At 67.0% G+C, this 57,671-nt stretch carries 43 protein-coding genes (1 of these 43 running past the window's edge); 27 read left to right on the top strand and 16 right to left on the bottom strand.

What is annotated here, in order from left to right:
* Positions 1–123 precede the first annotated feature (123 nt).
* Both AC6A67_RS00165 and AC6A67_RS00170 read right to left on the bottom strand, forming a co-directional pair.
* Positions 124–1,134 carry a YcjF family protein gene (locus AC6A67_RS00165; RefSeq protein WP_498034491.1) on the bottom strand — a complete coding sequence of 337 codons (1,011 nt, stop codon included), beginning with the start codon at positions 1,132–1,134 and terminating at the stop codon, positions 124–126.
* A 278-nt stretch (positions 1,135–1,412) separates the two neighbouring features.
* Complete coding sequence (locus AC6A67_RS00170) at positions 1,413–2,819, bottom strand: YcjX family GTP-binding protein (protein ID WP_498034536.1); 1,407 nt, start codon at positions 2,817–2,819, stop codon at positions 1,413–1,415.
* A 958-nt stretch (positions 2,820–3,777) separates the two neighbouring features.
* On the opposite strand from AC6A67_RS00170, the gene AC6A67_RS00175 reads away from it, so the two are divergent.
* Complete coding sequence (locus AC6A67_RS00175; RefSeq protein ID WP_498034492.1) at positions 3,778–4,518, top strand: hypothetical protein; 741 nt, start codon at positions 3,778–3,780, stop codon at positions 4,516–4,518.
* Between the two features lie 129 nt (positions 4,519–4,647).
* On the opposite strand, the gene AC6A67_RS00180 is transcribed toward AC6A67_RS00175, so the two are convergent.
* A complete protein-coding gene (locus AC6A67_RS00180; RefSeq protein ID WP_498034493.1) occupies positions 4,648–5,196 on the bottom strand; it encodes a SixA phosphatase family protein in 549 nt (182 codons plus the stop codon).
* A 225-nt stretch (positions 5,197–5,421) separates the two neighbouring features.
* On the opposite strand from AC6A67_RS00180, the gene AC6A67_RS00185 reads away from it, so the two are divergent.
* The 5 genes from AC6A67_RS00185 to dksA all read left to right on the top strand — a co-directional run bounded on the left by AC6A67_RS00185 (position 5,422) and on the right by dksA (position 11,132).
* Positions 5,422–6,468 (top strand): alcohol dehydrogenase, encoded by a 1,047-nt coding sequence (locus AC6A67_RS00185; RefSeq protein WP_498034494.1) that lies wholly within the window; start codon positions 5,422–5,424, stop codon positions 6,466–6,468.
* Between the two features lie 637 nt (positions 6,469–7,105).
* A complete protein-coding gene (locus AC6A67_RS00190; RefSeq protein WP_498034495.1) occupies positions 7,106–7,489 on the top strand; it encodes a hypothetical protein in 384 nt (127 codons plus the stop codon).
* A 467-nt stretch (positions 7,490–7,956) separates the two neighbouring features.
* Positions 7,957–9,336 (top strand): MBOAT family O-acyltransferase, encoded by a 1,380-nt coding sequence (locus AC6A67_RS00195; RefSeq protein WP_498034496.1) that lies wholly within the window; start codon positions 7,957–7,959, stop codon positions 9,334–9,336.
* Positions 9,311–10,339, top strand: a complete 1,029-nt coding sequence (locus AC6A67_RS00200; protein WP_498034497.1) for a hypothetical protein — start codon at positions 9,311–9,313, stop codon at positions 10,337–10,339. Before AC6A67_RS00195 ends, AC6A67_RS00200 begins: the two co-directional genes overlap by 26 nt.
* A gap of 373 nt (positions 10,340–10,712) precedes the next feature.
* A complete protein-coding gene (gene dksA / locus AC6A67_RS00205; protein ID WP_498034498.1) occupies positions 10,713–11,132 on the top strand; it encodes an RNA polymerase-binding protein DksA in 420 nt (139 codons plus the stop codon).
* 382 nt (positions 11,133–11,514) lie between these two features.
* Here the strand turns inward: dksA and AC6A67_RS00210 are convergent, their stop codons facing one another.
* Positions 11,515–13,440, bottom strand: a complete 1,926-nt coding sequence (locus tag AC6A67_RS00210; RefSeq protein WP_498034499.1) for a hypothetical protein — start codon at positions 13,438–13,440, stop codon at positions 11,515–11,517.
* A gap of 516 nt (positions 13,441–13,956) precedes the next feature.
* On the opposite strand from AC6A67_RS00210, the gene cckA reads away from it, so the two are divergent.
* The 3 genes from cckA (at position 13,957) to alaS (ending at position 20,802) form a co-directional block, all read left to right on the top strand.
* The gene (gene cckA / locus AC6A67_RS00215) at positions 13,957–16,446 is read left to right on the top strand and encodes a cell cycle histidine kinase CckA (protein WP_498034500.1); all 2,490 of its coding nucleotides are present in this window, start codon (positions 13,957–13,959) and stop codon (positions 16,444–16,446) included.
* A 300-nt stretch (positions 16,447–16,746) separates the two neighbouring features.
* Positions 16,747–17,832 carry a recombinase RecA gene (gene recA / locus AC6A67_RS00220; protein WP_498034501.1) on the top strand — a complete coding sequence of 362 codons (1,086 nt, stop codon included), beginning with the start codon at positions 16,747–16,749 and terminating at the stop codon, positions 17,830–17,832.
* A 315-nt stretch (positions 17,833–18,147) separates the two neighbouring features.
* Positions 18,148–20,802 (top strand): alanine--tRNA ligase, encoded by a 2,655-nt coding sequence (gene alaS, locus AC6A67_RS00225; protein WP_498034502.1) that lies wholly within the window; start codon positions 18,148–18,150, stop codon positions 20,800–20,802.
* Positions 20,803–21,399: 597 nt separating this feature from the next.
* On the opposite strand, the gene AC6A67_RS00230 is transcribed toward alaS, so the two are convergent.
* Positions 21,400–21,651 carry a GlsB/YeaQ/YmgE family stress response membrane protein gene (locus AC6A67_RS00230; protein ID WP_498034503.1) on the bottom strand — a complete coding sequence of 84 codons (252 nt, stop codon included), beginning with the start codon at positions 21,649–21,651 and terminating at the stop codon, positions 21,400–21,402.
* Positions 21,652–22,157: 506 nt separating this feature from the next.
* Between AC6A67_RS00230 and AC6A67_RS00235 the strand changes: the two genes are divergently transcribed.
* The 4 genes from AC6A67_RS00235 to der all read left to right on the top strand — a co-directional run bounded on the left by AC6A67_RS00235 (position 22,158) and on the right by der (position 26,228).
* On the top strand, positions 22,158–22,727 hold the full coding sequence (locus tag AC6A67_RS00235) for an NnrU family protein (RefSeq protein ID WP_498034504.1): 570 nt from the start codon (positions 22,158–22,160) through the stop codon (positions 22,725–22,727).
* Positions 22,728–23,036: 309 nt separating this feature from the next.
* Positions 23,037–23,864, top strand: a complete 828-nt coding sequence (panB, locus tag AC6A67_RS00240) for a 3-methyl-2-oxobutanoate hydroxymethyltransferase (RefSeq protein WP_498034506.1) — start codon at positions 23,037–23,039, stop codon at positions 23,862–23,864.
* A gap of 98 nt (positions 23,865–23,962) precedes the next feature.
* The gene (locus AC6A67_RS00245) at positions 23,963–24,844 is read left to right on the top strand and encodes a tetratricopeptide repeat protein (RefSeq protein ID WP_498034507.1); all 882 of its coding nucleotides are present in this window, start codon (positions 23,963–23,965) and stop codon (positions 24,842–24,844) included.
* Between the two features lie 10 nt (positions 24,845–24,854).
* Positions 24,855–26,228 (top strand): ribosome biogenesis GTPase Der, encoded by a 1,374-nt coding sequence (der, locus tag AC6A67_RS00250; RefSeq protein WP_498034508.1) that lies wholly within the window; start codon positions 24,855–24,857, stop codon positions 26,226–26,228.
* Positions 26,229–26,481: 253 nt separating this feature from the next.
* On the opposite strand, the gene AC6A67_RS00255 is transcribed toward der, so the two are convergent.
* From AC6A67_RS00255 to rpsF, 10 genes are all read right to left on the bottom strand, one after another.
* The gene (locus tag AC6A67_RS00255) at positions 26,482–27,234 is read right to left on the bottom strand and encodes an SDR family NAD(P)-dependent oxidoreductase (protein ID WP_498034509.1); all 753 of its coding nucleotides are present in this window, start codon (positions 27,232–27,234) and stop codon (positions 26,482–26,484) included.
* Positions 27,234–28,805, bottom strand: coding sequence for an amidophosphoribosyltransferase (gene purF, locus AC6A67_RS00260; protein WP_498034510.1), 1,572 nt, complete (start codon positions 28,803–28,805; stop codon positions 27,234–27,236). Before purF ends, AC6A67_RS00255 begins: the two co-directional genes overlap by 1 nt.
* Positions 28,806–29,287: 482 nt before the next feature.
* A complete protein-coding gene (locus tag AC6A67_RS00265; protein WP_498034511.1) occupies positions 29,288–29,905 on the bottom strand; it encodes a CvpA family protein in 618 nt (205 codons plus the stop codon).
* A 276-nt stretch (positions 29,906–30,181) separates the two neighbouring features.
* On the bottom strand, positions 30,182–31,615 hold the full coding sequence (radA, locus tag AC6A67_RS00270; protein ID WP_498034512.1) for a DNA repair protein RadA: 1,434 nt from the start codon (positions 31,613–31,615) through the stop codon (positions 30,182–30,184).
* A 392-nt stretch (positions 31,616–32,007) separates the two neighbouring features.
* The gene (gene alr, locus AC6A67_RS00275) at positions 32,008–33,204 is read right to left on the bottom strand and encodes an alanine racemase (protein WP_498034513.1); all 1,197 of its coding nucleotides are present in this window, start codon (positions 33,202–33,204) and stop codon (positions 32,008–32,010) included.
* Positions 33,205–33,772: 568 nt separating this feature from the next.
* On the bottom strand, positions 33,773–35,266 hold the full coding sequence (locus AC6A67_RS00280; protein ID WP_498034514.1) for a replicative DNA helicase: 1,494 nt from the start codon (positions 35,264–35,266) through the stop codon (positions 33,773–33,775).
* Between the two features lie 381 nt (positions 35,267–35,647).
* Entirely contained in the window at positions 35,648–36,214 is a 567-nt protein-coding gene (gene rplI / locus AC6A67_RS00285; protein ID WP_498034515.1) for a 50S ribosomal protein L9, read from the bottom strand.
* A gap of 41 nt (positions 36,215–36,255) precedes the next feature.
* Positions 36,256–37,224 carry a DUF2232 domain-containing protein gene (locus tag AC6A67_RS00290; protein ID WP_498034516.1) on the bottom strand — a complete coding sequence of 323 codons (969 nt, stop codon included), beginning with the start codon at positions 37,222–37,224 and terminating at the stop codon, positions 36,256–36,258.
* A 180-nt stretch (positions 37,225–37,404) separates the two neighbouring features.
* Positions 37,405–37,641 (bottom strand): 30S ribosomal protein S18, encoded by a 237-nt coding sequence (gene rpsR, locus AC6A67_RS00295; protein WP_191318772.1) that lies wholly within the window; start codon positions 37,639–37,641, stop codon positions 37,405–37,407.
* Positions 37,642–37,643: 2 nt separating this feature from the next.
* A complete protein-coding gene (rpsF, locus tag AC6A67_RS00300) occupies positions 37,644–38,114 on the bottom strand; it encodes a 30S ribosomal protein S6 (protein WP_498034517.1) in 471 nt (156 codons plus the stop codon).
* A gap of 912 nt (positions 38,115–39,026) precedes the next feature.
* Between rpsF and AC6A67_RS00305 the strand changes: the two genes are divergently transcribed.
* A complete protein-coding gene (locus AC6A67_RS00305) occupies positions 39,027–40,310 on the top strand; it encodes a hypothetical protein (RefSeq protein WP_498034518.1) in 1,284 nt (427 codons plus the stop codon).
* A 192-nt stretch (positions 40,311–40,502) separates the two neighbouring features.
* Here the strand turns inward: AC6A67_RS00305 and AC6A67_RS00310 are convergent, their stop codons facing one another.
* Positions 40,503–41,195, bottom strand: a complete 693-nt coding sequence (locus AC6A67_RS00310) for a dienelactone hydrolase family protein (protein ID WP_498034520.1) — start codon at positions 41,193–41,195, stop codon at positions 40,503–40,505.
* Positions 41,196–41,590: 395 nt separating this feature from the next.
* Between AC6A67_RS00310 and AC6A67_RS00315 the strand changes: the two genes are divergently transcribed.
* From AC6A67_RS00315 to AC6A67_RS00375, 13 genes are all read left to right on the top strand, one after another.
* A complete protein-coding gene (locus AC6A67_RS00315; RefSeq protein ID WP_498034521.1) occupies positions 41,591–42,358 on the top strand; it encodes a pyridoxine 5'-phosphate synthase in 768 nt (255 codons plus the stop codon).
* Positions 42,359–43,060: 702 nt separating this feature from the next.
* The gene (locus AC6A67_RS00320) at positions 43,061–43,762 is read left to right on the top strand and encodes an aquaporin (protein WP_498034522.1); all 702 of its coding nucleotides are present in this window, start codon (positions 43,061–43,063) and stop codon (positions 43,760–43,762) included.
* A gap of 441 nt (positions 43,763–44,203) precedes the next feature.
* A complete protein-coding gene (gene acpS / locus AC6A67_RS00325) occupies positions 44,204–44,614 on the top strand; it encodes a holo-ACP synthase (protein ID WP_498034523.1) in 411 nt (136 codons plus the stop codon).
* 297 nt (positions 44,615–44,911) lie between these two features.
* Positions 44,912–45,682, top strand: coding sequence for a signal peptidase I (gene lepB, locus AC6A67_RS00330; protein ID WP_498034524.1), 771 nt, complete (start codon positions 44,912–44,914; stop codon positions 45,680–45,682).
* A gap of 5 nt (positions 45,683–45,687) precedes the next feature.
* Positions 45,688–46,377, top strand: a complete 690-nt coding sequence (gene rnc / locus AC6A67_RS00335; protein WP_498034525.1) for a ribonuclease III — start codon at positions 45,688–45,690, stop codon at positions 46,375–46,377.
* Positions 46,378–46,635: 258 nt separating this feature from the next.
* Positions 46,636–47,628: a GTPase Era gene (gene era, locus AC6A67_RS00340; protein WP_498034526.1), complete on the top strand. Its 993-nt coding sequence runs from the start codon at positions 46,636–46,638 to the stop codon at positions 47,626–47,628.
* A 66-nt stretch (positions 47,629–47,694) separates the two neighbouring features.
* Complete coding sequence (recO, locus tag AC6A67_RS00345; protein ID WP_498034527.1) at positions 47,695–48,483, top strand: DNA repair protein RecO; 789 nt, start codon at positions 47,695–47,697, stop codon at positions 48,481–48,483.
* A gap of 395 nt (positions 48,484–48,878) precedes the next feature.
* Positions 48,879–50,126 (top strand): MFS transporter, encoded by a 1,248-nt coding sequence (locus AC6A67_RS00350; protein WP_498034528.1) that lies wholly within the window; start codon positions 48,879–48,881, stop codon positions 50,124–50,126.
* A gap of 369 nt (positions 50,127–50,495) precedes the next feature.
* Entirely contained in the window at positions 50,496–52,739 is a 2,244-nt protein-coding gene (parC, locus tag AC6A67_RS00355) for a DNA topoisomerase IV subunit A (protein ID WP_498034529.1), read from the top strand.
* Positions 52,740–53,197: 458 nt separating this feature from the next.
* Entirely contained in the window at positions 53,198–53,848 is a 651-nt protein-coding gene (locus tag AC6A67_RS00360; RefSeq protein WP_498034530.1) for a glycosyltransferase domain-containing protein, read from the top strand.
* On the top strand, positions 53,785–55,317 hold the full coding sequence (locus AC6A67_RS00365; RefSeq protein ID WP_498034531.1) for an ATP-grasp fold amidoligase family protein: 1,533 nt from the start codon (positions 53,785–53,787) through the stop codon (positions 55,315–55,317). Before AC6A67_RS00360 ends, AC6A67_RS00365 begins: the two co-directional genes overlap by 64 nt.
* A 394-nt stretch (positions 55,318–55,711) precedes the next feature.
* Positions 55,712–56,560, top strand: a complete 849-nt coding sequence (locus tag AC6A67_RS00370; protein WP_498034532.1) for an enoyl-CoA hydratase — start codon at positions 55,712–55,714, stop codon at positions 56,558–56,560.
* A gap of 2 nt (positions 56,561–56,562) precedes the next feature.
* Positions 56,563–57,671 carry the 5' portion of an acyl-CoA dehydrogenase family protein gene (locus AC6A67_RS00375; protein ID WP_498034533.1) on the top strand. The gene runs 40 nt beyond the window's last position, so 1,109 of the gene's 1,149 nt are visible here — the first part of the coding sequence; the start codon lies at positions 56,563–56,565; its stop codon lies beyond the right edge, outside the window.

A 57,671-nucleotide genomic window follows, 5' to 3' on the forward strand; every position in this document is an offset into this window, starting at 1 on the left:
AAGAGAAGAGCGTGGATGCCCGTGACGAGCACGGGCATGACGGGCAGGGGGGCGCGCGATGTGTTGGGGCGCGGTGTTGGGGTGCGCTGTGCTGGCCGGCCTGTGTCTGGCGGCAGGCGGCGCTCAGGTCTTGTCGGCGCCGTCGAACAGATGTCCGGCGACTTCGGTGAAGCTTGGGGCGGGCAAAGCGTTGAAGGGCATGGGGCGGCAGACGTCGATGGCGGCGAGGCCGACGCGGGCGGTGAGCATGCCGTTGAGCACGCCCTCGCCGAGCCGGGCCGAGACACGGGCGGCGAGGCCGAGGCCCATGGCCTGCTGGATGATGCCGTCGCCCGCGGCGACGCCGCCGGTCACCGCCAGATGCGCCGCCACATTCTTGCCGAGCCGGACAAAGCCCAGCACGCCCGGGCGGCCGCCATAGATGCTGGCGATGCGGCGCACCAGGGTGAATGAGGCGTAGAGCACGAAAGCCGCGTCGACCAGGGCACGCGGGCTGACCGCGGTGACCAGCGACACCTGTTTGGCGGCGCGCGCCACCGCCTGGCGGGCGCGGCGGTCGAGCGGCGTCATCAGTTCACGTTCGGCGATGGCCAGCCGGTCCTGGCCGTCGATGATGTCATCGGTAATGGCGGCGAGCGCCGCCCGGGCCCGGGCGGTGTCGGCCCGGCGCACATAGAGCGCGTCGAGGTCGCTGACCACGGCCCGCGCCGCGCGGTCGCTATTGGCGGCGTGGGCTTCGGCGACGCTCTGGCGCAGGCGCTCGATCTTGCGCTCGCGCAACACGCCCAGCGCCTCGCGCGTCAGAATGCCGAGCAGGGCGAGGCCGGCGACAACCGCCAGCGCGAGCGCCGCCCAGCCGAGCGCCGGGTTGATCTCGAACAGCCGCCGCGCCAGATCGTCGATCCGCAAACCTATGCCAAACACCGCAAGCCCGCCGAGGGCCGACAGCAACAGGCCAAGCCACGGCGCGCGCCGGCGCGGCGCAGGCTCGGCGATGGCCGTGGGCGCGTCGACAATGTCGCCGGCCTCTTCGGCCACCACCACCCGGGCGGCGGGCGCATGGGCGATGGCTTCCTCCCTGACGGTGGCTACATCCTCGGCGTCGAGGCGGAAGGCTCTGGGTCGGTTGCTCATGGTCGGGCCGCTCTCATGCTCCGGGGTTGGTGGGCGCCCTTGCGGCGGATCAGCAGACGCCGTGAGCCCATTCAGGTCAGGCCGCGAAGATGTTGACGCATCCGCGACCTGAAACGCTCAACCAGGATGCGATGATGCTGACGCATCCGCATCCTGGATTGCTCAGGCGCCGCACGGGCTTGACCAAAGTGCGATGAGTCGTGCTCACCGCACTTTGGTATCAGTCGCCGCACGGGCTTGGTCGGCGCCTGATGAGCCTTGCTCATCGGGTTCTGGCGTCAGGCCAGCCGGTCGGCGAGCAGGAATTCCAGCGCCCGGTCGAGCCGGATATGCGGCATGGCGTGCAGCCGGCCGGCGGCGTCGAGGCTGGGCGGCGGCGGGCGAAAGCGCGGAAAACGCAGGGAGCCTGGCGTCACCGCGCCTTCAAACACCGCCTCGGCCCGCTCGGGCAGTTCGCCAGGGAAGATCGCCGCCTCGCTGAGGCCATCGAATTCCTCGCCGTCGATGATCTCGCCGGCTTCAGGCGTACCGGCGATGGCCGGCAATTTGGCGCCGCCCTCGCGCACCATCACCTCGCGGGTGGCGCGCACCGAGGCCAGCGCCACCGTGCCGACCATGGCGCCGGCGCCTTCGGTGCGGCGCATGGCGCGGTCAACCAGCAGGCGCAGGATGGCTTCGAGCCGGGCGTGGCCCGACTGGTGCAGATGGTCGGCCTTGGTGGCGGCGAACAGCACCCGGTCAATGCGCGGCATGAAGATGCGCGAGGCGATGGAATTGCGCCCGGCGCGGAACGACAGCAGCACCCGGTCGATGGCGGTTTCCAGTTCGGCCAGCGCCGCAGGTCCGCGATCCAGCGCCGCCAGCACGTCGACCAGCACCAGCTGGCGGTCGAGGCGGGAGAAATGGTCGCGGAAGAACGGGCCGATGACGCGCGACTTATAGGCCTCGAAGCGCCGCTCCATCAGCGCTCCGAGCGAGCCGGGGGCAGGCGCCGCGCCCTTGAGGTCGAGCGGGGAAAAGGTGAGGGCGGGTGAGCCGGCGAGGTCGCCTGGCATGAGGAAACGGCCTGGCGGCGTCGTCGCCACCGCCTCGGGGCCGGCGCGTAGCAACGCCAGATAGGTCTTGAACACGTCAGAGACCTTTTCCGCCCTGGCCTCGTCGGCCGGCGCCGTTGCGTCGTCCTCGGCCAGCGCCGAAAGCCACGGGCCGGCGATCACCGTGCGATCGATGCGGCGGGCGGCGCTGATGGTTTCGCGGGCCCAGTCGGCGTAGCTCTGGTCGAGCAGGGCGAGGTCGGTGAGCCATTCGCCTGGATAATCCACCACGTCGATATTGAGCGTGGCCGGTCCCTTGCGCCAGCCGGCGGCGCGCTCATAGTCGATGGCGAGGCGCAATTCGGCGATGCGATTGGTCGATTGGGGCCAGCGTCGCTCTGCGCCAGTCATCGCCTCCAGATAGCTCTCATAAGGGAAGCGCGGCACGTCGTCGTCGGGTTGGTGCACGAGCCGGGCCTTGCGGATGCGGCCCTCGGCCGCCGCGCGGAACACCGGCATCGGCGTCACCGCCAGCAGATGGTGCACCATGGCGGTGGTGAACACGGTCTTGCCCGAGCGGGACAGGCCGGTGACGCCAAGGCGGACCCCAGGCTGCACGGCGCTGAGGGCGAAATCGGCGGCGTTGCGCACCGCATCGAAGGCCTGGGTAAATACCGATCCGCTCAAACCACCGCCCCTTCATCGCCCTTGCATCGCCCCTGCATCGCCTCGACAACGCCCGGCAGCCCGCTCGCGCCACCATGTTCTCGTCGCCAGCATTCTCGGCGAGGCGCCGCCAGACCCGAAATACTTGCCCCAAAGCCATATTCGGCAAGAGCGCAGGCTCCAGGTACACACACGCCAATAACGCATGCCCCTGAAGCCATTGCCCAAAAAGCGCGGGCCCCAGAAGGCTGACCCCAGAAGACTGACCCAGACGCGTTTGCCTCACGGAGCACTTGCCCCGGCAAAGCTCGCCGCGACACGCCAGTTTAGATTCGTCCGTCCGGCGGCGCCCAGTGCAGGCATTCGGGGGCCGCCTGTTCCAGGCCTACACGCGCCATAACCGCCCATCCGCCCCTCAGTTGCCTGCCCACGCCGGGCGACATCTGCCCCGACAATATAGGCTGGCGTCATCAGTTTGCCAGGCGCGCCATGTGGCATGCGTCGCTAGAGGTCTGCTCCGGCGCCACGGCCCGGGGGTCGAGATGGGAGGCACGCCGTTGCGGAGCCACGCGCTTGTGAGCGCGGGACAAGTGCTTGTGTGCGCAGGGAGCAAGCGCTTCGCGCAGGGCGTACATGTGGCTGGCGTCGTCGCACGGTTGGCGTACCAGGTCAGCCTTTGGGAGTAGTCAATGACGCCGCAGGCACTCCAAAGTCATCTCCGGAGCCTGGATTGCGTGCAGGCGCGCTCCATCCCGTGACGTCGCCATTGGACGTTTGTGGCGCGCGGCGGAATAGCAGAACCCGATGAGCATGACAGATCGGGTCCCGGTTAAGCCCGTGCGGCGCCTGCGCATTTCAGGACGCGGATGCGTCAGCATCTGCGCATCCTGGTATAAGCCGCCGCTCGCGCGTCGCTCACGCCGCGCCAATTTGGGGTGCATGCATGTGGCCACTCAGCAGCTTCTCGCCTTACCTGTTTTACATTTACCCGGGAAGCGCCCGTATGGGCTACCTGGGCCCGCCATTGGCCGGGCAGGTCCCCGAGGCGGCGCTGCCGCCTTTCTCTGGCGCGGTGGTCTGGCTAAGCCCTGATTACAGCTGGAGTTTTTGCCTGTCTGGCGAGGCACCGCACCGCACCTTGACGGTGCACGTCCATGGCCAGCAGAGCCTGTACGAGACCCCATACTGCCCGCGCATGCACGGCAGTGGCGTCGACGTGGCGACTTTTGCCGCCGTCATCAACCAGATCAGGGCCAGGTTCGGCGCCTTCAACTGCCTCTCCCTGGTGGCGTGCTTCCTCGGCTATGGCGGCGAACGGAGCTTTGCGGCGCGGCTGTCGGCCGCGATGCCAGGCTTCACGGTTCTGGCGGCGACAGGGCCGGTCTATACCCTCCCCATGCAGAGCCTCGCAGTGGGCTGGGCGCAGCGGCCGGAGTGGCGACAAGCCTTGCCGGTGGGCGTCGACAAAGCGATAACCCGCGCCGTTCTGCTGGGCGGGACATTGCTATGCGCCAACAGCGGCGGCCGGTTTTTCGAAGAAGGCGTGGTGTGGGAAACCTACCGGGCGGGGCGGCGGACAGCGCCGGGCGAGATTGGCGCCGCCTCAGCCCCAACGCTTCCGGCGCGCCCGTTCGCCGGCGCCATGGAATATTTCGGCCGCGGCGGCGCGGCGCAATTCGGCTAGCCAGCGCGAGGGCCGCGCACTGCAGCAACGGCTCCGCTGACGCGCCCGCACGCGCCATAACTTCGGCGGCAGCGCCTCCGGGACCAAAGAGGCGCCTGGCCCATGATCAATGCACACAACGGCGACGGATCAGTCGTCGGTGTTCTCAGCCTCGCCTTCGAGGGAGCGTGGGGTGACAAAGCGGTCGAGGCGTCCGGTGCGCGGCGCGATCTCGGCCCAGCTGGCCACATCGAAGTCGATGACGGCGAGGCCGCTTGTGGGATATTTTTGGGACAGCCGGGCATAGGCATAGCGATCGCCATGGCTGATCAGGCTGAGAGCGAGCTCCTCGAGGCCAGGATTGTGGCCAACGAGCAGCAGTGTACGCGCCTGATGGTCGTTCTGGATGACAAACATCAGGTCTTCGACGCTGGCCTCATAGATGCGCGGCTCAAATTGCTCGGCGAAGCGCTCGGTGGGCGAACTTGCCGCTAGCGCGCCCTTCACCAGCTCCCAGGTCTGGCGGGTGCGGGTGGCCGGCGAGCACAGGGTGAGATCAGGCAGCAGGTTCTCCTGCGCCAGATATGCGCCCATGCGCGGCGCGGCGCGCCGACCACGTTCAGCCAGCGGGCGGTCGCGATCGGCGACATTGTCGGGCCAGGCGGCCTTTGCGTGGCGCAGCAATATCAGGCGCAGCATGGCGCGCTCCCTCACTCAGCATTCTGGCGGCATGACGCGCCCTTGTGGCGCGCGCTGGCGACGCGTGGTTGTGACAAGCCCTTCCAGGCGCTTTGCTGGCGCATCTTCGGGGCCTCACTTCTGGCAGACGAAAGTTAAGGGCAAATGTCGACATGAGTCTTGCCCAAACGGCCGTTCAACAGCATGAATACGCCAACTGTCGCTGTCCCTGGGAGGAAAATCCAAATGAGAAGTTACCGTCTGGCCGAGTTTGGCGCTCCCCTGGAGACCGTAGACACCCCGACCCCGACGCCTGAGGGCAAGCAGGTTCTGCTGAAGGTCAAGGCCTCCGGCGTCTGCCACAGCGACATCCATATCTGGGAAGGCAGCTACGACCTCGGCGGCGGTCGCAAAATGGCGATGAAGGGCATTCCGCTGCCGCTGACCATGGGCCATGAGACGGTGGGCGAAGTGGTCGCCGTGGGCCCCGAGGCCGAGGGCGTCAAGGTGGGCGAGACCCGCCTCGTGTTCCCGTGGATCGGCTGCGGCAAGTGCAGCATCTGCGCGGCGGGCGACGAGCATCTGTGCAACCGGCCGCTGGCGCTGGGCGTGACCTGCGACGGCGGCTACGCTGATCACATCGTCGTCTCCGACCCGAAGTATCTCATCGACATCACCGGCGTCGCCGAGGATGTGGCCGCGCCTTACGCCTGCTCGGGCCTGACCACCTATAGCGCGCTGAAGAAGTTCAGCGACTTCCTCACCACCGATCCGATCCTGATCCTCGGCGCCGGTGGCCTCGGCCTGATGGCGCTGACCCTGCTCAAGGCGATGAACGCCAGGGGCGCGGTGGTGGTCGATATCGACCCGGCCAAGCGTGAGGCGGCGGTCGCCGCTGGCGCCATCGCCGCTGTCGATCCGACCGCCCCCGACGCGGTCAAGCAGATCATGTCGGCGGCTGGCGGCGGGGTGCGCGGCGCGCTCGACCTGGTCGGCAACACCGCCACCACCCAGCTCGGCTTCGACGCCCTCGGCAAGGGCGGCAAGCTGGTGATCGTCGGCCTGTTCGGCGGCCAGGCCAGCTGGTCGCTGCCGATGTTCCCGATCAAGGCGGCGACGGTGCAGGGCTCCTTCGTCGGCAGCCTTGCCGAGCTGCATGAGCTGATCGATCTGGTGAAGGGCGGCCAGGTTCCGGCCGTGCCGCTGATCCACCGTCCGCTGGCCGAGGTGGCCGCCACGCTGGAAGATCTGCGCCTTGGCCGCATCGTCGGCCGCGCCGTGCTGACGCCCTGAGCGAGCGGCGAAGCTGTTGGTGTTATCGGAGGCGGCGCAGCGATGCGCCGCCTTTGGCGTTTTATGGTTGGTACAAAAAGGCGGAGGCTGATGTCGGCGATACGCGCCGAAGGTAGCGCCTGATATAGCCAGGGCAGTTAGCGTCGTCGCCCCACCCCTTCGGGGCATTGCGATGTGACCGGCATCCTGCTGTGATCCACCTGACGTCGCCGGGCGATCTGGCGGCAGCAGGTTGCGTATATTGGGCGATGTGGAGGCAATACAGCGCCCGCCTTGTCAGGCGCGATCACCATCTAGCCACGCGCCGGCGAAAGAGGCGGTTCGCTGCATCACCCGTCCGCGTCCGGGGCGTTACAGTTACAGGACGATGCACTAAGATGTGATTCGGGCGCAGGCTGGGACAGCCGCGCTATTGCCTGTTTCAGGTCGCCGTCGCCTTCTGGCGCGGCCGGGAGTGATGCAGGGGGAGGACATGGCGCGCACGCCAACTGGCGCCGGCGCAGGACAGGCGGAGGGGATGGCGCCCTCCACTGGACCATATCGCGCGGCCCGCACTCGGTCTAAAACGCCGCGTCGCAGCGGCGGAATGGGGGTGGCGCCCGACGCCGCTCGTGTTGGCGCCCCTGTTGGCGCGGCGTTGGCATTGCTGGTGGCGGCGCTGTCGGTTAGCCCCGCTGTCGCTGGCGGCCCCCACGGCGTCACCCAGCCATCGCAACTCTTCGCACAGCACACGCCTGAGCCAGGCTTCAGCGCCGGCCCGATGGCGCAACCTCTGGCCAGCCGGCCCGGCGGACAATTGGGGCCAGCGGGCGCCAGCGTTGATCGCGATATGGAGGCGTTAATCGCCGCCACGCGCGCCGCCGCTTCTTCGGCGATCACCACCGCCGACAGCATGGGCATGGCCAATGACAGGCTGACCGGCATCCTGTCGCGCGTCGACCGCATCGAGCAGCGGGTGCGCCGCCATGACCATAATGCGCCCCGCTCGGGTTCCGGCCTGCACAATTCCGGCTGGCGCTGAGGCGCAGACGGTTTTTGCCGCCGCATAGGACGTCATGCGTTGCGCCTTCCGCCGCCGAACCTTGCCGCCGCCGAACCTTGCCTCCGCCGAACCCTGCAGCCGCCGCACGCCCTGCGCCGCCGACGTCATCTCAAGCCGTCAGCCCGGCCAACCCACATCCTGGCCAGGTCTTCAGCGCCTTTCGTTAACCTGGCTGCCGACCTTAACCCTGCACATGCCGCTGGGGCGGCGCGCTGGCATTGCCCTTGAGGGGCGTTTCGGGGCACATGCTAGCCATTGCCCGTGCGTGATGATTCAGCGGGGTGAGCCTGCGTCGTTCCGCGACGCGCATTGGCTGGAAGCAGGCGTGACCGTCCGGACGCTGCGCCGTAATGGTCAGGGAGGTCTCTGCTCAGGGACCTTGCTGGTCAAGGACTGGCGACAGGGGCGGGGCGAGGGCGCCGTTCCCACGGTGAGACTGATCGGGCATGCTGTTTAATTCTTTTGTTTTCCTGCTGCTGTTCCTGCCGTTCTCGCTCGCCGTGCACTGGCTCGCCGAACGCTATTGGCCGCATTGGCGGTTGCTGGCGCTGTTGCTGCTGTCCTTTGCTTTTTACAGTTATTGGGACTGGCGGTTTGCGCCCTTGCTGGCGGCCTCGATCCTGCTCAACTGGGCGCTGGCCCAGGTGTTCTGCAAGGCGCGGCTCGGCTGGCTGATCACTTTGGCGATCTGCGTCAACCTGTTCGTGCTCGGCGTGTTCAAATACGCCGGCTTCTTCGCCAGCCTGGTTCCTGGGCTGGACGCCAGCAGCCTGGACCTGCTCGGCGCGGGCCTCGCCTTGCCGCTGGGCATTTCGTTCTTCACCTTCCACCACGTGATGTATCTGGTGGATCTGCGCGCTGGCCGCGCGCCCCAGGTCGGGCTGGTGAAATATGGCCTGTATATCGCCTTCTTCCCCCAGGTGCTGGCCGGTCCGCTGGTGCGTTGGAGCGAGATCCTGCACCAGTTCGACCAGCCAGCCTACGCCCGGCCCGACGCGGCGGAGCGTTTCGGGCGCGGCCTGTTGCTGTTGTGTGTTGGCCTCGCCAAGAAGGTGCTGATCGGCGATCCGCTGGCCGAATATGTCACGCCCGTATTCCAGCTCGCCGCCGATGGCGGGGTCATCACCATGGCCCAGGCCTGGCAGGCGATGCTGGCCTTCACCTTCCAGATCTATTTCGACTTCTCCGGCTACACCGACATGGCGCTTGGCATTGCGCTGATGTTTGGCGTGGTGTTGCCGCAGAACTTCGAGACGCCCTATCGCGCCCTGTCGTTGCAGGATTTCTGGCGGCGCTGGCACATGACGCTGTCGCGCTTCCTGCGTGATTATCTCTACATCCCGCTCGGGGGAAACCGCCATGGCCTGCCGGTGCAGGTCATGGCGTTGTTCGCCACCATGGCCCTTGGCGGCCTGTGGCACGGCGCCGGCATGACCTTCGTGGTGTGGGGCGCGGCCCATGGCGCGGCCCTTGGCATAGGTCTGCTGTGGCGTCGGGCCGGGCTGCCGATGCCGCCCGTGCTCGGCTGGGCGCTGACCTTCCTGTTCGTCGCCGTCACCTTCGTGCTGTTCCGCGCCGCCAGCTTTGACGCAGCTATGCGCATCTATGAGGGCATGGTCGGCCTGAGCGGCTTTGGCGGCGGCTTCAAGTGGCGCGCCATCGCCATCGCAGCAGCGTTCGCCATGATTGGCCCCACCGCCTGGGTGGCGGTGCACAAGGCGCCGCCGTCCCGCGCCCTCGCCGTGGTCAGCGCCATTTTGTTCACCCTGATCCTGTTCAAGATTGGCGATGATGCGAACTATGAGTTCATCTACTTCCAGTTCTGAACCGGATGAGGCGGCGAAGAGGCAGGCCGCGGACAGATGGCGCAGCTTTTCGCTCTGCTTCGTCGGCGCGGCGATGGCGGCCCTGGTGGCCGCCGGCGCGGCGCTGTTTGCGCTGGAGCCCTATGACACGGGACGGCACGCCATGCCGCGTCAGGGCGCCGGCGATGGCCCGGCGTGGCGGCTCAATGTCAGCCGGGCTGCTGACCCTGCGTTCAATGCGGCGGTGATCGGCAATTCGCGCGCCCAGATGCTGGAGCCAGCGGTGCTGGACGCCGGAACTGGCCTTCGCTTCGTCAATCTGAGCATCCCGGGGATGACGCCGGTGGAGAAGCGGCTGCTGGCGCTGACCTTCCTGCGCGCCCACCCGGCGCCGCGCGCGCTGGTGCTTGGTCTCGATGAGTGGTGGTGTCGGCCCAGGCAGCAGGGCAGTGCGCAATTTCCAGCCTGGCTCTATGCTGACAATGCGTGGGACTATGCCGTCGGTCTGATGCGCATGCAGACGCTGGAGATGACGTCGCGGCGTATCGACTATCTGATGGGGCGCGTCGCGCCCATGCGGGCCGACGGCTACGATGATTACACCAGCCACTACGCCGCCTTAACCGGCGCCGGGCGGGCCCAGCAGCGCATGCAGACAGCCGCCCGGCCGCAAGCGAGCGACAACCCCGCGCATGCGTTCCCGGCTGTCGCCATCTTGCAGCAGATATTGCAGGCGCTGCCCGCAGAGACCCCGGTGGTGTTGATGTGGCCGCCGCGCCATATCTCGGCGCAACCTGCGCCAGGCTCCGCCGCCGAACGCAGCTTCGCCGCCTGCCGGGCGGCGCTGGATGGGGCGGCGACATCACGCCCGCGCGTCGCAGTGGTCGACTGGGGCGGCGACACCAGCATCAACCGCGAGCCGCGGCATTTTCACGACGAAACCCATTATGTGAGGGCGGTCGCCGATCAATTGGGCGGCGCTGTCGCCAGCGCCGTGGCCGGCCTGCTCAGGCCCGCCCGCTGATCGGCGCACATCACCCTGGTCGCACAACCCCTGGTCGCACATCCCCCTGGTCGCACAGCGCATCTGGCCAGTCGCTGTCGCCAGCGCTGCGTGCGAAAGCCCCGGCTCAAGCTGTGGCGATTCGCGCCGCGAAGCCTGTGACAGGCTTGAGCTTTTCCATGGCAGGCCGTGTGACCTGCACTGTGGACGCCGCCATAAGCCAAGGCGCACAACGGAAAAACGTCTGGCTGTCATTTGTTATGACGTATGTGGCGCGCGATGCGTTGTCGTGCCGTCATCGAGCGTCTATACAGCCTGCCACCTATCGCCCCGTGGCGCTGGTTTCCATTAGCCGGCGACGTGCAGAACACGGGCCCAGAAGAGAGTATCGGTTATGGCGAATGCGACGATTTCTGCAGAGTACCGGCCATCCGAAGACGAGCCATTCATGGGGGAGCGTCAACGCGAGTATTTCCGCCGGAAGCTGCACGCCTGGAAAGAGGAAATTCTGAGGGAGAGCCGCGAAACCCTGGCGACCCTGCAGAAGGAAAACGAGAACCATCCGGACGTGGCGGACCGGGCTTCTTCGGAAACGGATCGGGCGATCGAACTGCGGGCCCGCGACCGTCAGCGCAAGCTGATCTCCAAGATCGACGACGCCCTGCAGCGCATCGATGACGGCACCTATGGCTATTGCGAAGAGACCGGCGAGCCAATCTCGCTCAAGCGCCTTGAAGCCCGCCCCATCGCCACCCTGTCGCTGGAAGCTCAGGAGCGGCACGAGCGCAACGAACGCGTGCATCGCGACGACTGACGCCCGTAGCCGGTGGGCGTGGCCCTTCGGGCGCCGGTCAAGCGCTGTCGGCGGCTGCGCCTTGCAGGGCGCGGATGTGTCAGCTGCATCTCGTCCCGGCAAGAGGCGCCACGCTGGCGCAAGAGGCGGCACGCTGGCGCAAAGAGGCGGCACGCTGGCGATGAACTCTGGAGAGGCTTGGGGCGGCGCGACATGGGATGCCGACGCCCCTGACTGACCCGACGCGCGCAGGGGGGCTTGGGTCTCTGACAGGCGACATCAACGCAAAAAGGCCGGAGCGCGCGCTCCGGCCTTTTTTGTTCATCTAGGGGCTGCGGGCCAGACGCGCCGACGGCCAGCGTCATGTAGCGCTGGCGAGCTGGCGTCGCGCCGCCCGCGGCGCTCAGCCCTTGCGCGGCGGGGCGCGGCCGAGAAGACGGGCGAACTCGGCCTCAATGGCCTCCGGCGAAAGGGGGTCGAGCGCCGCCTTCTCATCCTTGTCGCTGCCCGACGCAGCCGCCTTGTCGGGGGCGGGCGCCGCCGCGGCTGGCGTCGCCGTCGCAGTGGCCGTCGATGCGGCGGCTCTTGCTGGAGGTGCGCTTGCGGAGGAGGGGCTGGCTTCAGGCGCCTTCGACGCGGCTGGCGGCTGGGTGGGAGCCGTCTGCGCAGTCGCCGTCTGGGCGGTGGGCTTGGCCGCCGGAGCCGGCATGTCGAAGGACAGCTCTGGCAATTCGACCTTGGACACGGGCTTGTCGCTAGCAGCTGACGCCCCGCCTTCCGGCTTCGTCGCGCCAGCTGGCTGGGTGGGCTGGGCTGCTGTCGTCGCGGCCTTCACCGTGTCGCCTGCGGCGGGCGCCGTCGCGGCAGGCTTGTCGGCCGGCGCCGCCTCAGACGTGGGCGTGGCGGCGCCTTCTGCGGCCTCCTGCTCCGGCTGCCGCCGCACGGAGGGGCGCAGACCGGCAAGGTCGAGACGCAGCGACGCAAGGGACGGACCAGCGCGCGGCGCCGGCGCCTCTTCTGCCGGAGCGCTCGCTGCCTCAGGCTGTGGCTCCTGGCGAGCTGGCGCAGGCTTGGCCGGTTCAGCGGTTGGGGCGGCGACCTTGCTGGCGGCATTGTTCGCGGCGGCGTCCGGGGTCGACAGACGCAGCGCGTCCTGGAGCTGGCGCTCCATGTCATTGAGCACGCGGCTGTCGACAGCCGGACGGGGTGCGGCCTCTGACGTTGCTGCCTGGCTGGTTGCCTGGCTGGCTGGTTGGCTCGCGGCGGGGCTGGCGGTAGCTGGAGCCTGCGGGCGCTGCGGCGCAGGGGATGTTGCTGCGGGCGCCTGCGGGGCCATGGTCGGGGTGGCCAGCGAGCGCGGCGTCGCATTTGACGGGGCGCCTGCAGCGGACGAAGGGGCGCCAGCCTGAGCCGCCGCCTGGGCGCGGGCGAGCCCTGCGGCAGGGCCAGCTGCCGGCGGACGCACGCCAGCGGGCGGCGTCATCGGCCGGCCGGGCTGCGGGGCCAACGGCCGCGAGCCAAAGCCCGGGGCCGGACGCATGGGCTGCTGCGGCTGGGGTGGGCGGACCGGAGCAGCGGGCGTCGTCGCGCCAGGCGCATTTGCTCCAGCGACGTTCGCGGTCGGGGCAGCCGCCGGTGCGGGCGCCAGGCCCTGGCCTGGCTGCGGCAGGCCGCCAACGGACGGCGCCGGGCGCCCCTGCGGCGCGCTTGCAGCGAATTGCTGGCCAGCAGGCTGTGCAGGGCCAGAGGCCGGAACGGGGGCGCTGGCCTGGGGGGGCGGAGCCGCCGCCGGCCGTGCTGCGGGCACAGCTTGCGGCGCGGGCATGGTCGTTGGCTGTGGCCCGGCGGCTGGCGGTGCGACAGGCTGCGCGACCGGCGGCGTGACGGGAGCGGGGCGGACCAGATTGTCGACGCTGGGCAGCCGCGATTCCGCGCGTGGCTCCGGCGCCTTCGGCGGCTGTGGACGCGTGTCCTCGCTGCGGCCTTCTGGCTTGCCGGGCGCGTCCGCCGCGTCGGCGTCGGCGTCGGCGCCGCTGAAGGCCGGGTTGCGGGCGCTCTGGCCGCGGATGATGGCGCTCTCGATCACCACGTCGGAGGCGCCGCCAATCATCACCAGATGTTCAACGTGATCGCGGCGGACCAGCACGAGCTGGCGCTGGTCATCGAGATCGTAAACATCGACCACGCCGAGCCGGGGCTGGCGCGATCGCGGCCCCTGGGCGGCGGCCCGCTTCCGCCCGGAAGTGATGCGCCGCAGCACGAAAGCAAGGATCATCACCACGACGAGGATGGCGACGAAGGCTAACAGGAATTGCGCGGCGTTAGTCATTTCTTATCCGGACGTCGGTTGCTCGGTGAATGCTGACGCAAACCCATTCGGCCCATGCGACAACAGACTTGAGGCGCATTTTTCATGATCAGGGTTAATCGACGGTTGACAGGGCGGCAACCGCGTTTTGATTCCCAACCGGAGAAACGTGAACCTTTCAGCAGTCTTCTTTGGTTAGCCTGGCGCACATGCGCTGGAAAATGGCCATGTCGGGGATATGGTCCGCGCCATGTCGATTTTTCGTCGCGCGCCGCGCCTGGATGCGCGGAAGCCATGACATGACGGGCCCCACCTATCCGGTCGCACCGGCGGCGCCGGTCAGAGTGCTGGCCGTCTGAGACGTTTTCATGCGTTCCGGCGGCGCAACGGCTAGTGTAATGGACGCGGCTCTCCGGATTCACGCCGGGTGTGCGTCAAAGAATAACCGGTGACAGGTTGTCCATGAGAAAGTCAGCGCCAGATTTGGCCCGCGCCCGCGCTCTGGCGGCGTGTGATGACGCTCCCGCCGGAGCGGACATGGCGCAGCGCGAGGCGCCGCAGCCCTGGCGCCGTTACGGCGGCGTCGCCGCGCCCTTGCTGCTGTTCTCCATCTGCTTCATCGGCGCCGGCCTGTGGCTGTCGACGCTGGCCCCGGACCATGCCCGCCCGCTGGTGCTGGGCCTGCTGGGCCTGCTCGCCGTGGTGGGCATCTTCGCGCTGTTTGGCTTCGCCGTGGGCTTTTTCCAGATGGCGCGCGGCGTCTCCCGTCCGACGCGGCTGGCGCGGGCCATTGTCGACGGCGCGGTCGCCGGCCAGGCGGTGGTCGACGCCCATGGCGACGTCGTCTGGTGCAATCGCGCATGGCGGGCGCTGGTGGGCGGCGATGAATTTCGCCCGGCGACCCTCGACCGCGCCACCGCCCATGCGCCGGAAATCAGCGAGGCGCTGTACCGGCTGGCGCAGACAGCGCGCGGCGGCGCGCCGGCCCACGACGAGATGCGGTTTCCGCAGGCCGCGGCCGGCCCCTTCGCGGCTGGCGGCTGGCGACGCGTCGAGGTTCGGCTGTTGGGTGAGGGCCGCAAGGCGCCGCTACTGTGGACGATCACCGACATCACCGCCGACCGCGAGCGTCAGGAACGGGTGTTTCAGGAACTGCAGCACGCCATCAATTTTCTCGACCAGGCCCCGGCCGGCTTCATGTCGATCGAGAGCGACGGCAGCATCGGCTATATGAACGCCACGCTGGCGGATTGGCTCGGTCACGATCTGGCCAGCGCCGGCGCCGGCGGCGTCACGCTGGCCGATCTCGCCTCCAGAGGCGTCAGCGCCCAGATCATGGCGGCCCGCAACGCCGATGGCAAAAGCGACGTGTTTGACATCGATCTCAGGCGGCGCGATGGCCACATGCTGCCGGTGCGGGTCATCCATCGCGCCCCGACCGACCCCAACGGCGTGGCGCTGCCGTCGCGTACGCTGGTGCTCAATCGCGCCACCGGGCCCGCCGCTTCGGAAGGCCTGCGCCAGGCGGAAGTGCGCTTCGCCCGCTTCTTCAACAACACCCCGGTGGCGATCGCCACCATCGCCGCCGACGGGCGGGTGATTGGCTGCAACGCCTCCTTCGTCCGCCTGTTCGCCCAGGACGCCGTGGAGAAAAGCGCCGTGGCGCTGGTGGCCGAGAAGGATGCGCCGCGGCTTGAGGCGGCCTTGCGCGCCGCCAGCAACCAGGAGGAGGCGGCGCCATTTGAGGCGCATCTGGCCGGCGAGGGCGGCAAGTCGGCGCGGTTTTATGTCAGCGGCGTTGATGACGGCGAGGGCGATGACGAGACCGCCATTATCTATGCGCTCGACACCACCGAGCAGCGGGCGCTGGAGGCCCAGTTCGCCCAGGCGCAAAAGATGAACGCCGTGGGCCAACTGGCCGGCGGTGTGGCCCATGACTTCAACAATGTGCTGCAGGCGATCATCGGCTTTAGCGAATTGTTGCTGGCCAAGCACCGGCCGACCGATCCGTCCTTCCAGGACATCATGCAGATCAAGAGCAACGCCAACCGGGCGGCGGCGCTGGTGCGGCATCTGCTGGCGTTCTCGCGGCGGCAGACGCTGCGGCCGCAGGTGGTGATGGTCGGCGATGTGCTGGCCGACGTGTCGCTGCTGCTCAAGCGCCTGCTCGGCGAGCGGGTCGATCTCGACGTGCACCACGGGCGCGACATCTGGCCGGTGAAGGCCGACATCAACCAGTTCGAACAGGTGATCATGAATCTGGCGGTGAACGCCCGTGACGCCATGCCAGACGGCGGCCAGGTGTCGATCCGCACCAGCAATGTCACCGCCGCCGAATCGCGCCGCTATGATGAGAGCATGCCCGCCGCCGATTATGTGATGATCGAGGTGTCTGACACCGGCGTCGGCATGCCGCCTGAGGTGATGTCGCAGATCTTCGAGCCGTTCTTCACCACCAAGGACGTGGGCAAGGGGACGGGCCTCGGGCTGTCGACGGTCTATGGCATCGTCAAGCAGACCGACGGCTATATTCTGTGCGAGAGCGAGGTCGGCAAGGGCGCGACCTTCCGCATTTTCCTGCCGCGTCACATCGAGGAAGCGCGGCCCGAGGCGTCAGGCCCCAGCGTGGCGGCCAGTCGCCGGCCGGCGGCGGACCTCACCGGACGCGGCGTCATTCTGCTGGTGGAGGATGAGGAGGCGGTGCGGGCCTTTGCGTCGCGCGCCCTGACCACGCGCGGTTACACCGTGCTTGAGGCGGCATCCGGCGTTGAGGCGATCCAGCTGCTCGAAGAGCGCGATGAGCCGGTTGATCTGGTGGTGTCTGATGTGGTGATGCCGGAGATGGACGGCCCGTCGCTGCTGCGTGAAATGCGGGCGCGGGGCGTTGGGGCCCGTATCGTTTTCGTCTCTGGCTATGCCGAAGACGCCTTCCGCAAGAACCTGCCGGAAGGGGAGACCTTCGTGTTCCTGCCCAAGCCGTTCAGCCTCAAGCAGTTGATCGAGGCGGTGAAGGCGCAGATGGGCTGAGCTGGGGCGCGTCCACAGTGCACGGCGCAGCGACGCCAGGCCTGGCGCCTGTCGCCGTGCAGGCAAGATGAAACGGGCGTAGGGGCCCGATCCGCCTGGAATCGCAGCCCATAAAGCCGCGAGACGGGGGCCAATGGCGGCGAGCCGCGCCGTGCCTGTTGATGGCGTGTCCGGGCGAGAGAAATCCGTTTGTTGTCAAAACGGATATGAGAACAAAAAAAGAACTTGCACCATGGAACAAATGAGGTACAAACAACACATTGAAGCTGCCCGACGCCTCATGCCATAAGGAACAGGACAATGTCGCCACCCGCGCTCAAGCTCGTTGAAGGTTCCTCCATGGACAAGACAAAGGCGCTCGATGCAGCGCTTTCCCAGATCGAACGTTCGTTCGGCAAGGGTTCGATCATGCGCCTCGGCAAGAATGATCGGCCGGTCGAAATTGAGACGGTCTCGACGGGGTCGATCGGGCTGGATATTGCGCTGGGCGTCGGCGGTCTGCCGCGCGGGCGCATTATCGAGGTCTATGGTCCGGAATCGTCGGGCAAGACCACGCTGACCCTGCACACCATCGCCGAAGCGCAGAAGAAGGGCGGCGTCTGCGCATTCGTCGACGCGGAGCATGCGCTTGATCCGGTTTACGCCCGCAAGCTGGGCGTCAAGCTGGATGATCTGCTGATCTCGCAGCCGGATACTGGCGAGCAGGCGCTGGAGATCGCCGACACGCTGGTGCGCTCGGGCGCCATCGACGTGCTGGTTATCGACTCGGTGGCGGCGCTGACGCCACGCGCTGAAATCGAAGGCGAAATGGGTGAGGTGCAGCCTGGTCTGCAGGCCCGGCTGATGAGCCAGGCGCTGCGCAAGCTTACCGGCTCGATTTCGCGCTCCAACACCATGGTCATCTTCATCAACCAGATCCGCATGAAGATCGGCGTGATGTATGGCTCGCCCGAGACCACGACTGGCGGCAACGCGCTGAAGTTCTATGCCTCGGTGCGCCTCGACATCCGCCGCACTGGCGCGATCAAGGATCGCGATGAGGTCACCGGCAACTCCACCCGCGTCAAGGTGGTGAAGAACAAGGTGGCGCCGCCGTTCAAGCAGGTCGAATTCGACATCATGTATGGCGAGGGCATCTCCAAGCTCGGCGAACTGATCGACCTTGGCGTCAAGGGCGGCATCGTCGAGAAATCCGGCGCCTGGTTCTCTTACGATAGCCAGCGGCTGGGGCAGGGGCGTGAGAACGCCAAGAATTTCCTGCGCCAGAATCCGGAGGTCGCCGACCGTATCGAGGCGTCGATCCGCCAGAACGCTGGCCTCCTGGCGGAGCGGATCCTCGACAATATTGAGCCGACGGCCGATGACCTTGATGAAGGTCAGGCCTGAGCGCAGCGAAAAGTTCCCCAAGGGCGGCCCCACGGCCGCCCTTGGTGTTTCAGGCATTGGCCGCACGTCTGCTGTGGCGATGAGCCGGCGCTATCGTCTGTGCGGCGCGCATCGGGATTGATCCAGGGGCCGGCGTCAGATGGCTTGAGACCAGATGGCGATGTCAGGCGGGCGGCTCCTCTGGGCGGCAGGTCTGAACGGACGTCGCCGGGCCACAGGTTTGCAATCTCGACAAGGTCGCTTCGCCTCACTAGAAGACGTGTGCTGAAGGGGCGGCGACCGGTCGTCCCGTATCTGTCCGAGTGCGTGTTTGCGATGAGCGGCGTCAACGAAATTCGATCGACCTTCCTCGATTACTTTGCCAGGAACGGCCATGAAGTCGTGCCGTCGGCTCCGCTCGTGCCGCGGAACGACCCGACGCTGATGTTTACGAACGCTGGCATGGTGCCGTTCAAGAACGTCTTCACCGGCGCCGAGAAGCGGCCTTACGTCCGCGCCACCTCATCGCAGAAGTGCGTGCGCGCCGGCGGCAAGCACAACGACCTCGATAATGTCGGCTATACCGCCCGCCATCACACCTTCTTTGAGATGTTGGGTAATTTCTCGTTTGGCGATTATTTCAAGGAAAACGCCATCGAGCTGGCGTGGAATCTGGTCACCAAGGAATATGGCCTGCCGCAGGAAAAACTGCTGGTCACGGTCTATTCCGAGGATGACGAGGCGCACGCCCTGTGGCGCAAGATCGCCGGGCTGCCCGACAGCAAGATTATTCGCATTCCCACCTCCGACAATTTCTGGATGATGGGCGACACTGGCCCGTGCGGCCCGTGCTCCGAGATCTTCTACGACCATGGTGACCATATCGCTGGCGGCCCTCCTGGCAGCCCGGATGAGGATGGCGATCGCTTCATCGAGATCTGGAACCTGGTGTTCATGCAGTTCGACCAGATCGCCCCTGGCGAGCGGCTGAACCTGCCGCGGCCGTCGATCGACACAGGCATGGGTCTGGAGCGGATTTCGGCGGTGCTGCAGGGCACCCACGACAATTACGCCACCGACATGATGCGCGCGCTGATCATGGCCGTCGCCAATCTGACTGGCGTTGACCCGGATGGTCCGCAGGGCGTCAGCCACCGCGTCATCGCCGACCATTTGCGCGCCTGCTGCTTCCTGATCGCCGACGGCGTGCTGCCGTCGAACGAAGGTCGCGGCTATGTGCTGCGCCGCATCATGCGTCGCGCCATGCGCCATGGTCAGCTGCTTGGCGCGCGCGAGCCGCTGATGTGGCGGCTGTTCCCGGCGCTGAAGCGGGAGATGGGCGAGGCTTTCCCGGAGTTGGGACGCGCCGAGGCGCTGATCACTGAGACGCTGCGGCTCGAAGAAGTTCGCTTCCGCCGCACGCTGGAGCGTGGCCTCGCGATCCTCGAAGACGAATCCCGCGAGCTGGCCGCTGGCGACCGTCTGAATGGCGAGACGGCCTTTACGCTTTACGACACCTATGGCTTCCCGCTTGACTTGACCCAGGACGCCCTGCGCGCCCGTGGCGTCGGCGTCGACACCGAGGCGTTCGACGCGGCGATGAAGCGCCAGCGCGAGCTGGCCCGGGCCAATTGGGCGGGTTCGGGCGAAGCGGCGACCGATCGCGTCTGGTTCGGCGTCAAGGAGCGGGTCGGGGCCACCGAGTTCCTCGGCTATGACACGGAGCAGGCCGAGGGCAGCATCACCGCGATTGTGCGCGACGGCGCCGAGGTTGAGGTCGCCAACGCCGGCGAGACCGTGCAGCTGGTGGTCAATCAGACGCCATTCTATGGCGAGTCCGGCGGTCAGGTCGGTGACGAGGGCGTGATTCTTGCCCCAGGCCTGCGTGGCCGCGTCACTGGGACCAGCAAGAAGCTCGGCGATGTGTTTGTGCACGAAGTCGTGGTCGAGGAGGGCGCGCTGCGTCCTGGCCAGGCGGTCGAGCTCAGGGTTGATCACACCCGGCGCCGCGCTATCCGCGCCAACCATTCAGCGACCCACCTGTTGCATGAGGCGCTGCGTCTGGTGCTGGGCGACCATGTCGCCCAGAAGGGCTCGCTGGTGACGCCGGAGCGGCTGCGGTTCGACATCAGCCATCCCAAGCCGGTCACCGGCGAGGAACTGGCGCGGGTCGCCGATATCGCCAATGACGTGATCGTGCAGAATGCGCCGGTCATCACCCGTCTGATGGCTGTCGATGAGGCGATTGAGTCCGGCGCCCGCGCCCTGTTCGGCGAGAAATATGGCGACGAGGTCCGCGTGGTCTCCATGGGCAAGACCCAGGACGATGGCGGCAATCGTGATTTCTCGGTTGAATTGTGCGGCGGCACCCATGTGGAGCGCACCGGCGACATTGGTCTGGTCACTGTGGTCGCCGAGGCCGGCGTCGCCGCGGGCGTCCGCCGCATTGAGGCGCTGACCGGCGCGGCCGCCAGACACTATCTGGCGACGGAAAGCTCCCGTCTGCGCGACCTGGCCGCCATGCTGAAGACCCCGGCCGATGAAGCGGCGACCCGGCTGGAGAGCCTGCTCGAAGAGAAACGCAAGCTTGAGCGTGACCTTGCCGACGCCCGTAAGAAACTGGCGATGGGCGGCGGCGCGGCGGGCGAGGACCTGGTGCGCGAGGTCAATGGGGTGAAATTCTTCGCCCGCGCGGTCGCTGGCGTCGAGATGAAGGACCTCAAGGGTCTGGTTGATGACGCCAAGGCCAAGGTCGGCTCCGGCGTTGTGGCGCTGGTCAGTGTCGCTGACGACGGCAAGGCGGCGATCGTCGTTGGTGTGACCAAGGATCTGGTCAGCCGCTTCGACGCGGTCAGCCTGGTGCGCGCTGGCTCTGCGGCGCTCGGCGGCAAGGGCGGCGGCGGCCGTCCGGATATGGCCCAGGCCGGTGGTCCTGATGGGGCCGCAGCTGACGCCGCGCTGAAGGCGGTCGAGGCGGGGCTCGCTGCCTGAGGCGATGCGCATCGCCGCGCTCGCTGAGCCTACCTCCGCGCCCGCTCTGCTTATACTCCGTCATGCCCGCGCTTGTCGCGGGCATCCACGGTGTCGCTGGCGGCCTGGCGTTCTGTTATGGACCGCGCAGGGCTCTACTCGGGCGCCAAGCTCCGCGTGGGGTTACAGATGCCCGCGCGGCTCGATAACGCGTGGATGCCCGCGACAAGCGCGGGCATGACGGCTCAAATTGGGCCGCTCACGTTTGATGAGTAACGTTGGCTTGCTTGCAAGGGGGGCCGCACGAAGTACGGATCACGTCGGCGCGCGGTGCGCCTGTTCAGACGTGATGGTGGGCGAGCGAAGGTGCGATTCACAAAGGGCCTGGATGGCGTTATCCAGGCCCTTTGTTTGCTTTCGGTCGGCCTTGAGTGCCGGGGGTAATTATTGCCCGCGCCGCCCATGCCCCCTGGGCTGCATGGATTAGGGGCCGTGGGGCGAAATTGCCGCAACAGCAGCTGATAGCGCAACAATCGCTCTTGTACCCAGACAGTTAACTTGTCGCGCGGGGGCGCCTAGGGCCACCCCAGCACGCCGCACAACTCCAGTAACAAGCGACTAGCGCCGCACCGCCCGCCCGATGGCGATCAGGATACAGGCGCCGATGAAGCCCGCGATCAGATAGCCGATCCAGCCGCCCAGCGCGACGCCGATCAGCCCGAGCAGCAGATTGGCGACTGCTGCGCCGACGATGCCGAGAATAATGTTAAGCAGGACGCCTGTGTCGCTCTTCATGAACATGGAGGCGAACCAGCCAGCAAATCCCCCCACGATGATCGCCGCGATCCATCCAATCTGTGCTGTTTCCATAACGGGCGCTCCTTTGTGATGCGGCCTGTCAACGCGCAATGGCTGCATTTGGTTGCATTATTTGCAGGCCATGCCGCAGTTTTGCGCCTTTATAGGGTGGCGTCCATCGCAACATGGCGACATAAGGCGGGCGGAGCGGCCTCAAACACCCGGATGTACGCCACGATTATTGTGGCGGCGGCGTCCTGCGAGATGAGCGCGGGCGCCTTCGTTGGTTTGCGCAGTGGCGTCGGTGCTTTAAACAGAAGTAGATTTGGCGTTCATTTCGCCCGTTCTGGCCGGGATCAAGGGGCAGGGCGTTTGCGGGGCGGTACGCCCCTGAGGCTGCAGCCGATCGGCTTGAGGGCGTGGCGCTCACTGGTCACAATTTGGCGCCTGGCCGCCTTTGGCCAGTCCTGAGGGCGAGATCTGGCGTTGCAGCGGCGTTGCGCTGTTTTGGCGGCGCGCTTCGCGGCGTTCGCGGGGCGGGTGATTCCGTCTGCCGCACAGGAGAGGAAGCGAACGGCATGTTGAAGCTGATAGCAGGACTGGCGTTGTTTCTCGCCGCACATGCGCCGGCTATGGCGCGCGGCTTGCGCGGTCGATTGCAGGAGACGCTTGGCCCCATCGGCTATCGCATCGCCATCAGCGTTGTGGCGCTGGTCGGGCTGGTGCTGATTATCTGGGGCTTCGGCGATTATCGCGCCCAGGGCTATATCCAGCTGTGGGACCCGCCGGTGTGGACGAAGCACCTGGCGTTCCTGCTGATGGCGCCGGTGTTCGTGTTGCTGATCGCCGCCTATACGCCGGGGCATATCAAGGCCCGCATCGGTCATCCGATGTTCACGGCGGTCAAATTGTGGGCGCTGGCGCATCTTTTGGCCAATGGCGATCTCGGTGGCCTGCTGCTGTTCGGCGTGCTGCTGGCCTGGGCGGTGGCGGCGCGCATCGCCGCCAAGCGTCGTGGCGAGCGCGCTCAGGTGGCTAATCCGTCGTGGATCGCTGATGTGGCGGCGGTCGTGCTGGGTCTTGGCCTGTGGTGGCTGACCCTGACCCGTCTGCACACCATGCTCATTGGCGTGCCGCTGATCGGTTGACGGGCGCGCTTTTCGCTTCGTCCAGCACAGGCGCCGGCGCGGCCAGGGACTGCCTGGCCCAGGCCGGGCAGTTGGACAGGCGCCGTCGCATATGCTGAGGATGTATGGCTGATGCTGGCGCGTGCGATGCGTAGGCGCCGCTTCTTGCACATGGTCCAGGTCGGCGCCGCCGGGCGGCGTGTCGGCTGACGTCGTCGGAGCCAGAGCTTCAGGGCGATGCGCATGAGGCTCTGGCGCTCATGTGGTCGCAGGTTTCTTCGCGCATAAGCGGCCTTCACTTATGCGTTTCATGCTCTAGAGGCTGTATTCATGTCACTTCAGTCCGAAATCAAGCGCATCACGGCCCCGGATCTGCGGGCGCGCAAGGGCGGCGAGCCGATTGTGTCGCTCACCTCCTATCACGCGCATACGGCGGGCCTGCTCGACCGTTTCTGCGACATGATCCTGGTCGGCGATTCGCTTGGCATGGTCATGCACGGCCTGCCGTCGACCGTGCCAGTGACGCTCGACATGATGATCATGCAGGGCCTCGCGGTGATGCGCGGCTCGGAGCGGGCGCTGGTCACCGTCGACATGCCGTTTGGCTCCTATGAGGAGAGCCCGCAGCAGGCGTTCCGCTCCGCCTCGCGGGTGATCAAGGAGACCGGTTGCGGCGCAGTGAAGCTGGAAGGCGGACAACTGATGGCCGAGACGGTGCATTTCCTCACCCGTCGCGGCATTCCCGTGATCGGCCACATCGGCATGACGCCCCAGTCGATCAATACGTTCGGCTCGTTCCGGGCCCGGGGCCGCGATGAGGCGGACTGGCCGGAGATCCTCGCCGACGCCAAGGCGATCTCCGACGCCGGGGCCAGCGCCATCGTTGTCGAGGCGGTCGCCGAGCCGTTGGCGGCGCGGATCACCGCTGAAATCCCGACGCCGACCATCGGCATCGGCGCCTCCAACGCCTGCGACGGTCAGGTGCTGGTGCTCGAAGACATGCTGGGCCTGAGCCCGTGGGTGCCAAAATTCGTCAAGCGCTACGCCGATCTCGGCCCTGCCATCGCCAGCGCTGTCGAGGCCTATGCGGATGAGGTGCGGTCGCGCGCTTTCCCGGCCAAAGAGCACACCTATCCCAAAAAGGTCACCAAGGGCTGAGCCGGCGCAAGCCGCGCCTTGAGCCGCCGCTCTGCCACTCACGCATGGCGTCGGGCGTTTGATCTGGCGACCCCGGCTGAAGGCTGGGGTCGCTTCATATGTTGGTCTGTGTTAAGGCCACCTATCCAGTCTGGCTCAACCTCAACACCGGAACGCGACACCAGATGACCGACATCTTCCGCGAAATCGACGAAGACCTCCGGCGCGACCGCGCCGCCGATATCGTCCGCCGCTATGGCGGCGTCGCGGCTGGCGTGGCGCTGGTCATCATCCTCGGTGTCGGCGGCTGGCGGTTCATGGAATATCGCGCGACGCAGGCCGCCGCCGAGGCCGGGGTCCGCTTTGAACAGGCGGAGAAGCAGCTGGCCGACGCTGGCCAGGCCGCCGAAGGCGTCAAGGCGCTTGAGGCGCTGGCCGCCTCCGGCCCCGCGGGCTATCCGGCTCTGGCCCGTTTCCGGCTCGGCAGCCAGAAGGCGACCACGGACGCCCAGGCTGGCCTCGCCGCCTTCGACGCGCTGGCCGCCGATGCGTCGCTGGAGCAGGGGCTGCGCGATGTGGCGCGCATTCGCGCCGCCACCATCGCCGTCGACAGCGCCTCGCCCGAAGACATCGTCAAGCGCGTCGAGAGCCTGGCGACGCCCGCCAGCCAATGGCGCAATCAGGCGCGCGAGCTGATGGGCCTTGCCTGGATGAAGGCCGGCAAGCTTGCCGAGGCCGAGAAGCTGTTCGCCCAGATCGCCGTGGACGGCGAGGCGCCGCAGTCCCTGCGTCGCCGCGCGCAATTGTTCATGGAGCTGGCCGCCGCCGGCCCGGTGACCATCGCCCAACCCGCCGCCGTCGCGCCGACGCTGTCGACGCCTTCTGGCGCAACTCCCTCGCTGGCGACGCCATCCATGGCGGCTCCATCCATGGCGGCTCCTGGCGGCGTAATGCTCCCATCCCCATCCTCCGGCGCTGCGGCGCCGGCAACACAGAACTGACGCGCACATCATGACCCTCCCCCTGGTCGCCATTATCGGGCGTCCGAACGTCGGCAAATCGACGCTGTTTAACCGCCTGGTCGGCAAAAAGCTGGCGCTGGTCGACGACCGCCCCGGCGTGACCCGTGACCGGCGTGAGGGCGACGCGCGCATCGGCCATTTCCACTTCCGCATCATGGATACGGCGGGGCTTGAGGAATCCGACTCGGAGAGCCTCACGGGGCGCATGCGCGCCCAGACCGAAGCCGCCATTGATGACGCGGACGCGGTGATGTTCGTGATGGATTCGCGGGTCGGCATGACCGGCGCCGACAAGGCCTTCGCCGACCTTGCGCGCCGTTCGGGCAAGCCGGTGATCCTCGTCGCCAACAAGGCCGAGGGCAATAAGGGCCTCGACGGCTCCTATGAGGCTTATGGGCTCGGGCTCGGTGATCCGGTGCCGCTCTCAGCCGAACACGGCGAGAACATCTCCGGCCTGCTCGAGGCGCTGATGCTGGCGCTGCCGGAAGCGGCGGAGATTCAGGCTGACCCCGACTTCGATCCGGAAGAGGAGATGGCCGACAAGCCGGTGCGCGTCGCCATCGTCGGCCGGCCGAACGCCGGCAAATCGACGCTGATCAACCGCATGCTGGGCGAAGACCGGCTGCTGACCGGGCCGGAAGCGGGCATCACCCGCGATTCCATCTCAATGGAATGGGCGTGGCGCGGCCAGAAGGTCAAATTGTTCGACACCGCCGGCCTGCGCAAGCGCGCTCGCATCGACGACAAGCTGGAGAAGCTGTCGGTGGCCGATGGCCTGCGCGCCGTCAAATTCGCTGACGTGGTGGTGGTGCTGCTCGACGCCACCATCCCGTTCGAGAAGCAGGATCTGACCATCGTCGATCTGGTGGAGCGCGAGGGCCGCGCTTTGGTGATCGGTCTCAATAAGTGGGACCTGGTGTCGGATCAGCCTGGCCTGCTCGGTGAGTTGCGTGAGAAGGCCTCGCGGCTGCTGCCGCAGGTCAAGGGCGCGCCGGTCGTGCCGCTCTCTGGCCTTGCCGGCGAGGGCATTGACAGGCTGATGGGCGCGGTGATGAAGGCGCATGAGGTGTGGAACACCCGCATCTCCACCGCCCGCCTCAATGGCTGGCTGGGCGAGATGGTGGAGGCGCATGCGCCGCCGGCCGTTTCCGGCCGCCGCATCAAGATCCGCTACATGACCCAGGTCAAGGCGCGGCCGCCGCATTTCGCGCTGTTCGGCAACCAGCTCAGTGAGTTGCCCAACGCCTATACGCGTTATCTGGTCAATGGCCTGCGCGAGCACTTTGACCTGCCCGGCACGCCGATCCGGCTGTCGCTGCGCACGGGGGCAAACCCGTTTGAGGGCAAGAAAAAGAAGCGGTGAGCTGGGGCTTGCTGCGAAATAGCGATGGAGGCGGGGCCATGGGCTCCGCCTTTTTTATTTGCTGTGGGCGTGCTGATGAACCGGAAAGACGTGGATGCCCGTGACAAGCACGGGCATGACGCAGCGCCGAGGGCTCTCTCATTGATTGCGGGGCATGTGAGCAGAGAAGGTCGGCATGCACAGGCCAGTTGGTTGCACAAAAAACCCGGATGCGTTGGCATCCGGGTTTTGTCAATCAGGGATTCAGCGCGGTTCAGACTTTGACGGGCGTCTGCGGCTTCAGGAACGTGTCCTGCGGGAAGTCGTAGATCAGGCCATTGTGGTTGAAGTCGGGGCGCATGAGGGCGACGATCTTTGGCGCGATGTCTTCCGGGGTGCGCAGGGTCAGCGGGTCTTCGCCGGGCATGGCGGCGGCGCGCATGCGGGTGCGCAGCGGGCCTGGGTTGACGATGGACACCCGCACATTGCTGTTGACGTTCTCCGCCGCCATGGTGCGCGCCAGCGCCTCGACAGCCGCCTTGGAGGCCGAGTAGGGGCCCCAATAGGCGAGGCATTTGTGGGCCGCGCCTGACGACAGGAAGATCGCCCGGCCGGCGTCCGAGGCCTGCAGCAGCGGATCGAGCGCCCGGATCAGCCGCCACACGGCGGTGACATTCACCGCCATCACCGTGTCGAACTCTTTCGGGGTGGTGTGGCCGAGCGGGGCCAGCGGATTGAGCGAGCCGGCGTTGGCCACCATGATGTCGAGCTTGCCCCAGCGCTCGTGCAGGACGAGGCCGAGCCGGTCGAGGCCGTCATAATCGGTGACGTCGAGCGGCACGAGGGTGGCCGCGCCGCCAAGGGCGCGGATCTCGTCGTCGAGTTCCTCCAGCGCGCCCTGGGTGCGGGCCACGGCGATGACATGCGCGCCCTGACGGGCGGTTTCCAGCGCCAGAGCGCGGCCAATGCCGCGCGAGGCGCCGGTGATCAGGGCGAGCCGCCCGGCGAGAGCCTTGCCGTCCGCCATCAGCCGGCTTCCGCGAGCAGGGACAGCTGGCGCGGGGTTTCGCCAGTAATGTCGGCTAGCGGCGTCGGATAATCGCCGGTGAAGCAATGGTCGGTGAATTGCGGGGCCGCCGGGTCACGACCTTCGGCATAACCTGTGGCGCGATAGACGCCGTCCACGGTCAAAAAGGCGAGGCTGTCAGCGCCAATATAGCGGCGCATTTCTTCCAGCGAATGGGTGGCGGCCAGCAGCTTCTCGCGCTCCGGCGTGTCGATGCCGTAATAGTCAGGATATTTGATCGGCGGGCAGGCGATGCGGAAGTGCACCTCGGTGGCGCCTGCGTCGCGCATCATCTTGACGATCTTCACCGAGGTGGTGCCGCGGACGATGGAATCGTCGATCAGCACGATGCGCTTGCCGGCGACCACGCCCCGGTTGGCCGAGTGCTTCATGCGCACGCCGGTCTCGCGGCCGGTCTGGGTCGGCTGGATGAAGGTGCGGCCGACGTAATGGTTGCGGATGATGCCCAGCTCATAGGGGATGCCCGAGGCGCGGGCGTAGCCGATGGCGGCGGGCACGCCGGAATCCGGCACGGGAATGACCACGTCGGCCTCGGCCGGCGCTTCCTGCGCCAGCTCGGCGCCGAGGCGCTTGCGCACTTCATAGACGCTGCGACCATCGACGACCGAATCCGGACGGGCGAAATAGATATATTCGAACACGCAGGGACGCGTCTGGCGCGGCTGGAACGGCTTGATCGATTCGATGCCGTCCTCGGAGATGACGACGATCTCGCCATTCTCGATGTCGCGGACGAAATTGGCCCCGATAATGTCGAGGGCGCAGGTCTCGGAGGCGAGGATGTAATGGCCGTCGAGCTCGCCGAGCACCAGCGGGCGGATGCCCAGCGGATCGCGGGCGCCGATCAGCTTCTTGTTGGTGAGCCCGACCAGCGAATAGGCGCCTTCCACCTGACGCAGGGCGTCGATGAAGCGGTCCATGAATTTCAGCCGGCGGCTGTGGGCGACGAGGTGCAGGAACACCTCGGTGTCGGAAGTCGACTGGCACAGGGCGCCGATGCGCACCAGCTGGCGACGCAGGGTCAGGCCATTGGTGAGATTGCCATTGTGGGCGATGGCGAAGCCGCCGCCTTCCAGCTCGGCGAACAGCGGCTGCACATTGCGCAGGATGGTTTCACCGGTGGTCGAGTAGCGCACATGGCCGATGGCGACATTGCCCTGCAGCCGCTCAATGGTCTTGCGCGAGGAGAAATTGTCGCCGACGAGGCCGATGCGGCGCTCGGAGTGAAAACGCTCGCCATCATAAGAGACGATGCCTGCCGCCTCCTGGCCGCGGTGCTGCAGGGCGTGCAGGCCCAGGGCGGTGAGGGCTGCGGCTTCCGGGTGGCCGTAAATGCCAAACACGCCGCACTCTTCGCGCAGCGTGTCGCCGTCAAGGTCGTCGTCGAGGCGGCCGTCGCCATGGACGCCATTCACTGCGAAGCTGGCTGAATCAGCGCGCTCGTCAGAGGACTGGGACAAAAGGGCGCCGTGGGCGCGCCGGCTTTTGTCGGTGACGTTGGCGTTACTCATGTGTTGCCACTCCGGTGCCTGGCTGGGGCCAGGCCGCTGCTCGCGCAGCTGTTTCGGTTCGGCGCCAATGCGCTCGCCAGCGTCACGGCGTGGTCCGTGCGCTGGCGGCAGACATGGCGTTTCAAGAACATGGAGCGATATATGGACACTGCCGGTCCGGTTTTCACCCCAAAACGTGACATTGGGCCGCCTCGCCGCACCTGTTGGCGAGGCCGGGCTCCCCCCTGACGCGCTGCCTGGCGACAGCCAGCGCCGTCACCGCAGCCCTTGTTGTGTCGCCGGGCCGTCTGCATGTCGCCGCCCTGTCGCTCAGGCCCCTGCGCGCAGCCGCTGCTGGATCGCCCTGCAGCCGGGTGGCGCTCTGGTCCGGCTGCGCCAGATTTGAACGGGTCCAGATGCGGCAGCTTCTGCGCCGGAACGGACGCCGCGTCAACCTTTTGCTGGCGCGCCAGATGGGCGCCAGACCTGAACGGCGCGCAGGCTTATTGGCGCGCGCCGCCGTTTTGCGGCGCGGCGTTGGGGGCGGGCAGCGGCCGGGCGCTCTCGCCTTCAGCTGGCGGCGTGTCGGCGCCGGCCTCAGGCGCCTTCTGGCGATTGCGGTATTTGGCGATGATCGCCTCGGGATCTTCCGGCAGCATGCTCTGCAGCTTCTGGCCGCTGTTCTCAAGGAAGGGCTTCAGGCGGGCGTCGCGGGCCCATTCAGGCTGCATCTTCTCGGGCACCAGCCAGCTGAAGAAGATGTAAGCGATGACGCAGATCAGCAGGCCGCGCGCCACGCCGAAAATAAAGCCCAGGGTGCGGTCGACCGAGCCGATGCGCGAATCCAGCACCAGATCGGAGATCCGCAGGGTGATGAAGGACACGATGATCAGCGTGACGAGGAAGATCGCCGCGATCGTCACCACCAGCGCGATGGTGGGATTGTTGATGTGCTGCGAGACAATGGGCAACAGCGGCTGATGCAACATCAATGCGGCGACGGCGGCGATCGCCCAGGAGGCGATGGCGAGCACCTCGCGCGTTGCGCCGCGCACGGCCGCCAGCAGCGCCGATAGCAGCACGACGCCGAGCACGATCAGGTCAAGAAGCGAAACTGGCATAGACGACACCGGGTCCGGTTAGCTGGGGAATGTCCGTAGCGCACGGGTATGCTTCTTTCCGACGAAGTGGCCAGCCTGTCAAAAGAAACCTTTCATGCGCGCTGTTGCGGCGCTTATAGCCTGAACGTCTGCCTGTCGCGCCAATCAGGCTCAGTTCATGGTGTTTCTGGCCTGGGCCTGCCGGTCTGGACTGGCCAATGGGCGTCTTGCGTCCGGCGTCTGGTGGGGCCGCCGCGACGGCGCGCGGGGCGCCTGCGCCGCACCGAGCCTCAGCCCTCAATCCTCGTCCTCGCGCTCCGGTCGGCGCCTGGGGCTGCCAGCGGCGATCAGCGCCACGAGGTCGGCGATATTACTGACGGGCGTGGTCACCGCCTCGGCGCTGGCAGGCTTGCGGGCCGGGGCGCTGGCGGATTTTTCCTGGGCCAGGGGCGGTGAGACAACGCGGCGGAAGCCTAGCTTGGCCGCCTCACGGGCGCGGGTCGCCGCCTGCACCACGGGCCGGATCGCGCCGGACAGGCCGATCTCGCCAAAAAACGCCGTATCGGGCGGCAGGGCGCTGCCTGACAGCGACGACACCAGCGCCGCCGCCGCCGCCAGATCAGCCGCAGGCTCGGTGATCTTCATGCCGCCGGCGATATTGAGATAGACGTCGTGCTGGCCGAGGCGGACGCCGCCATGGGCCTCGAGCACGGCGATGATCATGGAGAGGCGGCTGGAATCGAAGCCGACCACGGCGCGGCGCGGGGTGCCGAGTGAGGTCGGGGCGACCAGCGCCTGCACCTCGACCAGCAGCGGCCGCGTGCCCTCCATCGCCGCCAGCACCGCCGTGCCCGGCGTGTTGACGTCGCGGCCGGCGAGGAATAACGCCGAGGGATTACTGACCTCGCTGAGACCGAGCCCGGTCATTTCGAACACGCCGATCTCGTCGGTGGGACCGAAGCGGTTCTTGACGGCGCGCAGGATGCGGAAGTGATGCCCGGCCTCCCCTTCAAACGAGGCGACGGCGTCGACCATATGTTCGACGACGCGCGGGCCGGCGATCTGGCCATCCTTGGTGACATGGCCAACCAGAATCAGCGCCGCGCCCGAGGTCTTGGCGAAGCGGATCAGGTTCTGGGCGCTGCCGCGGACCTGGGTGACGGTGCCAGGAGCCGAATCGATGGCGGAGGTCCACATGGTCTGGATCGAATCGATGATCACCAGACGCGGCGGCTGGCCCTGGCTGAGGGTGGTGATGATGTCTTCGACATTGGTCTCGGACGCCAGCTCCACCGGGGCGTCGGCCAGTTGCAGGCGCTCGGCGCGCAGCCGCACCTGGGCCACCGCTTCTTCGCCCGAGATGTAAACGACGCGGTGGCCGCCCTTCGCCAGTTGGGCGCAGGCCTGGATCAACAGGGTGGATTTGCCGATGCCCGGATCGCCGCCGATCAGCACCACGGAACCGCGCACAAAGCCGCCGCCGGTGACGCGGTCGAGCTCGGCCATGCCGGTGGGCAGACGCGGCGGCTCGGCGGTGTCGCCGCGCAGGCCCTCAAGCTGGAACGTCCGGCCCTTCTTGCGCGACGTCGGGCCGCTGGCGCCGGCGATGGGCGCGGTGAGGCCTTCCTCGACCAGCGAGTTCCAGCTGTTGCAGGCGTCGCATTTGCCCTGCCAGCGCGGCTGGGTCGAGCCGCAGACCTGGCAGATGAATTGACGGACAGCGCGGGCCAAGGGGCGTAACTCCAGTTGGGCAGGCGGGGCCATATACGCGCCGCAGGCGAAAGCAAAGGGACGCCCGGCAGGCGCAAGCAAGGGGCGCGCTGCAGGCGCAAAAAAGTCAGCCCAACGCGAGCCAGTCCGCGCCGTCCTGACCAAAGCGTCAGCCGTTGCAGTGGTTTGCGCACGGCGGCGGAATCAGCATGGCAAGCGTCGTAGCCGGTTATGCGCTGTCAGCCGATGCATGCGCCAGTCAATCATGCGCGGCGCCTCCGATACATGCATGGATCAGGCCAAAGCGCTGAAATGACTCTGCCAACCGCTGCCGGCGCGGCGGGCCCTGACCCTGGCCTTGGCCCTGACCTTGGCCCTGATCCTTCCGAGGCAGGCGCACAACGCTCGACCAGTCAGGTCTGTGAGGCAGGGGCCGCGCCCGATTCTGTGGCCGCCTCAGGCTGCGCCGCCTCGGCCGCATAAATGCGCGCATAGCGCTGGCCAAGGCTGGTCAGCACCTCATAGCCGATGGAGCCGATGCGGTCGGCCACCGTATCGATATCGAGGCTGTCGCCGATCAGCGTCGCGTCATCGCCCGCTGCGACGGCGCCTTCCGCAACGTCGGTAATGTCGATGGCCAGCAGGTCCATGGAGACGACGCCGGCGAAGGGGCACAGCTGGCCAGCCACCAGCGCCGCGCCGCCTGGCTCGCCATGGGCGTTGGCCAGCGGGGCGTCGAGGTTGCGGGTGCTGGCGCTGCGCAGGAAGCCATCGGCATAGCCCACGGACACGATGGCGATGCGGCTGGGCCTCAGGGCGCGCCAGCGACCATTATAGCCGACGGTGACGCCCTGCGGCACGTGGCGGATCTGCAGGATGCGGCAGCGCAGGCTGACCACCGGGCGCATGGGATTGGCGTGGTCAGGGGTGGGGTTGCCGCCGTAGAGCGCATAGCCAGGCCGGGTGAGGTCAAAATGCGGCCGCTGCGGCAGCATGATGCCGGAGGAATTGGCCAGCGAGCGCGGCGTGGGGCCAAAACCCGCTGACATCGCCTCGAAGCGGGCTATCTGGGCGGCGTTCATCGGGTGATCGGGGATTTCCGCGGCGACGAAATGGCTCATCACCAGGGAGAGGCAGGCAGGGGGCTGGCTGGCGACGGCGGCGGCTTCGGCTTCGGTGAGGCCGAGCCGGCTCATGCCGGTGTCGAGTTGCAGGCCCGCCGGGGCGTCGCCGGCCTCGCGCCGCCATTCTTCCAGCTCGGCCACGGAGCCGAGCACCGGGCGCACGCCAGCGGCGGCGAGGCGCCGGGCCACGCCTGGCGGCAGGCCATTGAGCACATAGATGACGGCGCCGGGGGCGTCGGCGCGGGCGCGCAGCGCCTCGGCGGGGTGGGCGACGAAGAAGGTGCGGCAGCCAGCCCGCCACAGCGCCGGAACGGCCTCGGCCTGGCCGACGCCATAGGCATTGGCTTTGACCACGGCGGCGCATTCGGCGTCGCCCGAGGCGGCGCGCAGGCGGCGCCAATTGTTGGTGAGCGCCGCAAGGTCAATGTGCAGGACGCCGCCGGCCAGCTCGGGAGCGATCGCCTCGGCGGTAGATGTATGGTGCATGGCGTCCTCTCGCCCACTCGAACTAGCCCAGTCGCGCGCAAATCGGGCCGGACCCGGTCCAGGCTGCGCTGGTCAGGCTTGCCATGGCCCGGGTTTACCAAGTGTGACTGTTCCTGGTCCGATGGATCCCGATCCGGTCCTTTTGCTCAGCCCACAGGCCTTGACAGGGCGCGGCCAGGCGGCGGCGTGCAGGCGCGGCGTCGTGGCGGCAAATCACATATGGGAGGCCACAAATGACAAGTCACACATGGCAAGCCACACATGGGAGGGCGACGGGCACGTGCTCATGTCATCGCCCGTTGTCATCGCCCGTTGTCATAGCCCGTCTTAGGCCAGCCAGGGCGCCTCGACGGCGCCAGTGATATAGCGACAGCATTGCGGCGACGGAAAGACTGGTCAGGCGTGCGCGGCGTAGACCGGCCAGATCATGCTGTGGCCCGCCGGGGACGCAAGACTGGCTGCTATGGCCGCTGGCGTGCGTGCCTCGCAGCGGCGAGCGATCGCCGGTTCCCGTGGCGCACATGCGGCTGCGCCCTGCCTGCGGCGGGGCCGCCGCCGCGTGCCTGGCTCAGTAGTGCTCCGGCATGCGGTCTTCCTGAGCGAGGTTGGAGAATCGGGTGATCTCCGCCTCGAACGCCAGCTGCACCGTGCCGGTGGGGCCGTGACGCTGCTTGCCGAGGATCACTTCGGCCTTGCCGTGGGCCTGGTCCATCTCGGCCTGCCATTTGAAGTGTTCTTCGGTCCCTGGCTTCGGCTCTTTCATCTTGAGATAATATTCGTCGCGATAGACGAACATCACCACGTCGGCGTCCTGCTCGATCGAACCGGATTCGCGCAGGTCGGACAGCTGCGGGCGCTTGTCGTCGCGCGACTCGACCTGACGCGACAGCTGTGACAGGGCGATGATCGGCACCTGCAATTCCTTGGCCAGCGCCTTCATGCCGGTGGTGATCTCGGTCATTTCCTGGACACGGTTCTCGCCCTTTTTGGACGAGCCGGTGAGCAGCTGCAGATAGTCGACGATCAGCAGGTCGAGGCCGCGCTGGCGCTTCAGCCGGCGGGCGCGGGCGGTGAGCTGGGCGATGGAGATGCCGCCGGTCTGGTCGATATACAGCGGCAGCGACTGCATCTCGCGCGCCGCATCGGCGATGCGGATGAACTCATCCTCCTGCAAGTCGCCGCGCCGGATCTTGTAGGAAGCGACGCCCGACTGCTCGGCGATAATACGGTTGGCCAGCTGCTCGGCCGACATTTCCAGCGAGAAGAAGCCGACGACGCCGCCGTTCTTGGTCTCCATCACCCCGTCGGAGCGTCGCTCGGCCCGCCACGCCTTGGCGACGTTGAACGCGATATTGGTGACCAGCGAGGTTTTGCCCATGGCCGGGCGACCGGCGAGGATGATCAGGTCGGAGCGCTGCAGGCCGCCCATCTTGGCGTCGAGGTCGGTGAGGCCACAGGAGATGCCAGAGAGCTTGCCCTCACGCTTGAACGCCGCCGCCGCCATGTCGATGGCCTCGGTCAGCGCATTGCCGAATGGCATGAAGCCGCCGTCATAGCGCCCGGTCTCGGCCAGCGCATAGAGCTTGCGCTCGGCCTCCTCGATCTGGTCGCGGGGCGAGGCCTCGACCGGCGCGTCGAAGGCCAGATTGACCATATCGCTGCCGACCGAAATCAGCTCGCGGCGGATGGCGAGGTCATAGATGGCGCGGCCATAATGCTCGGCGTTGATGATGGTGGTGGCTTCCGCCGCCAGCCGCGCCATGTATTGGGCGCTGGTCATTTCGCCGCCGAGGTCGAGCCCCTGCAGGAAGGTTTTCATGGTGATCGGCGTGGCGATCTTGCCGGCGCGGATCAGCTGTGACGCCACCTCATAGATGCGGCGGTGCGCCTCGATATAAAAATGTTCCGGGTTGAGGAAGTCGGACACCCGGTAATAGGCGTCATTATTGATCATCATGGCGCCGAGCAGCGCCATTTCTGCTTCAAGGTTATGCGGCGCGACGCGATGCGCCGGTTCGGCTGATGTCTCGAGGCGAGTGACGAGCGCGTTTGCAGACGACATTTTCCACCAGAACATTAACCATGACGGAGAGGGGGTAGTGATAGCACGTCGGGGCCGGCTGCGTCGTCACAATCCGCCCGCCAGGCAGGCGTGCCTGGCGTTCGTCAACACTCGCCCACAGGGATTCACACCCTGAGGTCATGCGGCTTTGACGGGGCGGCTGAGCAGGGCCGCGGTGAGTCGCAGGACGGAAACGACGAACGGTCAGGGCCCGGTGAGCATGACCCAGCGGGTTGTGGTCAGTCCCCGACGGCGCTGGGTCTTGATGGTCTCAGCTGCGCAAGTAGCGTCGCGCCCGGCTCAGGCTGCGGGCGCATGGCGCAAAAAAAACGGGCGCCCCGGAGGGACGCCCGCCAACTTTCCGTTTGGGAAAGCAGGGTCTCAGAGCTCGACGTCGTCGCCGGCTTCGGCCAGGGCCGCTCCAACTTCCAGGCCGAGGTCGTCGAGGCTGGTCTCCTCACGCACCACGGCGTCCTCGCCACGGGCCTGACGCTCGGCCTCTTCAGCGCTGCGCGCGATGTTGATGGTCACGGTGACCGCAACTTCCGGGTGCAGGTTGATGGCGACCTCGTGCAGGCCGAGATTCTTCAGCGGGGCGTTGAGGTCGACCTGCTGGCGGGCGACGGTGAAGCCGCCTTCGGTCAGGGCGTCAGCGACGTCGCGCGACGACACCGAACCATAGAGCACGCCGGTCTCGCCAGCCTGACGGATCAGCACGAAGGCTTCGCCGTTCAGGGTCTCGGCGACCTTCTCGGCCTCGCCGCGACGCTCAAGGTTGCGGGCCTCGAGCTGGGCGCGCTGCTCTTCGAAGCGCGACAGATTGGCCTTGGTGGCGCGCAGCGCCTTGCCCTGCGGCAGCAGGAAGTTGCGGGCGAAGCCGTCCTTGACGCGGACGGTCTCGCCCATCTGGCCGAGCTTGGCGACGCGCTCGAGAAGAATGACCTGCATGATATGCTCCAATGTTTACTGTGTGTGCGCGGCGCCTGCTGTCAGGCGTCGTTGGCGGGAGGCGGCGGGCCATTCCTGCGGAAGGCCCGGGCAATGGAATCGAGAATGCCGCCGACTGCCAGAGCCGGGACAATCCAGACGAAAAACGGAATCATCAGCGCGTAGAGGGTCGCGAGGATGAAGGGGCGGGCGGTCTTGCCATTCAGCGCCAGATGCAGCGCGCCAAGGCACTGCAGCGCATAGGCCGCGCCCAGGCCGCCGGCTAGCGCCACGCCGGCGAGGCCGATCAGGTCCTGGGCGAAGACGGCGAGGGCGAAGGCGATGGCGAACAGGCCGAGCGCCGCAAACGGCATGCGCGCCGCGGCCAGCACTGGCCAGGGACGCTGGAGCCGGCCGCTGGCGGCGACGATGCGTGCGGCCAGCCACAGATTGAGCGCCTGCATCGGCACGAAGGAGGCGGCGACCAGCAGCGGCGCGGCAGCGATGACGGTGCTGGCGAAATCATTGGCGTCGACGCTGTCGGGCAGCATCGGCGCGCCAGCGTCCTTGCTGGCCTGCAGCATGGCGTTGAGCCCGGCCCGCATCGTCTTCTCATAGGCCTCATAGGAGCCGCCGATGGCGATGACGCCGAGCACGGTGACGAAGGCGGCGACGCCAGCCAGCCAGAACAGCAGATTGCCGAGCGGATACCACTCGCTGTGGCCGTCCTCGTCGGTGCGGCCAAGCATCAGCAGATAGCCGATCCACCACGCTGGCAGGGCGAGGCCGACGCCATAGGTCAGCGCCGTGGTCATGCCGCCTGTGGCGCGGAAGGCGATGGCGCAGGCGATCACGCCAGTCGCGGCGGCGATCAGGCCGGTGAGGTGACGCCAGCCGATGGTGACGATGAAAATGGGCAGCGGCGCGAGATAAGACAGCAAAATGGCGGCCGGAGATCCGGAGATCACCACCGCGAACAGGAGGGCCGAGGCGAGGCCTGCCCCAATGCCTGTGAGAAGCTGTATCTGCATTGTCCTGCTGTCCCGCTGCCTTGGCAGGGTTAGGGGAAGGCCACGCCGCCCCAACAATACCGGATCCCGTCCGGCGACCTGATGTGACCGGCGCATGGTGTCCGGTCGGAGGGCGCAGCCCGGGCAGCCGGGATGCGCGGAAGCTGTGACAGGCGCCGCATAAGCGGCGCTGTCAGCGCCTTAGCGAATGACGTAAGGCAGCAGGCCGAGGAAGCGGGCGCGCTTGATGGCCTGGGCCAGCTCGCGCTGCTTCTTCGCCGACACGGCGGTGATGCGCGACGGCACGATCTTGCCACGCTCAGAGATGTAGCGCGACAGCAGACGCGTGTCCTTGAAGTCGATCTTCGGCGCGTTCGGGCCCGAGAACGGGCAGGTCTTGCGACGGCGGAAGAAGGGGCGACGCGGAGCAGCAGCCATGATCAGTTCTCCTCGCTGGAAGCAGCAGCCGAAGCCTCGGCGTCACGGTTGCGGTCACGGCGCTCGCCGCCGCCACGGCGCTCACCGCCGAAACGGTTGCCGCCGCCGAAGCCGCCACGCTCGCCGTCGCGGTCACGACGGTCGTCGCGATCACGCTTCTGCATCATCGCCGACGGGCCTTCTTCCAGGGCCTCAACGCGGATGGTCATGAAGCGAAGCACGTCTTCGCTGATGCCCATCTGACGCTCCATCTCGGCGACCGCAGCGTGCGGGGCGTCGATGGTGAGGAGGGTGAAATGCGCCTTGCGGTTCTTCTTGATGCGATAGGCCAGGGACTTCACGCCCCAGGCTTCGACCTTGCGAACCGAACCGCCGGCGGCTTCCAGCACGCCCTTGTACTGCTCAACCAGCGCTTCGACCTGCGCCGCGCTGATGTCCTGGCGAGCCAGGAAGATGTGTTCATAAAGCGCCATAAATCGGGCCTCTTCTCAGTGGTTCACATCGCTCTGGCGCCAAGCCCTTCGAGCCTCGTTGTTGCAAGGCCCGAGCGTGGGTTCGAAGGCGGAAACACGGGATAGGACCAGGGTCCCCCGCCTTGAGACGGGCATCCGTTCAGCTTCCGGCCAGAGCCGACGTGGAAGTGGGTCCCCTATAGCATTGCCGGGGCCTTGGCAAGGCGGCGGCGTTCGCTTCAGGGCGCTGATATGCGGTGGGCGCCGGTTTTTCGGGCAGTCGCCTTCGCCGGGCGCGCTGGCCGGGAACGATGACGGCTGACGTCGCCGGCTGACGCGTCGGATCGACGGCGGGATTCGCAGGGGGGCCGCGGTGGCCGGCGGGCGCGCAGGGCCGGCGCGCGCCAGCCGCCGCTCCCCGGAAAATACCCTTGCGGCCGGAAAATACCCTTGCGGAATGACGCGTGGCGCGACAGCGCGCCGCGCGATGTACGCGCCGGTTACGCCCGGTTACGCCCGGTTTGGCGCAGGTCGGCGGGACGCGACGAGGCCCCGCAATGTAAAGGATGGCGCAATTCTTGATTAATAGCGTTATTTGACATTGTTCCGGATGGAACGTGCCCCTGCACTTGCCGCAGTACCCCGCATCCACGCGCTTTTTCTGCGTTACTGGCCAACGTTCGGGGGTTGCGTCACGGCAACATGGGTGTTGGGTCGCAGGAAGAGCGCGGCGGACGGGCGTCATTTTACAAGGCAAGGCGGGGAATTTGGGTCATGAAGCGCGCATTTGGTTGTGACTGACCGGAAAGTATTAGTCAGTGCGCAAAGTTGCGCTATTATTTGTGCGTCTGGCGCGTTATCTTTGCGGCAAGTTGATGGACAGGTGCGTGCGGCGGCGGGTCGACCCAGCGACATTTTTTCAGGGAGGCTGTGATGTTGCAATTTGCGACGATATTGAGCGTCATCGCCGTCATCGCCCTGACACAGGGTGGATTTCTCGTCAGCCTGTGGTGGATGGACCGGGGCAGCGCCGCGGTGGCCTGGTGGGCGGCGGCCTTCGCTGTGCTGGCCGCCGGCTGCGGGCTGACGGTCTGGCAGGTGTTCAACGGGCCCGCCGTTGCAGGCGTTGCGGGCGCTGCGCTGATTGTCTCCTCCTTCGGACTGATCTGGCAGGCGGTGCGTCTGTTTGATGGTCGCGCTGTCATCTGGCCTGCGCTCGCCGGGGCGCCCGTGATCTGGTTCGCCATTGTGATGGCGGTTGGCGCCGCCGTGGACGTCAACATGGTGATCACGTCGGCCGGGCTGCTGTGCTGCGGCTACGTGCTGCTGGCGCTGTATGAGGTCTGGCGCGGCCGTCGCGAGGCGTTGCCGTCACGGCAACCTCTGGCGGCGGCGCTACTGGTCGTGCTCGTCTGCCTGTTGGTCCAGATCATGCTGGGCGCCGGGCCCGGGCCGGCGGGCGTAGCCACGCGCGCCATGCCCTATGGCGTCTGGCTCACCCTGGCCGCAGCGATCGCCATTTCGACGGCGGCGGCGCTGGCGCTCGGCATGTCGCGGGAGCGGCGCCAGCGCAGCCATGAGGTGGTCACGGCGCTGGATCCGCGCACTGGCGCTCTTAGTCTCGGGGCGTTTCTGGCGCCGGCGGCGCGTCTGGTGGCGGCGCAGCTCAGGCTGGGCGCGCCAATGACCTTCGTGTCGATCCAGCTCGATGGCCAGCCGCCAGCCAGTGTCGAGGCGAGGCTTTGCGCCATTCATGACCAGCTGATGGAGCTGACGCGACCGTCGGACATTATTGCCCGTGGCAAGGCCGGCGCCATCGCCGTGGTGATGCCTGGCGTCGAGCCTGATATTGTCGCCGTGAAAATGCGCCGGGTTCTGGAGCGTAGCGCCGCCGTTGTCGCCGAACCGGGCGATGCCGGCGTCTGGTCGCGTAAAACTGCGGTCGACGATACGGATGTGACGTGGGAAGCGCCAGTGCGCGCACGGGTGGGCATGGTGAGTTCGTCGGAAGTCGGCCATGACCTGCGCGCCATGATGCTGGCGGCGGAAGCGGCGGTCGACGACGCCCGCAGCGCTGATGGGGCGCATTTCTCTGACACGCTGGTGACCTATAGCGCCCGTCGACCGGCGGTGAGTCGTTCGGCCAGCAGCTGGCCTGGCGGGGTGATCCTGTCGCGCCTTGGCGACGCCCGCCACGCCGGGGCCTTCAACGACTGACGCTGAGCGCCGGCGCCGCCGCTCCAGTGGCGCGGCGAGGGGCGATGACCGGAAGACTTGCCCTGAAGCAGACTTGCCCTGGATATGCGTAGCGACCAGTGACGCGCCGTGCAGAACAGGCCCGGCGCATGTAACCCCTCGCTTGCCGACCTGGCAGTCTGACTCGCGTCTGGCAGGGCGTCGCGGCGGACGTCAGTCCTGGTTGAGGCGCTGGTCGAGGAAGGCGAGGGTGCGCTGCAACGCCAGCTGCGCGGCCGCCGCGTCGTAACTGGCCCGGGCATCACAGTTGAAGCCGTGGTCAGCCTGGTAGACGTGAATGTCCACCAGCTGCGCGTGTCGGGTCTGCAGCGGCAGCACCCGGTCGACCGGGATGTGGGCGTCGTGGGCGCCGAAATGCCCGAGCACGGAGCATCGCGGCGTCAGATCGCCGAGGCCGTCGACGCCGCCGCCATAATACATCACCGCAGCGGACAGGCCCTCCAGGGCGTGAGCGGCGCGCCAGGCCAGCTGGCCGCCCCAGCAATAGCCGACGACCGCCGTGCGGCCCGCCAGCGCCACATCATCGATCGCCGCCTGGATATCCTGCATCACGGCCTCGAGGTCGCACTGGCCACGCAATTCCATGCCGCGCGCCACGTCGGCGGGCCCGTAGCCCAGCTCGGCGCCGGGGGCGACGCGATCATACAGCGCCGGAGCGATGGTGACATAGCCGGCGCGGGCGTAGGTGTCGGCCACGGCGCGGATATGCGGGTTGACGCCAAAAATTTCCTGCAGGATGACGACGCCGCCGCGCGGCTCGCGCCGTGGCTCAACCCGATAGGCTGAGAACACGAAGCCATCCGCGGCTTCAAGAGTGACGATCATGCCCTCAGTGACGCCGTTCATGGCCGCTTGCCCTCCGCTGTCGCGTCGCCGTCGTCAGGCGTCGGCGCTCTTCTGATCTGTCGTTGAGGGTATTGTGCAGCAGGAACACCGTATCTGCGCAACAATAAATCATCGTCTGCGCCATTTCCTGCGGCTGGATGCTGTTGCCGCACGGACAGTTGGCCGCTGCGCTGGGTGGCGGAGGGGCAGGGCGCGCCTGTTGTGAAGGATACGGCGAAACTGGGTGCAGGGGGTGACAGGGAGGCGGCGACCGGCGGGGCCACTTTCAGCGGCCGTTGCGTCAGACGACTTGCGTTGGCCGCACGAAAGTTGTCTGGCTGCGGCGTCGGCGTCGGCGTCGGCGTCGGCGTGCGGCGCCGGCCTAGGCGGCGTTTACAGGCAGTGGAGGCCAGGGGATGAGCAGCGGAGATGCAGGCCAGCGCGGCGGGCCGCGCCTTGGCGTCAACATTGATCACGTGGCGACGGTGCGTAATGCGCGCGGCGGCGCGCTGCCGGACCCGGTGCGGGCGGCGCATCTGGCGGTGGCGGCCGGCGCCGATGGCGTCACCGCCCATTTGCGTGAGGACCGTCGCCATATCCGCGACGACGACATCCGCCGGCTGAAGCAGGAGCTGACGGCGCCGCTGAACTTTGAGGCCGGCGCGACGGCGGAGATGATCGGCATCGCCTTGCAGGTGCTGCCGCATGCGGTCTGCCTCGTGCCGGAGAAGCGCGAAGAGCGCACCACCGAGGGCGGGCTCGACGTGGTGGGGCGGCGGCTTGAGCTGGCGCCGATGATCGCCGATCTGGGCGCCGCGGGCATCCGGGTGTCCTTGTTCATCGAGGCCGATCCGGCGGCGCTGCACATGGCGGTGGAGCTGGGCGCGCCGGTGGTGGAGCTGCACACCGGCGCCTATTGCGATCACCATGACGCCGGCGACAGCCGCGCAGCCTTGCGTGAATTGCAGCGCATCCGCGCCGCCGCCGCGCTTGGCGCTGAACTGGGACTGGAGGTCCATGCCGGGCACGGTCTGAACTTCGATTCAGTGGGGCCTGTGGCGGCGATCAGGGAGATCGCCGAGTTTAATATTGGGCATTTTTTGGTCGGAGAGGCGATCTTCACCGGTCTCGCCGATGCGGTCGGCGAGATGCGGCGCCGGATCGTGGCGGCCCGGCAGGACTGAGCTGCGCGGCGGCTTGCCGCTCCGCACTGCTGGATTGGCAAGGGCCTCGCGCGCCTGCGCCATGCCCTGTACGCGGTCTGCCGTGCGGGCGCATTTCGCCATCCGCGTGATGGGGGCGCCCGCTCATCCCGCTGCGCCAACTCAAATGGCGGTTTGCGTTGCGTAAGGCGATAGCCGCGCCCTGGGGAACCTGGGAGCTTTAACGGCGCGGCGTGCATGGCGCTGCTCACCAGGCGGTGATTGGCGTTCGATTTTTTGGCCGCCGCATTTTTGTCAGCGCGCCGCTTGCCACTTGCCCCTTGCCCCTTGCCGCTTGCCTACTTGTCCTGGCCTGTTCCCGCGCGCCGCCGCACAGCCGTCGTGGCTTCCGCCCGTCCCTGGGCGCGTCAATGCGGCGCCGCGATGTAATCACAGACCTGCACGACAATGATCATGGCATTGCGCCTATCAATATTTTGCGATCTGTGCAGGTTGATACTCTTTATGAGCGAGAATCGGGCAACAACCAGTAACCACGCCGTCACGTCGTCGTGTGCATATGGTGAAGTCTACGGTGACGCGTCCGGGTACTTGTGAACCCCAGCGCAACGCTGCGCGCCACGACCCCGCGTCACCGTCCAGGACAGCGTGTGCCGCCAGCCAGCAGGCTGGCCAGGTGAATCCGGCGCCCTGGGCGCCGAACTGGGGGTAGCAATGAACGGCATGAGCAAACTGCTGGCCGAGGCCTATGGCACGGCCCTTCTGGTATTTTTCGGGTGTGGCGCGGTGGTGTTGTCGACGGGCGCCGGCCCTGGCACCGCCATGGGCCTGTTGGGCATCGCCTTTGCTTTCGGCATTGGCCTGATGATCGCCGCTTACACCATCGGCGGCATCTCCGGCTGTCACATCAACCCCGCCGTGACCCTTGGCTTCCTCGCCTCGGGCCGCATGGGCGTGGGCGACGCGGTTGGTTACATGATCGCCCAGGTGATCGGCGGCGTCATCGGCGCCGGCCTTCTGGTGCTGGTGCTCAGCGACAAGGTGGGGGGCTATAACGTCGCCCAGTCCGGCCTTGGCCAGAATGGCTGGGGCGAGGGCTATGGGGCCGGCTATGGCCTGATGGCCGCATTCCTCGTCGAGGTGCTGATCAGCTTTATCTTCGTCTATCTGATCCTGCAGGTGACGAAGCCTGCGGCCAACGCCGCCATCGCCGGCCTGATTATTGGCCTGACCCTGTTCGTCATCCATGTGGTGTTCATCAATGTCACCGGCGTGTCGGTTAATCCGGCCCGCAGCCTTGGCCCCGCCGTGTTCGTCGGCGGCAAGGCGCTGTCACAAGTCTGGCTGTTCATCGCAGCGCCGCTGATCGGCGGGCTGATCGCCGGAATTATCTCCCGGGCCGGCGATACGGAGCGTCTGGCCTGACCGGCTGATGCCAGAACCCGATGCGTATGACCCATCGGGTTCTGGTTAAGCCCGTGCGGCGCCTGAGCATGTCAGGATGCGGATGCGTCAGCATCTTCGCATCCTGGTATGAGGCAGCGATCAACACCCGTGTGATCGCCCGAAGATGTTGCAGGCGGCGCCATTGACCTGGCGCCGCCTGTTTTTTCGTCGGGAAGCGGCCATTACCGGGGCGGCGGCTCCCGCCAGCACTTGCTAGCCGTTGCCGGCCTTTGCCAGCCTCCGCCAGCACTCGCCCGCGTTTGCCGGCCTCAGCCGGCCTGCGCTGGGGCGGCGCCGGTTCCGTCGGCAGGCCGGATGGCCTATATAGCGCTGTCGCTTCTGACCTTGTCGTTTCTGATATGGCCGCCTCGGGATGGCGCATGGTTCGCTGTCTTCACCCGCACACCGGAACACCCATCCATGATCATTGGCCTTGGCTCTGACCTTTGCGACATCAACCGCATCGCCCGGTCGATTGAGCGGTTCGGCGACCGGTTCACCCACCGCATCTTCACCGAAGGCGAGCGGGCGAAGAGCGACCGTCGCGCCACCCGCGCCGCATCTTACGCGCGCCGCTTCGCCGCCAAGGAGGCGTGTTCGAAGGCGCTCGGCACCGGGCTGCGGCTCGGGGTGTTCTGGCGCGACATGGAGGTGGTCAATTTGCCGGGCGGGCGTCCAACCATGCGGCTGAGCGGCGGCGCCCTCGTGCGCCTCAACCAGATGATCCCGGCGGGCATGCGCCCGGTGATCCATGTGTCGCTGACCGATGATCCGCCCATGGCCCAGGCCTTCGTCATTATCGAGGCGCTGCCCGCTCTGCCGGAGGGGTGAGCGTCCGTCAGGCGATACACGGTGAGAGGGGGGCGACGAGGGCCAGTCCCGCCAGGGCACAGCGCCGCCGGGTACGGCCCCGCTTGCGCCGCATTCGGCGCAGATAGAGCGCTGGCACATCAGCGCTGACCGTCGGGGCTTGCTGCAGGGGGGGCTTGCGTCGGGTCATTGAGCCTGGCCGGGTCATGCGCTATCCATGGCGCGCCTTGCTGGCTGGCGCAGACGCGCAGCGACGGGGAGCGTTTCGAAACACAGTCCGCCGGGGCCGCAGTGCGGCTGGCGAGGGAAGCCCGCTGCATGGCGCGCACGGAAGTCGACAGGAAAGACAGGCAAGCCAAGGAGGGCAGCCTCTACGAGACCATCAAGGTTATCGTGCAGGCCCTGCTGATCGCGGTTGTGGTGCGCACGCTGCTGTTTCAGCCGTTCAACATTCCCTCAGGTTCGCTGATCCCGACGCTGCTGATCGGCGACTATCTGTTCGTGTCGAAATACTCTTACGGCTATTCGAAATATTCGATCCCGTTCAGCCCGCCGCTGTTCAGCGGCCGGGTGCTGGCGTCCGAGCCGAAGCGCGGCGACGTGGCGGTGTTCAAGCTGCCCAAGGACAACGCCACCGATTACATCAAGCGCGTCATCGGCATGCCTGGCGACCGCATCCAGATGCGCGACGGCCGACTGTACATCAACGACCAGATCGTTGAGCGCAAAAAGATCGAGGATTTCATCACCACGGATTCGTGGGGGCGGCAGGTCCCGGTGCCGCAATATATCGAGACGTTGCCTGGCGGCACCAGCCACCGCATCATCGAGCGTGACGGCGACAAGGGCTATTGGGACAACACCTATGTCTACACGGTGCCCGCCGGCCATTATTTCATGATGGGCGACAATCGCGACAATTCCACCGACAGTCGCGACGAGGCCAGCGTCGGCTATGTGCCCTTCGTCAATTTTATCGGCCGGGCTGAGCTGATCTTCTTCTCGGTGAAGGAAGACGCCGCCGCCTGGCAGTTCTGGAAGTGGCCCTGGAGCGTGCGCTGGGACCGTCTGTTCACGAGAGTTCGTTAAGCAAAATGGCGTCCCGCAAACCATCGCTGGCGGCCCTAGAGGCCGCCATTGGCCATCGTTTCAGCGATCGCAGCCTGCTTGAGCGCGCCCTGACCCATGTCAGCGGCGCCGACGACCGCATCGGCTCGTATCAGCGCCTGGAATTTCTCGGCGACCGGGTGCTCGGCCTTGTGGTGGCCGAGATGCTGTTCCGCAGCTTCCCCGCCGCCGAAGAGGGCGAACTGTCCCGCCGCCTCGCCGAGCTGGTGCGACGCGAAACCTGCACCGAAGTGGCCAAGGCCTGGGATGTGCCGCCGCATCTGCGCCTCGCCGCCGGCGGCGCCTTCCCGCGCGCCCGCCAGAATGTTTCGCTGCTGGCCGATGTTTGCGAGGCCATTGTCGGCGCGGTTTACCTCGACGCTGGCCATGAGGCCGCCGCCGCCGTGGTGCGCGCCGCCTTCGAGCCGCGCATGCACGCGCCGCGCCGGCCATTGCGCGACGCCAAGACCACGCTGCAGGAATGGGCGCACGCCCGTGGCCTGCCCAATCCGGGCTACGAGCTGGTGGAGACCACAGGTCCCGACCACGCGCCGGTGTTCACCATTTCAACGCTGGTGGAAGGCTATCCGCCCTGCCTCGGCAAGGGCGCCTCGAAGCGCACCGCCGAGCAGGACGCCGCAGGCCAGTTTCTGGCGCGCGAGGGCGTCGACAGCTGAGGACAGACGTGGTGCGGCGTGTGGGCTCGCGTTGCAGCGCGCCAGCTGCCCTGGGCGGCGCGGCCGTGGCGCCTTGATGGGGCAGGGCGCGCGTCGCATACCCTGACATCAGCTTTGCCTGACGCCGCTCATGGCGTCGGGGCCAAAATTTCTCATCACCTAATGCGCATCTGCGCTAGAATAACAGCGCCCGCCATCGGGCGCAGCGCGACGTGACGCTGGCCAGCAGGGCCGGGGACGGCGCGTGCAGGAGCATACATGACCGACGACGACACCCCGCAGCTTCCCGCGCAAGGCCCGGCACAAGGGGCGGTGGACGCCGCATCGCCCGCCGCGCCGCCGGCTGAGGGCGAACTGACGACACGCTGCGGCTTTGTCGCGCTGATCGGCGCGCCGAACGCCGGCAAGTCGACGCTGCTCAATGCGCTGGTCGGCGCCAAGGTGTCGATTATCTCGCGCAAGGTGCAGACGACGCGGGTGCTGGTGCGCGGGATCGCCATCCACGACGTCAGCCAGATGATCTTTGTCGACACCCCTGGCATCTTCCGGCCCAAGCGTCGGCTCGACCGCGCCATGGTCACCACCGCCTGGGGCGGCGCTGGCGACGCCGACATCATTTGCCTACTGGTGGATGCGCGCAAGGGCGTCGATGAGGAGGTCGAGGCGGTGCTGGAGCGGCTGGCCGAGGTGCGCCGTCCCAAGGTGCTGATCCTCAACAAGATCGACCTGATCCCGCGCGAGCGCCTGCTGGCGCTGGCGGCGAAGGTCAATGAGATGGGCGATTTCGAGCGCACCTTCATGATCTCGGCGATGAAGGGCCATGGCGTCGAGGATCTCAAGCTGTGGCTGGCCGATCGCATGCCCATCGATCACTGGCACTATCCGGAAGACCAGATCGCCGACGCGCCGCTGCGCCAGCTGGCCGCCGAGATCACCCGCGAGAAGCTGTTCAATCGCCTGCACGACGAGCTGCCCTACGCCTCCACCGTCGAGACCGACACGTGGAAGCAGCAGCGCGACGGCTCGGTGCGCATCGAGCAGACCATTTTCGTGGAGCGCGAGAGCCAGCGCAGCATCGTGCTGGGCAAGAACGGCCAGACCATCAAGGCGATCGGATCGGCGGCCCGCGTTGACATCGCCGAGGCGGCCGACGCGAAAGTGCACCTGTTCCTGTTCGTCAAGGTGCGCGAGAACTGGGGCGATGACCCGGCGCGCTATCGCGAGATGGGGCTGGAATTTCCCAGGAGCTGAGCAACCCCCAAGCAGGCCAGTCGCCAGTCAGCGGCTGGCGCCAGGGCTGGGGTGAACCGGGCGGCGATGGAGTGGGCTGACGAAGGCTTGGTGCTCGGCGTACGGCGGCTGGGCGAAACCAGCGTGATCCTTGAGGTCATGACGCTCCGCCATGGCCGCCACGCTGGCGTGGTGCGGGGCGGCCGCGCCACGCGGCTCCAGCCAGTGTTGCAGCCTGGCAATTCCGTGTCGCTGGTCTGGCGGGCGCGGCTGGAGGAGCAGCTCGGCATCTATACGGTGGAGCCGCGGCAGATGCGGGCCGCCGGCTATATGGGTTCGGCACTGGCGCTGAATCTGCTCGGCGCAGCCACCGAGTTGACCCGGCTGCTGCCTGAACGCGATCCCCATCCTGACCTGCATGATTCGCTGGCGCTGCTGTGCGACCAGATCGGCCACCCCGCCATCGGCCCGGGGCTGCTGGCGCTATTCGAGCTGTCTATCCTCGCCGAGCTGGGATTTGGCCTGGACCTCGGTCGCTGCGCCGCGACCGGCGGCACGGACGAGCTGATCTATGTCTCGCCCAAATCCGGCTGCGCCGTCTGCGCCGCCGCCGGCGCGCCGTGGAAAGAGCGGCTGCTGCCGTTGCCGCCGTTTCTGGCCGGCGCCACCGAGGCCGCGCCATCGACGTCCGAGGTGATCGACGCCCTGCGGGTGACGGGCTTCTTTCTGCAGCGCAACGTCTTTGGCCCGCGCGGCCTCGGCATGCCAGGGGGGCGGGCGCGGGCGATCGCGCTGTTGCAACGCAGTGGCGCAGAGGGGGGCAAGGTGGGCGCTGCTGCTGTTGGGGCCGCTGACCCGGGGTCCGTTCCCACCTGACGGGCGCGCCAGGGCTGACGCAGGCTGCCACAGGTCCTTGCGCAGGCGGCGCCCGCAATCCTGACATCCGGCTCTCGAGGCGCCCCGTTGACGCCAGACCCTCCGAGCGCGGGGCGACGCAACCCTGCCCAGCGTGATCAGCAATGCTCGGCAGTCGTAGGGCGGCTGACGCGATCTTGCTGCGATATATGTAGAATTTCCCCGGCGCAGCGGACGTATGGGCAATTGTGCTGGCTCGCGCTGGCTCCCTGTCAGTTACGGGGCAAGAAGGCGGATAGGCGCGCGCTTGGCGCCGTGCCAGTCTGTGCGCCTCGGCCCGCCGCAGGGAGCGCCCTTATGCTGCAATCGCCACCCAATTTGGCCCAGGCGCCGCTAAGCGGACGCGGGGCGGCCGCATGACGGCGCAGCTCTCTGGCGCCGCCGATGCTGGCCGGCCAGTGCGTGAGTTCGCCGCCGGCTGGCCGGCTGTGGTCGCCTGCTTCTTCATGGCGATCTTCGCCTGGGGCTTCGGCTTCTATGGCCAGCCGGTGTATCTGGCGGCGCTGCAGCGCGCCAATGGCTGGCCGACGTCTTTGGTGTCGGCGTCGATCACCTTCTATTACGTGTTCGGCGCCGCCTGCCTGCTCGGCGTCAGCACGCTGTTCTCGCGGGTCGATCTGCGGGTGCTGCTGGCGGGCGGGGTGGTGGTGCTGGCCGCCGGGGCGATCGGCGTCGCCAACGCTTCCAGTCCGTGGATGCTGTTCGCCGCCAACGCCGTGCTTGGCGTCGGCTGGGCCTGCACCAGCTCCACCGCCATCGCCGCGACGCTGGCGCGCTGGTTCGATGGCCGGCGCGGCCTCGCCATCAGCCTAGCGCTCAATGGCGCGAGCATCGCCGGCGTCATCGTCGCCCCGGCGCTGGTGCAACTGAGCGCCATCTACGGCCTCGCCGCCAGCGTCACCTGGCTGGCGCTGGGCATGATGCTCATCGTCCTGCCGCTGGTGATCTTTGGGCTCGCCGGGCGGGCCGCGCCGCCGCCTCAGCCTGCCACCGCCACGCATGGCCTTTCCGACGACGCTCCCGGCAACTGGCGCGAGGCCATGCGGTCGTGGCGGTTCTGGAGCATCGCCGCGCCTTTCGCGCTGGGTTTCGGCGCACAGGTCGGCTTTTTGATGCATCAGGTGGCGCTGCTGCTGCCAACGCTGGGCAACCAGCGGACGGCGGCGGCGCTGATGGTCGGGGCGCTGGCCGCCGTGGCCGGGCGCTTCGCCATGGGCTTCGTCATCGATCGCATCAACCAGCGCATGGCCACGGTGTTCAGCCTCCTCAGCCAGGCGCTGGCGCTGGCGGCCATCATCATCTGGCCGACGACGCCACTCGTGCTGTTCCCGGCGGTGGCGCTGTTCGGCCTGTCGGTGGGCAATCTGATCACGCTGCCGGCCACCATCATCCAGCGTGAGTTTCCAGCCCGGGCCTTCAGCCTGGTGATGGGCATGACCGTGGCGGTGGGGCAGTTTTTCTACGCGTTTTTCCCGCTGGTGGTCGGCGTCATCCATGATCTCACCGGCGGCTACCGGGCGCCATTGACGCTGTGTGTGGCCTTGCAACTCATCGCCGCCTGGCTGCTGGCGCATCCACCAGGACGCGCCAGGACCGCCGGCTGAGGGTTGCGGTTGCGGCGCCATGGCCACAGCACGGTTGAGGAGGCGGCGAAACACCAGGCAAGTGCTTGCTTTTGCGTTGTTTGTTCGCTACCCGTTCTCATGTCTTCATGAGTGACTGCCTGGACGATCGGCGCGCGCCGCCAAAGGCGCCTATTGGCGCCCCACGGGCGCTACATGGGCGCGTCCGGGCGCAAGCCTTGCGGACGCGGCGCGCCTGGGGATTGGCAAGTGGCTTGGCAAGCGGCTTTGCAAGCGGCTTGTCGCCGGTCTGGGGCTGGGCCGCCGGCGCCTGCTGGCGTTGCGCCACTGGTCAGGGGTCATCGCGATGGCGCAGCCGCAAGGTGGGCGCGGCGCACACCGGGGAAGGTGATGGGTAAGCAGGTCGGGACGCCATCGGACGACGGCATTGAGAACGTCGAACTGCGCGATGCGCTGGAGCAGCGTTATCTCGACTATGCGCTGTCGACCATCATGCACCGGGCGCTGCCCGACGCCCGCGATGGGCTGAAGCCGGTGCATCGCCGCATCCTTTACGGCATGCGGCTGTTGCGCCTCGATCCGGGCACGCCATTCAAAAAATCCGCCAAGGTGGTCGGCGACGTGATGGGTTCGTTCCACCCGCACGGCGACCAGGCGATTTATGACGCCATGGTGCGCCTCGCCCAGGATTTCGCCTCGCGCTATCCGCTGGTGGAAGGACAGGGCAATTTCGGCAATATCGATGGCGACGGCCCCGCCGCCCATCGTTACACCGAAGCGCGCATGACCGAGGTGGCGCGCCTGTTGCTGCAGGGCATCGACGATGAGACCGTCGATTTCCGTCCCAATTACGATGGCTCGACCAATGAGCCGGCGGTGTTGCCCTCCGCCTTTCCCAATCTGCTGGCCAATGGCTCGCAGGGCATCGCCGTCGGCATGGCGACCTCGATCCCGCCGCACAATGTCGCCGAGCTGTGCGCGGCGGCGCTGTATCTGATCGGCCATCGGGACGCGACGTCGGAGCAGCTGCTCAATTTCGTCAAGGGGCCGGATTTTCCCACCGGCGGCGTCATCGTTGAGCCGCAGGCCAATATCGTCGACGCCTACACCACCGGGCGTGGCGGCTTCCGGGTGCGCGCCCGCTGGGAGAAGGAAGACACCGGCCGTGGCGGCTGGGTCGCCGTGGTCACCGAGATTCCTTATCTGGTGCCAAAGGCCCGGCTGATCGAGAAGATCGCCGATCTGTTGCACGAAAAGAAGCTGCCGCTGGTGGCCGATGTGCGCGACGAATCGGCGGAAGACGTGCGCGTGGTGTTTGAGCCTCGCTCGCGCACCGTCGATCCAGAGCTGATGATGGAGACGCTGTTCCGGCTGACCGAGCTGGAAAGTCGCGTGCCGCTCAACCTCAACGTGCTCACCGCCGGCCGGGTGCCGAAGGTGCTCGGCCTCGCCGAGACCTTAGGGGAATGGATCGACCATCGCCGCGATGTGCTGCAGCGCGGCTCGCGCCACCGGCTCGAGGTGATTGGCCGGCGGCTCGAGATTTTGGGCGGCCTGCTCATTGTCTATCTCGACCTCGATGAGGTGATCCGCATCATCCGCGAGGAGGACGAGGCGAAGCCGGCGCTGATGCAGCGCTTTGCGCTGACCGAGTTGCAGGCCAACGCCATTCTCGACACCCGCCTGCGCTCGCTGCGCAAGCTCGAAGAGATGCAATTGCGCACCGAGCAGGAGGCGCTGCTCAAGGAGCAGGCCGAGCTCAACCAATTGCTCGGCTCCGAAAGCATCCAGTGGAAGAAGGTGTCGGCGGAGATCCGCCACATCGGCAAATTGTTTGGCCCGGAAACAAAACTCGGCAAGCGACGCACCGATCTCGCCGAGGCGCCTGCCGCCAGCACGATTGATCTGACCGAGGCCATGGTGGAGCGCGAGCCGATCACCGTGGTGGTGTCGGCCAAGGGCTGGATCAGGGCGCTGAAGGGCCATGTCGCCGACGTCTCAGGCCTGCAGTTCAAGGGCGACGACAGCCTGGCGCTGTCGTTCCACGCCGAGACGACGTCGCGCATCCTGCTGGCCGACAGCACCGGGCGGGTGTTCACCATCGAGGCGTCGAAGCTGCCGGGCGGGCGCGGCGTGGGTGATCCGCTGCGCATCCTGGTGGATCTCGACGAGAGCGCCAGCATCGTCGCCGCATGGCCCTATCGGGCTGGCGAGAAGATGCTCGTCACTTCGACGGAGGGCCGGGGCTTTATGGTCAGCTCCGACGACATGGTCGCCAATACCCGCAAGGGCAAGCAGATCATGGTGATGGACGCGCCGCACAAGCTCGCCGTCTGCGCCCCGGTGGCGGGCGATCATCTGGCGATCATCGGCCAGAACCGCAAATTGCTGGTGTTCCCGCTGGTGCAGGCGCCGGAGATGACGCGCGGCAAGGGCGTGCGTCTGCAGAAATACCGCGACGGCGGCGCCTCTGACGCCAAGACGTTCAATCTCGCCGATGGCCTGACGTGGAAGGACACCTCCGGGCGCACCTGGACGGTGTCCGAGAATGATTTGCGCGACTGGGTTGGTAACCGCGCCGAAGCTGGCCGCCTGCCGCCCAAGGGGTTCCCAAGGAACAACCGCTTCGGCTGAGCGTACGGTCGTGGAAAGATGCGGCGCCTGACGGAAGGCTATACGACAGGCGAAGCGAGGGCGTGGAGCGGCGCCGTTTTCCGAAGGTCTGGCAAGCAGGGCGGCTTGCCGGGCAGGTGCGGCGCGCCGGCTGTAGGCTGCGCGTTCGCGCATCATGGGCGCTGGCGCGGCGGGCGCGGGCGCCGGCGCTTTGCTGCGCCCTGATCGCCGCCGCGCCACCTGATCAAATGTTGCGGGCGCGCACGCCCGGCGCCATCCCCATGGCTGCCGATGGGTTGCCATCGCAGGTACGTAGCGACAGATCGGCGTAGCTCTGGTTTTCGCTGTGCGCGTAAAGCGATCTTCGGCGCCTCAACGCACGTGTTCATATCTGAAGCTTGGGCGTTGCTTCACAAAGTTGTGAACTTTACAGGAAGCCTCACACGCCTGACATTTGGGCGCTTGGGGAGGTTACACGCGTGCGCCTATACGACGGCACGGACGTGGATTCTGGCGCCGAAAGCGGCGGCCTGACCACGGATCTGCGGACGGATTTCTGCGTCTACAAGACGCTGATTGGCCGTTACGAAGACTTCAATGATGTTCAGTTTCCCAATGCGGCGGGCATCCGGCATATCTGCCTGACGGATGATCCAGATCTTGTGAGCGCGCATTGGGAAATTCGCCGTATTACGCCGCTGTTTGCCTTTGATGAGATACGCAGCCAACGTGCGCTCAAGGTGTTGGCGCATCGCTATTTGCCTGAATTCCGCTGGTCGCTCTACGTCGACAATACGGTTCAGATCACGCGCGATGTCAGCGCAATTTTTGCTGACAACTGGCGGACATCTGCGTTGACGCTGCCGGCGCACAGCTTCAGGGACACTGTTCTCGACGAGTTCCTTGAAGTTGCGCGCCTCGGCTATGATGATGGCAGCCGCATCTTCGAACAGTTGAACCATTATGCGCTGACGCATGACGCGCTGCTGTCCGAAAAGCCGTTGTGGACGGCGATGATGCTGCGTGATCATCACGATCCGCTACTGCAACAGACCATGGAGACGTGGTGGGCGCACATCGCGCGCTATTCCCGACGGGATCAGCTGTCGATCATTACGCGCTCGCCGTGACCGGGCTCCGCCCCAACATCCTCGATCTGGATAATCACCGATCGGACCTCCACAGCTGGCCGCATGCGCCCGGCAGGGATAGCGCCGCAGGCGCGCGCAATCCCGCGGTCAGCATGCGTCCGGTCATCGCCCAGGTGCGCGTGCTCGAGCAGCAGCTGGCCGAGGCGACGATAACCATCGCCGGGCTGCAAGGCGCGCTCCAGGCTCAGACCCAGGCGGACAGCCTGACCGCGCAGGCGTCTGCACGGGTTCAGGAGGAGGAGGCGCATTCACGTTTGCAACACGCCTTCGCCCAGGCGCTGCAGCTGGCGCAAATGTCACCCCAGTTCTGCACTGTGGGAACGCCGCCGCCCGCTGACGTTGCGCACGCTGTGCCGCCGGGCCGTGCCGATATACTGTCCCGCAAGCTCTCGGCGCTTGCTGGACGTTACCCCGTGGCGGCGGAGGGCGCATGGCGCGCCATGCACGCAGGGTGGCGCGGCCTGCGCCTGGCCAGGGACCTGGCAGGTCGGCGTGCGTCGCCTGTCGCTGCGCCAGCGCTTCCGGCGGACGATGGCCCGAAGCCGCCGCCTGCACGCAATGAAGCCCACGCCGCCGGGTGGCAGGCGCTGTTTCGGGCGGCGCCGGCGGCGCCCCGCACCTTCGGCGAGCGCGTGCTGCGGAAAATGGCGTTTGATCGCAATCCCATTCTGAAGGTCTTCGCCGACAAGATCGCCGTCCGTGATTATGTCGCCAGCACCGTGGGCGCCGAATATCTGGCGGAGATCTATGCGGTTGCGGAGCGCGCGGAAGACATCCCCTGGCAGGCTTTGCCGCGCGAGTATGTGTGCAAGGTTAATCACGGCTCGGGCGGCGTCGTGGTGGTGTGGGAGGGCGCCAAACGTGATCCGCTGCCCGACGGGCACACGCCCGTCGGCTGGACCCGCTACTGGACCCATCCGGATACGGCGGACTGCGCGGCGATTGAGCGCCTGTCGGCGTACTGGCTGGCGCTCGACTTTGACTGGTGGGAGGGGCGTTACCCGGAGTGGGCCTATGAGGGCATCCCAAGACGCGTTTTCTGCGAACAATTGCACAAATGCGCGGACGGGAGCGCCCCAAGCGAGTACAGGTTCTTCGTATTCAACGGCGTCGTGAAGGTCATTCGTGTCGCCGCGCAGACGCTGAACGGCGACATCACCAGAATCACATTTGACCGGGATTGGAACGTTCTGCCGGTGTCATTGATTGTTGGCGAATTGAGGCCGCCGCCTGCAGTTCCGCCGTCGCGGCCAGCCAATTTCGAGCAGCTCCTCGCCCATGTTGTGGCGCTGGCCGCGCCGGTCGATTTCCTCCGGGTCGATATGTACAATGTTGATGGCCGCTTTTACTTTGGCGAATTGACCAATTACCCCAGCGCTGGCCGCGGCGTGTGGCGGCCGGAGCCGTTTGAGCAATTGTTGGCCTCGTGGTGGCGGCAAGACTACTAAAGGTTGTTCGAGGGGACGGCCCGGCGCCGCGTGTCGCGCCCAGACGTGCGCTGCGCTGGCGGCGCGGCCGCGACCGCATTGCTGGTCATGGCAGCCCCCCCTGGCGCAAGCCCTCGCTCTGCAGATCCGTGCGTAGCGGCGGGCGCTGCGCCGGCTATTTGTCGCAGCTGTAACCAGTGCAGGCGCGCCTGGTCGCGCTCGACAAATCTGGACGCGACGGGTTTATAGAACTAACGTTTGATCAATCGTGCCTGAAACCTTCCGGCCTTGCGCTACATGCTCGCGACGTCTGCGCGTGTGTCGCGCTATGGCCGGGGTGGAAACGTGGCGCGGCAAAGAAAATCAGACAGGGGCGCCCCTTCCTGCGGTCGCCGCAGTGAGGAGGAGGGGGCCAATGTCGAGCTATGAAACCGTGCTGGTTGAACAGCCGGTGCCGGGCGTGACGCGGATCGTGATGAACCGCCCGGCGGCGCGCAACGCCCAGAATTTGCAGCTGACCTATGATCTGAACGCCGCCATGGACGCCGCCGCAGCAGATGATGCGGTGAAGGTGATCATTCTGGCGGGCGCGGATCCGCATTTTTCTGCGGGCCATGATCTGCGCGCCGGGACGAAAAACGCCGCCGGCGTCGATTTTCCGCCGGTGTTCAATTGGGGTGGGTTTTCCGAGGGCGCCGTGCATGGGCTCTATGCGCGCGAGCAGGAGATCTATCTGCAGATGACCCGGCGCTGGCGCAATATTGCCAAGCCGACCATCGCCGAGGTGCAGGGCCGCTGCATCGCCGGCGGCCTGATGCTGGCCTGGGCCTGCGATCTCATCGTCGCCAGCGATGACGCTTCCTTCTGTGATCCCGTCGTCAATATGGGCGTCTGCGGCGTCGAATGGTTCGTGCATCCCTGGGAGCTGGGGGCGCGCAAGGCCAAGGAATTCCTGTTCACCGCCGACGCCTGGAGCGCTGAGGAAGCGCGGCAGTTCGGCATGGTCAATCATGTGACGCCACGGGCTGAGCTTGCGGCGTTCACGCTTGGGCTGGCGAGCCGCATCGCCGCCAAGCCGGCCTTTGCGCTGAAGATGTCGAAGGAGGCCGTCAATGGCACGCTCGACATCATGGGCCAGCAGGCGGCGATCGATAAGGCATACGCGCTGCATCACCTGTGCCACGCGCACAATCAGCAGCAATTTGGTTCACTCGTAGACCCGACCGGCGTGCACGCGTCGGTCAAGGACAAGGCGACAGTCTGACCATGGATCTGACCCCAACCGAAGAAATGCGCATGCTGCGCGAGAGCGCAGAGCGTTTTGTCCGCGACCAGTATAACGCCGACGCGCGCCGCAAGCGCCATGAGGCGGGCGAGGGCTTTGCGCCCGCCACCTGGAAAGAGTTCGCGGATCTCGGCTGGCTGGCGCTTCCCGTTCCGGAAGAGCTCGGCGGCCTCGGCGGCGGCGCCGTCGAAACCGGCATTCTGATGGAGTCCTTCGGCCAGGGCCTGGTCGATTCGCCATATCTGTCGACGGTGGTGCTCGGGGCTGGCGCGGTGATGCAGGCTGGCTCCAGCGCCCAGCAGGCTGATATCCTGCCGAAGGTGGCCGAGGGCGCCCTGCGTCTGACGCTGGCCCATTCCGAGCGCGCCGCCCGCTACAATCTCGCGCATGTGGCCGCCACCGCCGTCCGCGACGGCGATGGCTGGGTGATCACTGGCGACAAGACCGCGGTGCTCGACGCCGATGAGGCCGATGTGCTGCTGGTGTCGGCCCGTATCAGCGGCGCTGTCGCCGATGCTGCTGGCGTCGGCCTGTTCCTTGTGCCGCGTGACGCTGCTGGCGTCAGCCTCACCACCGATCTGCGTCTGGGCGGCGGCAAGGTCTCCCAGATCAGCTTGGGCGGCGTGCGCGTCGGCGCCGAGGCGCTGCTGGGCGGCGATGACAACGCCTTGCCGGTGATCGAGGCGGTGGTTGATCGCGCCATCGCCGCGCTGTGCGCCGAAGCTGTCGGCATGATGCAGACCCTGGTGGAGACCACCGCCACTTACATCAAGACTCGCGAACAGTTCGGCAAGCCGCTGTCGGTCAATCAGGCGTTGCGTCACCGCATGTCTGACATGGCGGTCGCCGTGGAAGAGGCGCGTTCGCTGGCCCTGCGCGCCGCGTTGTTCGCAACGGAAGACGCGGTCAGCCGCAGCCGCGCCGCCTCGGGCGCCAAGGTCAAGATTGGCCGGGGCGCGCGCTATGTGGCCGAGCAGGCCGTGCAGCTGCATGGCGGCATGGGCGTGACGGAAGAGCTGGAGATCGGCGCCTTCCTCAAGCGCGTGGTGTTCTTCGACGCCATGTTCGGCGGCCCCGACCATCATCTGCG

The sequence above is a fragment of the Camelimonas sp. FR25 genome, assembly GCF_059740505.1.

Excerpts from the sequence above, each read along its gene's own strand:
- AC6A67_RS00350 (WP_498034528.1), top strand. The coding sequence starts at position 48,879 with ATGACGGCGCAGCTCTCTGGCGCCGCCGATGCTGGCCGGCCAGTGCGT.
- AC6A67_RS00165 (WP_498034491.1), bottom strand. The coding sequence starts at position 1,134 with ATGAGCAACCGACCCAGAGCCTTCCGCCTCGACGCCGAGGATGTAGCC.
- der (WP_498034508.1), top strand. The coding sequence starts at position 24,855 with ATGACCCTCCCCCTGGTCGCCATTATCGGGCGTCCGAACGTCGGCAAA.
- dksA (WP_498034498.1), top strand. The coding sequence starts at position 10,713 with ATGGCGAATGCGACGATTTCTGCAGAGTACCGGCCATCCGAAGACGAG.
- AC6A67_RS00175 (WP_498034492.1), top strand. The coding sequence starts at position 3,778 with ATGTGGCCACTCAGCAGCTTCTCGCCTTACCTGTTTTACATTTACCCG.
- recO (WP_498034527.1), top strand. The coding sequence starts at position 47,695 with ATGGAGTGGGCTGACGAAGGCTTGGTGCTCGGCGTACGGCGGCTGGGC.
- AC6A67_RS00370 (WP_498034532.1), top strand. The coding sequence starts at position 55,712 with ATGTCGAGCTATGAAACCGTGCTGGTTGAACAGCCGGTGCCGGGCGTG.
- AC6A67_RS00290 (WP_498034516.1), bottom strand. The coding sequence starts at position 37,224 with ATGCAGATACAGCTTCTCACAGGCATTGGGGCAGGCCTCGCCTCGGCC.
- rplI (WP_498034515.1), bottom strand. The coding sequence starts at position 36,214 with ATGCAGGTCATTCTTCTCGAGCGCGTCGCCAAGCTCGGCCAGATGGGC.
- AC6A67_RS00265 (WP_498034511.1), bottom strand. The coding sequence starts at position 29,905 with ATGCCAGTTTCGCTTCTTGACCTGATCGTGCTCGGCGTCGTGCTGCTA.
- recA (WP_498034501.1), top strand. The coding sequence starts at position 16,747 with ATGTCGCCACCCGCGCTCAAGCTCGTTGAAGGTTCCTCCATGGACAAG.
- AC6A67_RS00230 (WP_498034503.1), bottom strand. The coding sequence starts at position 21,651 with ATGGAAACAGCACAGATTGGATGGATCGCGGCGATCATCGTGGGGGGA.
- AC6A67_RS00235 (WP_498034504.1), top strand. The coding sequence starts at position 22,158 with ATGTTGAAGCTGATAGCAGGACTGGCGTTGTTTCTCGCCGCACATGCG.
- AC6A67_RS00195 (WP_498034496.1), top strand. The coding sequence starts at position 7,957 with ATGCTGTTTAATTCTTTTGTTTTCCTGCTGCTGTTCCTGCCGTTCTCG.
- AC6A67_RS00200 (WP_498034497.1), top strand. The coding sequence starts at position 9,311 with ATGAGTTCATCTACTTCCAGTTCTGAACCGGATGAGGCGGCGAAGAGG.
- acpS (WP_498034523.1), top strand. The coding sequence starts at position 44,204 with ATGATCATTGGCCTTGGCTCTGACCTTTGCGACATCAACCGCATCGCC.
- rpsR (WP_191318772.1), bottom strand. The coding sequence starts at position 37,641 with ATGGCTGCTGCTCCGCGTCGCCCCTTCTTCCGCCGTCGCAAGACCTGC.
- AC6A67_RS00305 (WP_498034518.1), top strand. The coding sequence starts at position 39,027 with ATGTTGCAATTTGCGACGATATTGAGCGTCATCGCCGTCATCGCCCTG.
- purF (WP_498034510.1), bottom strand. The coding sequence starts at position 28,805 with ATGAGTAACGCCAACGTCACCGACAAAAGCCGGCGCGCCCACGGCGCC.
- AC6A67_RS00315 (WP_498034521.1), top strand. The coding sequence starts at position 41,591 with ATGAGCAGCGGAGATGCAGGCCAGCGCGGCGGGCCGCGCCTTGGCGTC.
- AC6A67_RS00210 (WP_498034499.1), bottom strand. The coding sequence starts at position 13,440 with ATGACTAACGCCGCGCAATTCCTGTTAGCCTTCGTCGCCATCCTCGTC.
- rpsF (WP_498034517.1), bottom strand. The coding sequence starts at position 38,114 with ATGGCGCTTTATGAACACATCTTCCTGGCTCGCCAGGACATCAGCGCG.
- lepB (WP_498034524.1), top strand. The coding sequence starts at position 44,912 with ATGGCGCGCACGGAAGTCGACAGGAAAGACAGGCAAGCCAAGGAGGGC.
- rnc (WP_498034525.1), top strand. The coding sequence starts at position 45,688 with ATGGCGTCCCGCAAACCATCGCTGGCGGCCCTAGAGGCCGCCATTGGC.
- AC6A67_RS00185 (WP_498034494.1), top strand. The coding sequence starts at position 5,422 with ATGAGAAGTTACCGTCTGGCCGAGTTTGGCGCTCCCCTGGAGACCGTA.
- panB (WP_498034506.1), top strand. The coding sequence starts at position 23,037 with ATGTCACTTCAGTCCGAAATCAAGCGCATCACGGCCCCGGATCTGCGG.
- AC6A67_RS00280 (WP_498034514.1), bottom strand. The coding sequence starts at position 35,266 with ATGTCGTCTGCAAACGCGCTCGTCACTCGCCTCGAGACATCAGCCGAA.
- alaS (WP_498034502.1), top strand. The coding sequence starts at position 18,148 with ATGAGCGGCGTCAACGAAATTCGATCGACCTTCCTCGATTACTTTGCC.
- AC6A67_RS00310 (WP_498034520.1), bottom strand. The coding sequence starts at position 41,195 with ATGAACGGCGTCACTGAGGGCATGATCGTCACTCTTGAAGCCGCGGAT.
- AC6A67_RS00180 (WP_498034493.1), bottom strand. The coding sequence starts at position 5,196 with ATGCTGCGCCTGATATTGCTGCGCCACGCAAAGGCCGCCTGGCCCGAC.
- era (WP_498034526.1), top strand. The coding sequence starts at position 46,636 with ATGACCGACGACGACACCCCGCAGCTTCCCGCGCAAGGCCCGGCACAA.
- AC6A67_RS00255 (WP_498034509.1), bottom strand. The coding sequence starts at position 27,234 with ATGGCGGACGGCAAGGCTCTCGCCGGGCGGCTCGCCCTGATCACCGGC.
- AC6A67_RS00245 (WP_498034507.1), top strand. The coding sequence starts at position 23,963 with ATGTTGGTCTGTGTTAAGGCCACCTATCCAGTCTGGCTCAACCTCAAC.
- alr (WP_498034513.1), bottom strand. The coding sequence starts at position 33,204 with ATGCACCATACATCTACCGCCGAGGCGATCGCTCCCGAGCTGGCCGGC.
- cckA (WP_498034500.1), top strand. The coding sequence starts at position 13,957 with ATGGCGCAGCGCGAGGCGCCGCAGCCCTGGCGCCGTTACGGCGGCGTC.
- parC (WP_498034529.1), top strand. The coding sequence starts at position 50,496 with ATGGGTAAGCAGGTCGGGACGCCATCGGACGACGGCATTGAGAACGTC.
- AC6A67_RS00320 (WP_498034522.1), top strand. The coding sequence starts at position 43,061 with ATGAGCAAACTGCTGGCCGAGGCCTATGGCACGGCCCTTCTGGTATTT.